Below are 48,637 nucleotides of genomic sequence, written 5' to 3'. Positions count from 1 at the left end.
CGGCGCTAACCGCGCCCACTGCGCGTCCGTCAACATCTGTTCCATGCCGCAAAATAACCACTGTTAACACTTCCTAGCAATGCCAGAGTAGGCGTGGTAGCTTCAGTAGGTGAAAATGGCGCCGTTGATTGACTTCGACAAACCTTGGTCTGCGGCGCTCCTTTATATTCGCCGGTTGATGTACTTTTCTGCTATGCGCCGCTACTCCTCCCTCCTTTTTCCGGTTCTGTTTCTTAGCCTCAGCACGCTGGGCTGCTCCCACAATCCGCCCGAAACCAGCCGCCCGCCCCTGCCCACCGGGCCACCGGCCATTCCGGTGGAATCGGCGGATGGCGCTGCGCAGACGGGTGCGGGCAGTTTGCTGGAAACCTTCGAGGCAGGTAGCAAAGGCGCTTATGCCGGAGCCGATGAAGCACTGAGTACGGGCCCCTGGCGTTTCGAGGAAGCCCTGATTGGCACCTCCGACCAAGACCACAAAAACGGGCAGCACGCCGCCCGCCTCCGCCCCAAAGGCCGCCTGCGTATGAACTTCGACGCCCGCAGTGGGGTGCGCGCCATTCGTATCAGCAGCGCCGCGTATGGTTCCGATGCAGCCAGCACTTGGGAACTGTGGGGCAGCACCGACGGTGGCCGGAACTTCCGCCGCATTGGGCAGCCGGTCCGCACTCAAGGGCCGCGCCTGACGGTCAGCACGTTTCAGGGGGGCACCACGGGGCCGCTACGGCTGGAAATCAGGAAGGTGGATGCGGGCAGCGGCCGCCTCAATATTGATGACGTAACGCTGGAAACTGGTTCTGGTGTGCCTGTTACGGGTGGTGGCTCAACGCCCACTCCCGCCGTTCCCCAAGCTCCTAAGCCCTCCAAACCCCAGGACCCCAACACAGCGGTGGTCGTCAGCCGCGACAATAACATGGCGCTTGGCAACCCCAGCGGCGCCACAGCCAGCCCTAGCACGCCCAATAACTACCTGCTGGTGAAGCCGCAATTCGCCATCGGCTACAATGCCCAGCGCGGCACGCCCACCTGGGTGAGCTGGCACCTGAACCGCGCCTGGATGGGCTCGGCCCCGCGCCAGGATGATTTCCGCCCCGACCCAGCGCTGCCCAGTGGCATCTACGCCGTATCGCGCAACAGCTATTCCGGCTCGGGTTTCGATAAAGGCCACAACTGCCCCAGCGCCGACCGCACCACCGACCTCGACGACAACTCGGCCACGTTCCTGATGACCAACATGATTCCGCAGGCCGCCAACAACAACCAGCGGACCTGGGGCAACCTGGAAGAATGGACCCGCGCCCAAGTGCAGCGCGGCCAGGAAGTGTACGTGGTAATGGGCTGCTACGGCAAAGGCGGCACCGGCCTCAACGGCCTGAAAACCACCATCGACAACGGCCGCGTGACGGTGCCGGCCCGGGTATGGAAGGTACTGGTAATTCTGCCCGAAGGCACCAACGACCTCCAGCGCATTGCCGCCGGCCAGGCCCGCATTCTGGCCGTGGATACCCCCAACGACCAGTCCGTCAGCCCCGACTGGAGCCGTTACCGCGTGAGCATTGATGCGCTGGAAGCCGCTACCGGCCTCGACTTGCTGAGCGCCCTACCCCCGGCCGTCCAGACTCGCCTGCAAGCACAAGCGGATACCGGCCCAACGCGGTAGGAATCAACAACTCCTTATCCGGTAGGGCTAACTTTCATGGATAGCAACCAAATCGTCTGTCATGCTGAGCGGAGCCGAAGCATCTCGCGTGCTGACTCAGGATTACTAACCCAACCTCAGCACGCGAGATGCTTCGGCTCCGCTCAGCATGACGGTCTATGAACCTTGTATGCCTTATCAGAGCATCGGGGGGAATTGACTAGCTGCGGCCACCTCTCTTTCCTGTTTTAGTAAGGCCAGCGCATTTTTCCAATACCTTTGTTAAGGCCGTACCGCTGGTGCGGCTGTTGTGCTGCTCCTTCTGCCCCGCCCATTTTGCCTTTTCGTTGGAGGCATTGTGGGCTTTTTCGTGGCCGCTTCCGCCTCCGTTCAGGGGCTTTTAGTATTACCATTTTCTTCCTGCTTACTGCCCATGACCACCAACACGCTTCCTACTTCCGCCACTCCTTCGCGCCTGGTGCACCGGGTGGCGGTGGGGGCTTCGTTCTTTTTGCAGGGCTTGTGCTTTTCCACCTGGGCGGCGCGCATTTCTACGGTGCAGCAGCGCCTGGGCCTTTCCGATACCGAGCTGGGCGGGGTACTACTGGCGGTGCCGGTGGGGCTGTTGCTGTCGTTGCCGCTGTCGGGGTGGCTGGTGGCCCGGTATGGCAGCAAGCTACTGGTGGTGCTGGGGCTGCTACTGTATGCCACGGTGCTGCCGCTACTGGGGCTGGCGGCTACCACGGTGCAGCTAATGGGCGGGCTGGTATTTTTCGGGCTGGCCGCCAACATGGCCAATATCAGCGTGAATACCCAGGCCGTGGGCGTGGAGGCGCTGTATGGTAAGTCGATTATGGCTTCGTTTCACGGCATCTGGAGCTTAGCGGGCTTTACGGGCGCGGCCATTGGTACGCTCATGCTGGCTGGCCACGTAGAGCCTCTCACCCACTTCGGCTTCATTACGGCTGCCGTGGTGCTGGGCGTGCTGCTGATGCGGCCCTACCTATTGCCCCAGGACACCGGCCACGATGCCAGCCAGCCCATTTTCGTGCTGCCCGACAAGTCGTTGCTGGTGCTGGGGGCGCTGGCGTTCTGCTCGATGCTGGGCGAGGGTACCATGTTCGATTGGAGCGGGGTGTATTTCCGCAAGGTGGTGCAGGCACCTACCACGTGGGTGGGCGTGGGCTTCACCGCCTTCATGAGCACCATGGCCGCCGGCCGGTTCGTGGCCGACTGGTTCACCGACCGGTTTGGGCGGCAGCGGACCTTGCAGCTAAGCGGCCTGTTTATGGCGGCGGGGCTGCTGCTGGCCGTGGCGCTGCCTACGCTGGTGCCCGCTACCGTGGGGTTTATGCTGGTGGGCGTGGGGGTGTCGTCGGTGGTGCCGCTGGTGTATGGCGCGGCGGGCCGGTCGTCGGTAATGTCGGCGGGCATGGCGCTGGCGGCCGTTTCCACGGTGGGCTTCGCGGGGTTTCTGCTGGGGCCGCCCCTGATTGGGCTGGTGGCTGGCGTTAGCAGTTTGCGGGTGTCGTTTGCGCTTATTGCGCTGGTGGGCTTGTGCATGACGGTGCTGGCCAGCCGGGCGCGGGTCTGAAAAACGAAGTGTTCCGTATACAGAGGGTTGCTCTGCCCAATAGGCCGACACGCATTCTGTAACCCTCTGACTTGCTTATCGTCATGGCCAACAACATCTATTCGCCCCGCCAGCAGTACGTGCTGCTCATTACGTGTTTGTTGGTGCTGGCCGGCCTTATTCTGTTCGGGCTAGGCAGCTACATCACCGGGTTCCTAGGGGCGGGCATCCTGTTCGTGGTGTTTCGGCCGTGGTATAAGGCGCTGGTGCACCGGCGCAACTGGAACCGTTACGTCGTGACGGTGGGCATTCTGGTGTTTGCGCTGGTGGTTATCATTCTGCCCTTCACGGCGCTTATTCTGATGATTGTCAACCGCATCAGCTACTACGCTCAGGATACCAGCCAGATTATGAGCGTGCTGCACACCATTGAGCACAAAACCGGCTTCACGTTCACCAACGAGCAAACGGTTCGGTCGTTGTTGCAGCAGGGCGTGGCCTGGCTAAGCCAGCGGCTGCCTTCGTTGGCCAGCAGCGTGTTGCATTTCGTGGTGGTTATCGGGCTGATGCTGTTCACGCTGTACTTCATGTTCACGCAGGAAGGCAGCTTCCTGAAAGGCTTGCGCCGCTACCTGCCTTTCCGGGATGGTACGCTGGAAGAGCTGGGCGAATCGTTGAAAAACAACGTGAATGCCAACGTGCTGGGGCAGGCGCTTATTTCGTTGGTGCAAGCCGTGCTGACGGGCCTGGCCCTCTTGCTGTTCAAGGTGCCCGATGCGCTGTTTTGGGGCACGGTGTCGTTTTTTCTGGCTTTCGTGCCGGTGCTGGGCACGCCGCTGGTGTGGGGGCCGGCCGCCGTGCTCAAGCTTACACAGGGCGCTACTGGCCAGGGCGTGGGCATTCTGCTGGTCGGGCTTGTCGTCATCATGAACATTGATAACCTGCTGCGCATTGTGCTGGCCCGCCGCATTGGAGATATTCACCCGCTTATTACGCTGGCGGGCGTGGTGCTGGGCGTGAATATTTTCGGGATTCTGGGGCTGGTGCTGGGGCCGTTGCTGCTCTCGTATTTCATTGTGCTGATGCGGGTATTTGAGCGCGAAAACCTGCACCGTCCGGCCCCGGTTGTGGAAATTCAGACTCCGCCCACCAACGAGGCGCACCCGCAGCCCTAGCTACCGGCTACTTCGCAAACCGCTCCCCAAAGAAATTACCGGCGTTCCAGGTAGGGCGCTGCGGTTCGTTGGCTATCAGGTAGCCAATCAGGAAGTTGAGTTGGGCGTACTGGCGGCCCGCCTCGAAGTCGAAGATGCCATTCAGGTCGTCCTGGGGTTTGTGGTAGTAGCGGGCGCGCCACTGCTGCACCTGCTCACTGAGGTTGTGGCGGCCGTCGGCGGTTTTGTTGCCGTATTTGATGTGCAAAGCCGGGATACCCTGCGTAACGAAGCTGTACTGGTCGGAGCGGATGAAACGGTTTTGCGCGGGTTCGGGGTCCACTTCCACGCTCAAACTCATCATGCGGGTGGCTTCGGCCACCGGCGTTGCCAACGACGAGTTTTCGGCCCCCAACGCCACCACCGACAGCAGCGGCGCAATAATGGTGGGCATGTCGGTGTTGATGTTGGCCACCAACTGGTTTTTGGGCACCGTAGGATTACGGGCAAAATAGGCCGAGCCCATAAGCCCCATTTCCTCCCCCGTTACCATAGTCAGCAACACCGAGCGGCGCGGCTTTTCCTTGAGGCGGCTATACACGCCCGCAATTTCCAACAAGCTAGCTACGCCGGTGGCATTGTCGTGGGCACCATTGTATAGCGAGTCGCCTTCAATGGGCGCGCCCACGCCCAGGTGGTCGAGGTGGGCGGTGTGCACCACGTACTCGTCGCGCAGCTGCGGGTCGGCGCCGGGTACCTTACCCACCACGTTGTAGCTCTCTACATCCTGGTAGCGGCTGCGTTGGGTGGCGGCTAGGCGCGGCAGCAAAGCTACCGAAGCGGGCTTGCCGGCCCGTAGGGCGGCCAAGGCGCGGGTGGTATCGGTGGCGGCTCCACTGAACAGCTGCTGCAAGGCGGCGGCACTTATTGAGCCCACTATCCGCAGCGGCGCGCCACTGTAGGTGCGCGACACCTCTACTTTGCCGCCCGCATTCAGCACACTTACCAGGCCCTTTATTGGTTCCGGGGGCTTCACGTTGGGTTTCACAGCGGCCAGCAGTACGCCCACCGCGCCGTGCCGGGCAGCGGTTTGCAATACCGTCAGCAGGTCGGTGTTGTAGAGGCGCACGGCATCCGGAAACTGCCGGGGTTCCTGCCGGGTAACGACTACAATCTTGCCGGTAGCATCGAGGCCGGCGTAGTCATCATATCCTAATTCGGGCGCGCTGATACCGAACCCCGCAAATACCAGCGGGGCGGTTACCGTAGTGCTGGTTTCCGCCGGGTTGGGGTAAAACGTGAAATCCTGCCCGTAGGTGAGTGGCCGCGCCGGCCCTTGTACGGGTTGGATTTGCAGCGTGGCCCCAGGCTCGGTAAAGGCCCGGCGCAGGCGCACCGTTTGCAGGTAGGTACCGTTTTCGCCGGCGGGCAGCACCCCGTATTTCTGGTACTGGCTTATCACGTAATCCACTGCCAATTGGTAGCCCGCCGTACCCGGCAGCCGCCCCCGTAGCTTGTCGTCGGCCAGGTACTGCACGTGCGCCCGGTAGCCGGCGGCACTTACTTTGCTGAGCGGCTTGCGCAGCGCTTTTGGCGGTGCGGTGGGCTGCGCAACTGCCTGATACGCTGTCCAACAGCTTAGCAGTAGGAAGGCCGTACGTACAGTCCGCATTGGGCTTGATAAGCGCATGTATTACTGATTATTTGATAAGGTCGTTCGGGGCAGGTTTCCACCCTTCGGGCAATGGTTGGCGGCCTTTTGTATCACGTGCCAAAAATTGACGCACCGTACGGCCATCCTTACGAGCGTAATAGTGCTGCACGTAGAGGGTATCAGCCGGAATTTGCCGGCCGAATTGAACCGTTAGGGTGTGATTGACAGAATCCCCATTCAGGGTTTCCGGCAGGCCATACATCACAAAATCAAGTGAGCCATCAGGTCGGTATTGCTTCCAGATGCCTTTATATGTCACCCTGTCGGCAGGGGTCGTATAGATGTTTTCTGCCTGCAGCTGCCCGTGGCGTGAAAGACGGTGCCACGTTCCGTGCGGCGTAAATTGGTATCGGCCGTCTGCCCATTTCACTTGCAATGGCCCTTCATCATAGTAGGAGTGCCAAATGTCACCGTACACTTTATGCGTTTTCTCTACGGTTTCTCCGCGTTGCGCAACGGCTATTTCCTCTTTTGTAAGGTGCCTGCTGTATTCTCGGTAGTTGATGCGCTGCCAGCCAGCATCTGAAATTGGCTTGCCCAAAAAGTAAATCCCCGTGCCCAGCACAATGCCAATCGGTAGAAACAACTGCCACATAGAGGTACTATTCTCGAATTTATATAGGTTCAGTACGCGGTGAATATACCCAGATACAGCAGAAGCACTTCTCCAGCGCCGTTCTGATTCGCGCTGAAGAAGTGCTTCCAACTATTGATTCGTCACTCAGTCAGATTAGGTTTCCGTGAGTACGGTTTTGAAGCCGGCTAGCTTACCGTCCTCGGTCTTGCCCAGCGCGTACACCTTCACTTGGGGACCGGTGCCAATGCGGTACACCTTGGTTTCCTGCAAATCCTGCTTCATAAACATCTGCAAGGCCTTGAACCGGTTGGCTTGCGCCGGGTCGCCGAGCACGCCTTGGTCGGCGGTGTGGTTGCGCAGGAAGAGGGTCAGTTCCTTGGTTTCCACTTTGGCATCGGCGGGCTCCCCAAGCAGCTTTAGCACGGCAGCATCGGTTAGCTCACCAGCTGGGGCGGCGTAGCTCACCGGCTCCAGCGGCGCCTCCGATTCACTCATGAACACCAGGCCTTTGGTGAGCTGTTGCAGCTGCGCAGCAGGTCCGTCGGCCGTGGGAGCAGCAGCCGGCTCATTCGCTTCGGTGGTTTCGCGGCTGCCCTTCGATTCGAGCGGAGCCGGCGGCGTACTGCCGCTGGCAGCACCCGGCACCTTGGCGGCAATGGCAGCGGCCAGTTCCTTCATCCGGTCTTCGGCCACTTTGATTTTGGGGTTGGCGAAATTCATATCGGCCACCTTGTTCATCGGAATCAGGTGGATGTGGGCGTGCGGTACTTCCAGCCCGATAACCGCCACCCCAATGCGCCGGCACGGCACGGCCGCCGCTACGCCCTTGGCCACGCGCTGCGCAAACAGGTGCAGCGCCGCCAGCTCTTCGGCCGGCATATCAAAAATGTAATCCACTTCGCGCTTGGGAATTACCAGCGTGTGGCCTTCTACCAAAGGCGTAATATCAAGAAACGCCAGATGCTGGTCGTCTTCAGCGACCTTGTATGCTGGCAGCTCGCCAGACACAATACGGGAGAAAATGGAAGGCATGCGGTGAGATAGTGAACTAGTGAAATGGTGAGTTTGACGTTCAGTAGCGGTAGTAAAGCCCCAAGAATGGCGCTATGAGCTGTGACAAAGTACGTGGCAAAACGCAAAAGGGCGAAGCCAGTGGCTTCGCCCTTTTGAAAATGGCAAATATTAAAACTCACCATTTCACTAGTTCACTACTCACCGCTACCGGCTGATTTCCAGAATCTGAAACTGAAGCTTGCCGGCCGGAACGGTTATTTCGGCGGTGTCGCCGGCCGATTTGCCCAGCAGGCCTTTGCCGATGGGCGACTTCACGGAGATTTTACCGGCCGCCAGGTTAGCTTCTTCCTCGGCTACCAGCGTGTAGTCGAGCACCATATTGTTCTTGAGGTTCTTTAGCTTCACCTTGCTCATAATGAGCACCTTGGTTAGGTCCAGGTTCGACTCGTCGAGGAGGCGGGCGTTGCCTACCACTTCCTCCAGCTTGGCTATTTTCAATTCCAGCAGACCCTGCGCGTCCTTGGCCGCGTCGTACTCGGCGTTTTCACTTAGGTCTCCCTTGTCACGCGCTTCGCGTAGGTCGTCGGCCGCTTTGGCCCGGCCCCGGATTTTGAGGTCTTGCAATTCGTCTTTCAGTTTCTGAAGACCCTCGGGCGTATAGTAGTTGATGGTAGACATGATGGGATGATAGTAAGCGCAAAAAACAAGGAGAACGGTCAGCGGCGCCGACCGTTCTCCCAAACCTGGTTTAGGCAAATATACATAGTTTCTGGAATGAAGATTCATTCGCCGGCCACTTGCTTGCGCCCGGCCGCCGCCGCCAGCCAGTAACTAGCAGCCAGTCAACCTGCAACCCCGCCGGGCAGCTTACACTCCCAGAAATTCTTTGATCTTGCCAGCCAACACTTCGTTGATGCGCCGGTACGATTGGAACGTCCAGCCCCCCACGTGCGGCGACAACAGCACGTTTGGCGCGCTGGTCAGAAAGTTGAAACGGGCTTGCTGCTCGGGGGTGAGCGTGCCCAATTTCTCGTTTTCCAGCACATCCAGCGCCGCACCGCGTACTTGGCCGCTTTGCAGGCTTTGCACCAGTGCCGCGTGGTCGAGCACTTCGCCGCGGGCCGTGTTCAGCAACCAAATCGGAGCTTGAAAACCTTGCAGCAACTCTTGGTTTACAACATGATGATTGGCCGCTGAGTACGGAATGTGCACACTCAACACGTCGGCGCGCGCCTGTAGCTCCGCCAAACTCACCAGCGTGGCGTACTCGTCGGCCGGCACAGCCGGGTCGTGGTCGTGAGCCAGCACCGTGCAGCCGAATGCCGACAGGCGGCGCGCAAACGCCCGGCCCATGTGCCCGTAGCCCAGCAGCCCGATGGTTTTGCCCCCTATCTCCTCACCCCGGTTGGCTTCCCGGCGCCACTGGCCGGTGCGCACTTCCTGGTCGGCGCGCACAATGTTGCGGAACAAGGCCAGCAGCAGCCCCACGGCGTACTCCCCCACCGCGTCGCGGTTGCCTTCGGGCGCGTTCAGCAGGGTCACGCCAGCAGCAGCCATTGCCGCTTCGTCGATGTTATCGACGCCGGCGCCGGCCCGCGCTACGTAGCGCAGGTGCGGGGCTTGGGATAGTAGCTCGGAGGTCACGCGCAGTTTCGAGCGCACCATCAGGCCATCATACGGCTGCGCAGCCAGCGCGGCAGGCACTTCGGCAGCTGTTAGCTCAGGGCGGTAGTGCAGCGTTACGCCCAGCGGCGCCAGATACTCCGGCAGGCTGGGGTGCATTTCGTCTATGACGAGGCAGAGGGAGGTATTCAATTAAAAATTGAGAATTAAAAATTAAAAGAGCTGAGAAGTTTCTAGTGTTTACTCTTGCGTGCTACCTGCTTCATCATCAGGCCACCTTGTGCTCCTGAACGTGCTGGGTCAGCTTTACAAATTCGGCTACGCCTAACTGCTCGGCGCGCTTATCGAAAACGGGGTCAGTGGTGGCTTCCGGGGGCATACCAAACGGTTTGAGGGCGTTGCGCAGGGTTTTGCGGCGCGTGGAAAACGCCTGCTTCACCACCTTGAAGAACAACACTTCGTCACAGTCCAGCTTTTCGGTGGTGTTGCGCGTGAGGCGGATAACGGCCGACTGCACCTTGGGCGGCGGATTGAACACGTGCGGCGGCACCATGAACAAGTAGTCGATGGTGTAATACGCCTGTAGCAGCACGCTCAGAATACCGTAGGTTTTCGAGCCCGGCCCCTCGGCCAGTCGGTCGGCCACTTCCTTCTGAATCATGCCCACCACCTCGCGCACCTGCTGCCGATGGGCCAGCACCTGAAAGTAAATCTGGCTGCTGATGTTGTAGGGAAAGTTACCGATGATGCTGATGGGCTGGTTGTTATAGAGCTTACCCAAGTCCATCTTCAGGAAATCCTGCCCGTAAATCCGCTCGGTGAGGTCCGGAAAATGCTGTTGCAGATACGCCACCGAGTCCCGGTCGATTTCCACTACTGAGGTGCGGTAGTTGGGGGTTGCAAGCAGCGTACCGGTCAGCACGCCCATGCCGGGGCCAATTTCCAGCACTTCCGTTACGCCATCGGGTAGCCGGAGCGCCTCCACTATTTTGCGGGCAATATTGGAGTCGGCCAGAAAGTGCTGGCCCAGGTGTTTCTTGGCTTTAACGGAATCCATTATTCAGAAGTGAGATACAAGTCAGTAGAAGGGAGAACCGCAAACTTTCACTTCCTCGCTGAACAACCCAGGTGGAGGTATTGCTTGGTGAAAGTCTCGGTTCCGGGTTCGAGGTACCAATCAGAAAAAAATCAGCAGACAACCAAAAGAACAGAAGTCTAACTTCTCACTTCTATTATCTCACTTCTCTAAAAGGCCTACCTTCACGCCCAAAGGTACGCCTGTGCCGCCGAAACCAACAGCCACGGGCTCCACTCTGCATTTCACTGCCTTTCTATTGCCTGCTATGTCTCTCGCTCTCACCTACGCCGCCGACTTTCCGGCCATTGCCGACACCGTGTTTATTCTGCCGGCCGGCACCACCGACTTGCCCGTAACCGCCGCCGCCGACTTGTCTGAAGCCGCCCGCACCTACGTGGCCGAGCAGCTCGCCGCCGATGCCAAACTGATTCGCATCAACCAGTATTCGCACCGTCATTACTACGTGGTAGCGCCTGCGGTGGAGGGCAAAACCACCGCGCACCTCGCCGCTGAATCCTTGCGCAAAAGCGGCTTCCAGCTGCACGCCCACCTCAAGTCCGACAAGGTACAGACCCTCTACATCAACGACCTGACCGACACCGATTCGGGCGCGCTGCCCCTGGCCGAAGGTGTGGCTCTAACGGCGTATCAGTTTGAAGGCTACAAAACCGACGACAAAGCGAAGAAGGCGCCCGTGCTGGAAAAGCTGGTGCTGGTTAGTGCCGGTATCACCGCCGAGCAGGTGCAGGAGTTAGCAGGCGTACTGGAAGGCGTTTTTCTGGCCCGCAACCTCGTCAATGCGCCGCTCAACAAGCTCAATGCCATACAGTTCGCCGAGCAGATGGCCGAAGCAGGTGAAAAAGTGGGTTTTCACACCGAAATTCTGGATTTGGTACGCATTGAGGCTCTTCGGATGGGCGGTCTGCTGGCCGTCAACCAGGGCAGCCCCGAGCCGCCCACGTTCACCATCATGGAGTACAAGCCCGAGGGCGCCACCAATGCCAAGCCCTACGTGCTGGTGGGCAAGGGCGTGGTGTTCGATACCGGCGGCCTCAGCCTCAAGCCCACGCCCAATAGCATGGACATGATGAAGTGCGACATGGCGGGCGGCGCGGCCGTTACCGGCGTGCTCTACGCCCTGGCCAAAAACCGGGTGCCGCTACACGTTATCGGCCTGGTACCCGCCACCGACAACCGCCCCGGCGGCGTGGCCTTCGTGCCCGGCGACGTGATAACCATGTACAGCGGCCTGACTGTGGAGGTGATGAACACCGATGCCGAAGGCCGTTTGCTGCTCGCCGATGCGCTGGCCTTCGCCAAGAAATACAATCCCGAGTTGGTGCTTGATTTCGCCACACTGACGGGTGCCGCCGCCCGCGCCGTGGGCAAGGAAGGCATTGTGTGCATGGGCACCGCCGATAATGAGCAGATGCTGGCACTGAAGCAGGCCGGCCACCGCACCCACGAGCGGCTGGTAGAGTTTCCGCTCTGGGACGAGTACGCCGACCACATCAAATCCGATATTGCCGACATCAACAACATCGGCAAAGGCGAAGCCGGCGCTATTTCGGCGGGTAAGTTCCTGGAGCGTTTCACCGAAGGCTACCCCTGGGTGCACTTCGACATTGCCGGCCCCGCCTTCCTCACCGCCCCCGATTCTTACCGCGGCAAAGGCGGCACCGGCACCGCCGTCCGCCTCACTTACGATTTTTTAGTGCGTCGAGCTTAGTGCTTGGTGCTTAGAATTCTACGCAAAAACTGTTCGATTATCAAACACCTTTAGATGGAGGGCAGGTCTTATACTGATTTATTGATTTGGCAGCGGAGTCGTCAATTAGCCAATGCTGTCTATCAATCCACACAAGATTTCCCACAGAAGGAGGTATTTGGTTTAACAAGTCAGATTCGACGGAGTGCTGTTTCTATTCCGTCCAATATTGCGGAGGGGTGCGGACGCCAACACGCCAAGGATGCTATCAGCTTCTTTTACATTGCCCGAGGTTCATTGTACGAGTTGGAAACTCAGCTTTACCTTAGTTTCGACCAAAGATTCTTGTCTGAGGAAACTCTCAATACCCTTCTTCAACAAATCACTGATTGTAAGAAGCTACTTCACGGCTTCATCAATCATTACAAATCAAAGCTTGGTGCTTCTTAGTGCTTAGTGCCTGGTGCTTAGGTCGTTCTAACTTATTGGACGAGAATAACCTAAGCACTAAGCACCAAGCACCAAGCACTAAGCACTAAGCACTAAGCACTAAACAACATGCTCCCACGCATTGGCATATCCGTCGGCGACCTGGCCGGCATCGGACCGGAAATCATCTATAAAACTTTCCTCGACGCGCGGCTGCTCAAGTTCTGCACGCCCGTCGTCTATGGCACCGCCACTGTCTTGTTCGACGATTTTCCGGTAGCGCAGGGTGCCGAGCCCCTCACGTTCCGGCAGGTGCGCGAAGCCGCCGACATTGCCCCCGGCAAGCACAATGCCGTGACGTGCTGGGAAGACGATTTTACCCTCACGCCCGGCCAGCCGAGCACTGCCAGCGGCACCGCGGCCCGCCAAAGCCTGCTGGCCGCCTCCCGCGACCTGAAAGCCGGCTTGCTCGATGCGTTAGTTACGGCGCCCATCAGCAAGGAAAACACCCAGGCCGACGACTTCCGCTACCCCGGCCACACCGAGTTTCTGACCAACTTCTTTGGGGCGTCAGAAAGCCTGATGCTGCTTGCCAGCGAAGAGTTGCGGGTAGCCACGGCCACAGGCCACATTCCGCTGAAAGACGTATCCAGCCGCGTTACCAAAGAACTGTTGCTCAATAAGCTACGTATCTTGCTGAAGTCGTTGAAAAAGGATTTCGGCATCGAAAAGCCGCGGGTAGCCGTGCTAGGCATGAACCCACACGCCGGGGAAAATGGGCTGCTGGGCACCGAAGAGCAGGACGTGGTAATACCCGTAGTGCAGCAGTTACTCCAGGAAGGCCATCTGGTATTCGGCCCCTACCCCGCCGACGGTTACTTTGGCACCCGCCAGTACCGCCAGTTTGATGCCACCCTCTCGCTTTACCACGACCAGGGCCTGATTCCGTTCAAAAGCATTGCCTTCGAGCGAGGCGTCAACTTCACGGCGGGCCTGTCCGTTATTCGTACCTCCCCGGACCACGGCACGGCGTACGGCATAGCCGGCCAGTACAAAGCCGATGAAACCTCGTTCCGCGAAGCTCTTTACTTAGCTTGTGAACTGGTACGGCAGCGGGCCGCCGAAGCCGCCATCAAGCCCCTGATTCCGGGAGTTGCTCCGCGCGGCGGACGCCACGAATAGATTTCCAACTACCCCATCAATGAAAAGGCCACTGTATTAGGTACAGTGGCCTTTTCATTGATGAGTAGGCTTGTGCGGAAAAACGCTCTAAATCGAAACAATCTTTTCAAAAACGAAATATTATTTGTGATTTCAGAACTATGCTGGTAGCTTTGCAACCGCTAAGCTCCAATCGGCTTGCTTTTCTGCTGTTATGCTGCTTCAAACTCCCGCTGATTACCGCACCGCTTTGCGCCGCATGGACGCATTAGCTGCCGCTGGTTTCGAAGGAAATGCCGCGCTGGAAGCAGAGTTTCGGGAGTTGATTGTGGCGCTTGACACGTACGAGGACAAGCTAGGTTTGCTGCCCATTCCCAATCTACCTACCTCCTTGGCGGATATGATTGAACTGAAGCGGCAGCAGATGCGCTTGAAACAGAAGGATTTGGCACAACTACTGGAGGTTCCGGCCGGGCGCCTTTCCCAAATTCTCAGTGGTAAGCGCCGCGTAACGCTCGACCTGGCAAAAAGGCTGTATGAGCGACTGGGAATTCCGCCCGAGTTCATTCTCAAAAACGCCTGACCCAGCCGCCTACCTCAGATGCCACTTTCATAAAGCGGCGAAATCTTGCTACTTTTGCCCCCTGCTATAAATTAAGTTGTGAAGAAGAACGTAGAATACGACTTGGCAATTGCCAAACTAGCCGATAAAACGCATCATTTTGCGTACGAGCTAGACCGTGCGTTTTTCGAGCAGTTCGATCAACAGCTCATTCCCGACGGCAAGTTGCACGCCGACGTCGAGCTGATTAAAACGGACCGCCTGCTTACGCTGAACTTCGACATCAAAGGCACCGTGCGCCTCATCTGCGACCGGAGCCTCGATGAATACGACCAGGATATCAACGTACACGAACAGCTGCTGGTGCGCTACGGCGACCGGGAACTGGAACTGGACGACAACGTGCTGCAAATCACGCCCGATACCCAAACGCTGCCCCTGGCGCAACACCTGTTCGACTACATTGGACTAGCGCTGCCCATGAAGAAGTTGCACCCCCGTTTCCAGAACGAGCCCGACGAAAACCCGGAATCGGAAACCAAGCTCATCTTCACCACCCGCCAGCCCGGCGACGATGACGACGATGACGAAGGCACCGACCCCCGCTGGAACGCGCTACGCAATTTAAACTAAGCGCCTGAGTCGCTTTTCACTCAATCTTCATACTTTACTTTCAACATTTCCTGACTCATGGCACATCCTAAGAGACGCCAGTCCTCGACCCGCCGCGACAAGCGTCGCACCCACGACAAATTGACTCCAAAAGCGGTTACGCTTTGCCAGAACACCGGCGAGCTGCACCTTCGTCATAAAGCTTACGTAGTAGATGGCGACCTGTATCTGCACGGTAAAGTAGCCATCAAAGGCTATGCACCAGTAGCTGCTCCCGCCGCTGCCGCCGATACCGACGAAGAATAGTAGCCTAGCTGCTTTTTCCCTTACTTCTCTTCCAGCTGCGTTCCTGATACTTGGGAGGTAGCCGGAAGATGAAGCGAGGTTCCTCTCCCAGACTCCTCCTTGACACCTCGTACATGAAGATAGCCCTGGACGCTATGGGGGGCGATTTTGCGCCCCAGGCCGCCGTCGATGGTGCGGTACTGGCCGCGCAAGAACTGGCCGGCAAGGCGCAAATTGTGCTTATTGGTCAGGAATCCGCCGTACGCCCGCTCCTAGAGCAGCACGGCGATGCGGCCGCTACGCTGGAACTGGTACCTGCCTCCCAAATCATTGAGATGGGTGAGCATCCAGCCAAGGCGTATCAGCAAAAGCAGGATTCCAGTATTGCCGTTGGCTACCGCATGCTGCATGCTGGCGAGGTCGAAGCGTTTTGTTCGGCTGGCAACACGGGCGCTATGCTTGTGGGTGCAATGTTTAGCGTGAAGCCGGTGCCGGGTGTATTGCGGCCGGCTATTGCCAACTTTGTACCCAAGCTGCACGGTGGCATGGGCATCTTGTTGGATGTGGGCGCCAACGCCGAGTGCAAACCCGAAATGCTGGAGCAATTCGGTGAGTTGGGTTCTTTGTACGCTCAGTATGTGCTAGGCATCAGCAACCCCAAGGTGGGTTTGATGAACCTGGGCGAAGAGGAAGGCAAAGGCACTACTCTCACCCAAGCTGTTCACCAGTTGCTGAAGGTTAACCCGCACGTCAACTTCATCGGCAACATTGAAGGCCGTGACCTGTTCAATGAAAAAGCCGACGTTATTGTGTGCGACGGGTACACTGGCAACGTGATGTTGAAGATGGCTGAATCCGTGTATGATATCATGGCGGAAAAACAAATTCGGGACCCATTCTTCGACAAATTCAACTATGAGGCCGTGGGTGGTTCGCCTATTCTAGGCATCAACGACAACGCCATCATCGGGCATGGAGTAAGCACGCCAGTTGCCATCTGCAACATGTTGCTGCAAGGCTACCAAATGGCCCAATCTGGTATTTCCGACCAGATAAAAAACACCTTCAAGTCTTAGCGACTAAGTCCGGCCCCGGCCGGATTTTTTCTTGCCGCGTTTTCCGTTTTTCTTCAATGAAAATTACCGCTGCTATTACCGGAGTGGGCTCCTATGTGCCCGACTACGTGCTCACCAATCAGGAACTCGAAAAAATGGTGGACACCACCGACGAGTGGATTACGACACGAACGGGTATCAAGGAACGCCGCATTCTGAAAGGCGAAAACCAGGGCACTTCGGTAATGGGGGTGCAGGCGGTGCAGCAACTACTAGCCAAAACCGGTACGCGGGCCGAAGATATTGACCTGCTGATCTGCTCGACTACCACCCCCGACTTGGTGTTCCCGGCTACGGCCAATATTATTTCGGCGGCGGTAGGTGCCACGCAAGCGTTCAGCTTCGATATGCAAGCCGCCTGCTCGGGTTTTCTGTTCGCCTTAGCCACGGGTGCCCAGTACATCCAAACCGGCACGTACAAAAAAGTAGTAGTAGTAGGAGCCGATAAAATGTCGGCCATTATCGACTATACTGACCGCGCCAACTGCATCATTTTTGGTGATGGCGCGGGGGCGGTCCTGCTGGAACCCAGCACCGAAGGCTACGGCCTGCTCGACCAAGTGCTGCGGTCTGATGGCACTGGGGAGCAATACCTCTACCAGAAAGCCGGTGGCAGCCGCCGCCCGCCGTCTGCCGAAACAGTGGCCAACCGGGAGCATTATGTGTACCAGGAAGGCGCCACCGTGTTCAAGTTTGCCGTGACCAACATGGCCAACGTAGCGGCGCAGGTGATGGAACGCAACCACCTCACCAACGACGACGTGGCGTGGCTGGTACCACACCAAGCCAACAAACGCATTATTGATGCCACTGCCAACCGCATGGGTGTAGGGCCAGAAAAGGTAATGCTCAACATTCACCGCTATGGTAACACCACCAACGCTACCATTCCCCTTTGCCTCGCCGATTATGAGGCGCAGCTGCGTAAGGGCGACAATCTGGTGCTGGCGGCTTTCGGGGGCGGATTCACCTGGGGTTCCATCTACCTGAAATGGGCCTACGACCCGAAATCAGACCCGGCCACCGTCTGAACCTGACGGTGCGGATGCGGAAAACTTCTATACTTGCACTCCCAACGTGCCGCCCCGCCACATTCACGGGACGGCACTCCCTTTTTTAATTAAAAATTAAGAATTAAAAATTGGCTTCATGTGCTGCGTAAGCGGATTTCAGCCAATCAACAATTCTTAATTTTTAATTCTTAATTCTTAATTCAACTCATGGCTACCACCGCAGATTTCCGCAACGGCCTCGTGCTGAACTACAACGGCGAGTTGCACGTCATCACCGAGTTTCAGCACGTGAAACCGGGTAAAGGTCCTGCTTTCGTTCGGACCAAGCTCCGCAACATCAAAACCGGCAAAGTGCTCGACAACACTTTCAATGCCGGGGTGAAAGTGGAAACTGCCCGCGTAGAACAGCGCCCGCACCAGTACTTATTTAAGGATGATTACGGCTTCACTTTTATGGATAATGCTACTTTCGAGCAAGTGGTACTGCCAGAAGCCATGGTACCTTTTGCCGACCTCATGAAGGAAGGCCAGGAAGCTACCATCCTGTTCCATGCCGAAACCGAGCAGCCACTCACCGCTGAACTGCCAACTACCGTGGAGCTGATGGTGACCTACACCGAGCCCGGCCTGAAAGGCGACACGGCTACCAACACGCTCAAGCCAGCCATCGTTGAGACCGGGGCGCGGATTCAGGTGCCGCTGTTCATCGACACTGATACTAAAATTCGCGTCAAGACCAGCGACTATTCCTATGTCGAAAGAGTCAAGTAAGCATCCCAGCAAGCCCACCGCCGCCATGAAAGCCAAGGAACTCCAGGAACTAATCGACTTCATTGCGAAGTCAGGCCTCAACAAAGTCAACATCGAAACCGAGGAGTTTAAAATCTCCGTGCAGCGTGAGCCCAGCTACAAGCCGGCCGTCACGCTGTCGGCCGCTCCCGCCGCTTCATCGGCCCCCGCTCCGGCCGCAGCACCAGCACCAACGGCTCCGGCCGCTGCCCCAGTGGCCCCAGCTGCCGCTCCCGCCGCTGCCCCCGCCGCTGACAACTATGTGCCGCTGAAGTCGCCGATGATTGGCACGTTCTACCGTAGCAGCAGCCCCGAAACGCCCGCTTTCGTGCAGGTAGGCGACCTGGTGGAAAAAGGCCAGGTGATTTGTATCATCGAAGCCATGAAGCTGTTCAACGAAATCGAGGCCGAGCAGTCGGGCCGGATTGTGAAATCCATGGTGGAGAATGCCTCGCCAGTGGAGTACGACCAGCCGCTGTTCCTGATTGAGCCCATGTAGGTCAATTAAAAATTAGGAATTAAAGATTAAAAATGGGCCGTTCCTTATCGGTACACATAGCCCGTTTCCGGTTTTTAATTCTTCATTTTTAATTTTTAATTGAAAAGCTGTGTTCAAGAAAATACTGATTGCCAACCGGGGAGAAATTGCGCTGCGCATCATCCGGACCTGCAAGGAAATGGGCATCAAAACGGTGGCCGTGTACTCGACTGCCGATAAGGAGAGCCTGCACGTACGCTTCGCCGACGAAGCCGTGTGCATCGGGCCGCCCCCATCGTCGCAATCCTACCTCAGCATCCCCACGCTGATTGCGGCCGCCGAAATAACCAATGCCGACGCTATTCATCCGGGCTACGGGTTTCTGAGCGAAAACGCGGAATTTTCGCGGGTGTGCCAGGAAAACGGCATCAAGTTCATCGGGGCCTCGCCCGAGATGATCAACCAGATGGGCGACAAAGCTTCGGCCAAAGCCACCATGATTAAAGCCGGCGTACCCTGTATTCCCGGCTCGGTTGGCTTGCTCGATTCGGTGGAGCAGGGCAAGAAAGTAGCCGCCAAAATCAAGTATCCAGTTATTCTGAAGGCTACGGCTGGTGGCGGTGGCCGCGGCATGCGCATCATCCCTACCGAAGAAGACTTCGAGAAAGCCTGGAACGACGCCCGCACCGAAGCCAAAGCCGCTTTTGGCAATGACGGCGTGTACCTGGAGAAGTTTGTGGAGGAGCCGCGCCACATCGAAATTCAGGTGTGCGGCGACCAGTTCGGGCGGGTGTGCCACCTCTCGGAGCGGGACTGCTCGATTCAGCGCCGCCACCAGAAGCTGGTGGAGGAAGCTCCCTCGCCGTTTATGACCGACGAGCTGCGGGAGCGGATGGGCAAAGCGGCTGTAGCCGGGGCTTCGGCTATCGGCTACGAGGGCGTGGGTACCATCGAGTTTCTGGTGGACAAAAACCGCGACTTCTACTTCATGGAGATGAACACCCGCATTCAGGTGGAGCACCCCGTGACCGAGGAAATCGTGAACTACGACCTCATCAAGGAGCAGATTAAGGTAGCGGCGGGCATCCCGATTTCCGGCGACAACTACTACCCCAAGATGCACGCCATGGAGTGCCGCATCAATGCCGAAGACCCCACCAAGGACTTCCGCCCCTCGCCCGGCAAAATCACCACGCTGCACATCCCCGGCGGCCACGGCGTGCGGGTAGATACGCACGTGTACGCCGGCTACACCATCCCGTCGAACTACGACTCGATGATTGCCAAGCTCATCACCGTGGCCCAAACCCGGCAGGAATGCATCGTAAAGATGAAGCGCGCCCTGAGCGAGTTCGTGGTGGAAGGCGTGAAAACCACCATCCCGTTCCACTTGGCGCTGATGGACAACAAGAACTTTCAGGAAGGTGACTTCACTACCAAGTTCCTGGAAACGTCGTTCGACTTCTCGGAACTGTAGGAACATTATATAAGTATAAAAGCAAAACGCCCCGCACAATTTCAGCGGGGCGTTTTGCTTTTATACTTATCTATATCACACGTTTAACAGATTGCCTACTCCGTCGAAGTGTAGAACTGGCAGCTCGTAAGGATGGAGAATCTTCACAACTCCTTTGTTCCCATCTTCGCTATCAAATTCAACCTGAGAGTCGTCGGCTAAGAAGCTAATACCATCAATAAAAACTATATCATAAAAAGGATCTAAAGGCTGTTTTGGATGTGTGAATGGCACCAGCGTGCGCAAGTGAAATTTTGCTGATAGAGTTTTGGCAATAAGTTGCTCCCGCTCATCAGCATGAGCAGATTGATTCATAAAAAACCAGATTTTCAGGTTGAACTCAGTCGAATCATTGGAAACTGATGTAGCAAAAAACACATGCTTCGGATTACTTGAATCAAACCCTTCTGGCTCGGCGTCTCCATCAAATAAATTCCATTGGAAAGGAGACAAACTTGAAAAGAGTCCAGTAATTGTTTCCTTTATTTCTTCAGCAGTCACTACTCCGTCTACATAAACCGCCTCCATATCTTTCATTTAGGGTTTAATTCAATCTTAAGAATATATACTCACTTAACCTCATCCCACCCGCTTCCTTCCTGCTCATCTGGCTCCCATGAAAATTCTGTTAGTTGAAGACCATCCGGAGTTAGCCAAGAGCATTGCCAGTTACCTCACGCAGGAGCATTATATCTGCGAGGTAGCGGCCACGTTTGATGAGGCGCGGGAAAAGCTGATTCTGTTCACCTATGATGTGGTGCTGCTGGACATTATGCTGCCCGATGGTAACGGCATCAACTTGTTGAAGCTGCTGCGTAAGGATGGCGTGGAAAGCAGCGTGATTATCATTTCGGCCCAGAATGCGCTGGATTTCAAGCTAACCGGCCTCAGCGAAGGTGCCGACGACTACATCACCAAGCCGTTTCCGCTGCCCGAGCTGCACGCCCGCATCAAGGCCATTATGCGCCGGCGGAGCCCCCACAAAAACAACGTGCTGACGTTTCAGGACCTCACGGCCGATTTAGAATCGATGGAGTGCCGGGTGAAGGGTAAGCTGCTGAACCTTACCCGCAAGGAAACCAACTTGCTGCTCTACTTCATCAACAACAAGGGCCGCATGCTCACGCGTCAGGCCATTGCCGCCCACCTCTGGGGCGACTACACCGACAACCTCGACAGCGTGGATTTTGTGTATCAGCACGTGAAAAACCTGCGCAAGAAAATCACCGATGCCGGCGGCAAAGACTACATCAGCACCGTGTACGGCCTGGGCTACAAGCTAAACGCCGGCGACTAGTGAAACTCAATTACCGCTACACCATCGCCTACGCGGTTATCAGCTTTTGCGTGCTGTTGATTGGCTTTGCCATTGTGTACGCGGCCTTGTCCAGGAGCGTCACGCAGGCCACTATCGGCAAGCTGAAGCACCTGAACGAGGTGGTAGCCGCGCAGCTCCGCAGTGGCCGCAACTACTCGCAGCATCCGGCGCGGGCGCACGTGCTGGTGCGCCGGGCCGCACCTACCGATACGGCCCGGCACGCGCAACTGGTACAGGTGCGCGACGAGTGGGACGCCAGCCTGCAATCCACGGTGAGCGTGGTGCGCCTGACGACGTATCCGGTGGTGCGGGGGCAGCGGTTCTGGATTACCAGTAAAGCCGTGGTAGTAGAGCCCAGCGACGTGTATCTGACGGGTTTAATGCTGGTATTTGCCTGGACGTTTGTGTTTTTGCTGGCGCTGGTGGTTATCCTGAGTGAGGTAATTTCCTGGCGCATTCTCAAGCCGTTCAACGCTATTCTGCGTGGCATTCAGCGGTTCCAGCTCGGCCAGCCTACCACCTTGGAATTGCAGCCCAGCCGCACCGCCGAGTTCAACGTCCTCAGCGACTTTCTGGTGACCATGACAACGCGCGCCCAGAGTGACTATCAGGGCTTGAAAGAGTTTTCGGAAAACGCTTCGCACGAGTTACAAACGCCCATTGCCAGCATCAAGGCCAAGATTGAGCTGCTTATGGACTCTGAGTTGTCGGAAAAGCAGCTGCTCATGCTCACGGCCATGCACGACGAGCTGGAGCGGCTAACCAAAATCAACCAGTCCCTGACGCTGCTGGCGAAGCTAGAGAATTTTGAATCGCAGCCGGCTACGCTCACCGATATGAGCGACTTGGTGCAAGCCACCGAAGCCGCCTTTGCCGACTTGGCGGAAATGAAAGGCTTGCGCACCACGCTGCAACTGGTGCCTGAAGTACGTGTGCCGCTGGATGTGGCCCTGGCTCAACTGCTACTCAACAACCTGTTCAGCAACGCCATCCGGCACAACGTACCAGGCGGCGAGATTCACGCGTTGCTCTCCCCCACCGAATTTACGTTGCGCAATACCGGCCATGCCCCGTCGGTACCAGTGGGTGAGCTGTTCGGGCGCTTCAAGAAGGGAAATGCCGCGCTGGATTCCATCGGCATTGGGCTGGCAATTGTGAAGCGGATTGGCGAGCTATACGGGCATCAGGTAGACTACTCCTACGCGGAGGGCTGGCACACCATCCGGGTGGTATTTGCGGCGCCGGCCGTGTAATACCAAAGCCGGACGTAGCCAACTATTTCGTGGCTAAAGGCAAAACTTCATGCCCACGTTAATTTTTCTTTGAAATTCCTTCAAAATCGGGTTATTCATTTGTAGAGCACCACCGAGTAAGTAACTACTCACTTGTAGCATCCGCAGAAACCTCCTGTTTTCTTAATCAATGGCTTCAATCGTTTCCACAGCGCCCACTGCCTCCTCCGCCTCGCCGGAGCAGGTGGGCGGCGTGGAAAAGGTTTCTCGGCGGCGGCTCAAAGCCATCTTCAGTGGCTTGGTAGGCAACTTAGTGGAGTGGTACGACTGGTACGTTTTCTCGGCGTTTTCTTTGTACTTCTCGGCCTCGTTCTTCCCCTCTGATGATACCACGGCGCAGCTGCTGCAAACGGCCGGCATCTTCGCGCTGGGTTTTCTGATGCGCCCCATTGGCGGCTGGATGTTCGGCCGCATTGCCGATAAGGTGGGCCGCAAGCAGTCCATGACCTTGTCTGTGCTGCTGATGTCGTTGGGCTCGTTGCTGATTGCTCTCACCCCCACTTATCAGACCGTGGGCATTGTGGCCCCGGTGATGCTACTCACCGCCCGGCTGTTGCAAGGCCTGAGCGTGGGCGGCGAATACGGCGTATCGACCACTTACTTAAGTGAAATGGCCACCACCGGGCGGCGCGGCTTCTATTCCAGCCTGATGTACCTGACCTTGATTGGGGGGCAACTACTGGCCCTGGGCATTCTGCTAGCATTGCAGCACCTGCTCACGGCTGCCGAATTGCTGGAATGGGGCTGGCGTCTGCCCTTCGTGATAGGGGCAGCCTTATCGGTGGTGGCGCTGCTGCTGCGCGCCAACCTTACTGAAACCGATGCCTTTGATGCCCAGCGCGACAACGAAGAGGGCCGCGGCAGCTTGCGTTTGCTGCTCCAGCATCCGCAGGCGGTGGCCATCGTGGTGGGCCTGACAATGGGCGGGACGCTGGCCTTTTACACGTTTACCACATACATGCTGAAGTTTTTGGTAAACACGGCGCACCTGCCCCGCGAGCAGGCCACCTTGGCCAGTTTTGCGTCGTTGGTTGCTTTTGCCGTGATGCAACCCGTGTTTGGCAGCCTGGCCGACCGTTTTGGGCGACGGCCGATGCTGCTGGCGTTTGGGGTGCTGGGTACCTTGGGCACCGTGCCGCTGCTGCTGGCTTTAAGCCATGCCCGCAGCGTGGGCAGCAGCATACTGCTGCTACTGCCGGCGCTGGCCATTGTGAGTTGCTACAGCGGCATCAATGCGGTGGTAAAAGCCGGCTTGTTTCCCACCCAGATTCGGGCGCTGGGCATTGGGCTGCCGCATGCGCTGACGGTGGCCGTTTTCGGGGGCACTGCCGAATATATTGCCCTCTGGTGCAAGGATATCGGCCACGAGTCCTACTTCTACTGGTACGTGGCGGGGTGCATTTTTGTGAGCCTGCTGGTGGTGATGCGCCTGTTTCACGTCCGGCAGCACTCGTACCTGTAGGATTTTCTCCGCTGCTTTTCGCCTGCTTCCTGCCCAACCGGTACCCGCCTGCTCGTGCGGTTGGCTTGACCGTTGCTTCTTTTCTACGTCAACTCCCACTTCCCACCTGCCATGTCCTCAACACTATACCCTCCCTCCGCTCCCAAAACCACTGGGTCGCGGCTGCGCTCCATCATCAGCGGTTCCATTGGCAACTTGGTGGAGTGGTACGATTGGTACGTGTACTCAGCTTTTGCTTTGTACTTCGCCCCGGTATTTTTTCCCACCACCGACCCTACGGCCCAGCTGCTGAGCTCGGCGGCCATTTTCGCGGTGGGTTTTCTGATGCGGCCGCTGGGTGGGTGGCTGATGGGCCTGTACGCCGACCGGGCCGGGCGCAAGGCGGCGCTACTGGCTTCGGTGCTGCTTATGTGTGGAGGCTCCTTGCTAATTGCCATTACGCCCGGCTACGACCGTATTGGGGTGCTGGCCCCGGCGCTGCTGGTGGTGGCGCGCTTGCTACAAGGGCTGAGCGTGGGCGGTGAGTACGGCACTTCGGCCACCTACTTAAGCGAAATGGCCGATGCACGGCACCGGGGCTTCTATTCCAGCTTTCAGTACGTAACGCTGCTAGCCGGGCAGCTGCTGGCGCTGCTGGTGCAGCTTGGCCTGCAGCAGTTTCTCACGCCAGCCGAAATGCAGAGCTGGGGCTGGCGCGTGCCGTTTGTCATTGGGGCGGTGGCTGCGGTAGTGGCCCTGTACTTGCGCCGGCAGATGGAAGAAACGCAAGAATTCGTGAAACACGCCAACGCCGCTGATGCCCCTCAGGAAAGCCGACTCCGGACGCTGCTGCGCCACCCGCGCGAAGTACTAACCGTGGTGGGCATGACCCTAGGCGGCACCCTGGCTTTCTACACATTTACCACCTATGCCCAGAAGTTTCTGGTGAATACGGCGCACTTCAGCCGCGAGCAGTCCACGCTTGTTTCGTTTGGGGCGCTTGCCGTAGCCTTGGTACTACAGCCCCTGATGGGTGCCCTGTCTGACCGGGTAGGGCGGCGGCCGGTGCTGCTTTTCTTTGGCGTGGGGGCCACCCTAGGCACCGTACCGCTGCTCACGGCCCTAAGTCACACCAGTAGCACCTGGGCAGCTTTTGGGCTGCTGGTATTAGCAATGGTGGTGCTGAGTGGCTATACCTCCATCAACGCGGTGGTGAAGGCGGAACTGTTTCCCACCCACATCCGCGCCCTGGGAGTGGGCCTGCCCTACGCCCTCACGCTGGCTATCTTCGGCGGCTCGGCCGAATATGTGGCCCTACAAGTCAAAAGCTTGGGAATGGAATCGGCCTACTACTGGTATGTGACGCTGTGCGCGGCCATTTCTCTGCTGGTATATTGGCGCATGGCCGACACGAAGCACACCTCCCGTATCGGCAAAGACTAGCGCCACCCGCTTTTTTCTGGCCCTGCTTTCCCAACCCTTTTCCAGCCGTGGCTTCACCTTTCGCCGACTAGCGCAGTAGCGCCTACCTACCTTGTTTCCACCATTTCATCTGTAGTTTCCCATGAAAAAAGCGTTTTCCAACCTGACAGTACAGGTTCTGACGGCCATTGCCCTGGGCGTGGCGGTTGGTGCGCTGTTTCCGGCCTTCGGGGCGGCGCTCAAGCCCATTGCCGATACGTTTATCAGCCTCATCAAAATGCTGATTACGCCCATCATCTTCCTGACCGTGGTGCTGGGCATTGCCGGCATGGGCAGCATGAAGAAAGTGGGCCGGGTGGGCGGCAAAGCCCTGCTGTATTTTGAAGTGGTAACCACGCTGGCCCTGGCAATTGGCATCATCGTGGCCAACCTGACCCAGCCCGGTGCCGGCGTGCAGGACACCGCCCAAGCCGTTATGCAGGACTCCAAGAAGGCCGAGGAAGCCGCTAAGTTCACGTCGCAGGCCGGCGAAATGAACTGGGTGGAATTCTTCACCCACATCGTGCCCGACAACGTGGTGGGTGCGTTTGCCAAAGGCGACATCCTGCAAGTACTGTTGTTCTCGGTACTGTTCGGGCTGGCCCTCAATCGTATGGGCGAAACGGCTCAGCCACTCGTAAAGACGTTCGACCGGTTGTCGCACGCCATGTTTGGGGTGCTGGCTATGGTGATGAAGCTGGCGCCGCTGGGCGCGTTTGGGGGCATGGCTTTCACTATTGGCAAGTACGGCATTGCCACGCTACTGCCGCTGGGCAAGCTGATGCTGGTGGTGTATGCCACCATGTTCCTGTTCGTTTTCGTGATTCTGAACCTGATTCTGCGCTACTACAAGCTGCGCCTGGGTCCGTACCTGCGCTTTATCAAAGAGGAAATTTTGCTGGTACTGGGCACATCCTCGTCGGAATCGGCATTGCCGCGCATGATCGACAAGATGGAGCGCTACGGCTGCTCCCGCTCGGTGGCGGGCCTCGTGATTCCGACGGGCTACTCGTTCAACCTGGATGGTACGAGCATCTACCTGTCCATTGCGGTTATTTTCCTGGCCCAGGCCTTCAACATTCCGCTTTCCCTCACCCAGCAGCTCAGCCTCATTGCCATTCTTATTGTGACCAGCAAAGGTGCCGCCGGTGTTACGGGGTCGGGCTTTATCGTGCTGGCTTCTACGCTGGCCGCCACCAATGTTATTCCGGTGGAAAGCGTGGCTTTGCTACTCGGCGTCGACCGGTTTATGAGTGAGGCGCGGGCCATTACTAACGTCATCGGCAACGGTGTAGCCACGCTGGTAATAGCCAAAAGTGAAGGCGAATTCGACGAAAACCGCCATCAGTTGGCTTTAGCTGGCAAATCGGTACCCGAAGAACTGGCGCCCGAGCCCGTGTCAATGTTGCCGCGCGTAGAAGCGCCCGACCACTCCCGCCAGGAAGTGCAAATGGTGGCCGTTGAGCCTTAACGCGCCTATTCGGCCAAGCCCTGTCATTCCGACGCGGGAGGAATCTGAATAAAATCTTTTGATTTCACCCAGATTCCTCCCGCGTTGGAATGGCGAAGAGTATGCGGTACGTACTCCTGCCGCCCACTTATTTTCTGCTGCATCCCCTATTGCTTTCCGGCTCCGCCGGGATTATGGGCGCAGCCTTGCCCTCTGCCAAAACTCCCACTTCCTCGCTCCTTTCCTGATGACTAACTTGTTACGCAGCCTACTGGCGTCAAGTACGCTGCTAGCCGTTGCCACTGCCCAAGCCCAGGTGGTAGTACCGCCCACCACCGGCCGGGCCCCCGATCCGGCTCCTACCAGCCTGCCCCAGGCCAAACCAGCCCCTACCAAATCCACGCCCTACGCGGGCGGCATGAAAATCAATATTTCGCCCGACGGCTCGAAGTACGTGCGCATCATGACCGCCCATCAGCTGTGGGTACGCTACAATGAGAACAACACCGGCACCGTGTCGGCCACCGAGGAAGCCACTCCCGACCAGGTTGATTTTGGCTTGCGCCGTTCCCGGGTGCTGCTGGTTTCGCAGCTCAACCCGCGCTTTCTGGTGATTACGCAGTTGGGCATCAACGGGCAAAGCACCATTTCGGGTGGCGCGCCCGGCGAGCCTACTGGTCCCGGCAAAAAACCTCAGTTCTACCTCCACGACGCGCTGGTGGAGTATAAGGTGAACAAGTACATGAGTGCCGGCGGCGGCCTGCACTATTACAACGGCATCTCGCGCCAAACCAGCTTTGCGGCCTGCTCGCTGATAACGCTGGACGTGCCCGGCACCCAGTCGCCGGTTATCGATGCCATCGACCAAACCGGCCGGGGCCTGGGCGTTTACACCAGGGGCCGGGTTGGTAGCTTTGATTACCGCTTGGCGGTGAACGACGCGTTTCGCAACAACGTAACCAGCTCGCCAGCCACGCTGGCTACCAACGTGGCTCAGTTCAACCCGCGCAGCCGCGGCAAGGTGCTGCACGGCTACTTCGATTGGGAGTTTCTGGATAAAGAGCTAAACCTCGTGCCTTTTGCAGTGGGCAACTACCTGGGGGCGCGGCGAGTGTTCAACCTCGGCACCGGCTTCCTGTACTACGCCAACGGCATGTATTCCCGTTCCCAGGCGGCTCCCACGCCCCTGCCCACCACCACGGCGGGCGCCTGGGACATTCCGTATACCAAGCACGATTTGAGCGTGTTATCGGCCGACTTGTTTTTCGATACGCCCGTGGATACCACCTCCCGCAACCAAACCGCCTTTACGGTGTATGCCGCCGCCTACAAGTACAACATGGGCCCGAACTTTGTGCGCTACGGCGGCACCCTGAACCCCGGCTCCGGCTCGGCGGCCTTGCGCGGCAACGCCGTGCCCGTGGTGGGCACCGGCACCGCCCAAACGGTGCAAAGTGGGTTTCTGCTACCGCGCCACCTGCTTGGCCCCAAGGTGCGCTTGCAGCCGTACGTGTCGTACATCCACGGCCGCTACGAGGGGCTCCGCCGCGAAACCGGTGACATTCAGGATGTGCATATCATGGACGGCGGGGTGAACGTGCTGCTCGACGGCCACCAGGCCAAAGTGACCCTCAACTACCGCGCCCGCCCCGATTTCAACGACGTAAACAACGTCAACTACCGCCCCGAAGTCACGATGCAGCTGCAAGTGATTCTGTAAAGCAAAATCGGGCCGCCAGTAGTGGCGGCCCGACTCCGTTTCCCATCCCCGAAGCTCAGCGGCCAGCAGAGTTGTTGTGCGCGCTGGGCTTCTTTGGGTAGTGGGTAATGGATAGTAGGTAAAGGCTAAATACCGTATAGTCGGCATTTCAACTGGCAGCATCCTACTTCCTGATACCTACTACTCACTACCTATTTAGCTGGAGGGATTCTCGATTTCCCGCACCAGCTCGCCGTACCAGTCCTCACCGTATTTGCGGATAAGCGGGTCTTTCAGGAATTGATAGATCCGCACGCCCAGGTTGGCACCGTGGGCGCAGGCGGGGTTGCAGATACCCCACCGGTCGTAGTTCAGCGCTTCGAAGCCCTCGTATTTGGTGATGCGAATCGGGTACAGATGGCAGCTAATCGGCTTTTTGAAGCTGGTAGCACCCGCCAGATAGGCTTGTTCAATGCCGCACTTCAGGATGCCCCGCTCGTCGTAGAGGGCGTAGGCGCACTCTCGGTCGTTGATGGTGGTGGTGCTGTAGTCGCCTTCCCAGTCCTTGATGTAGAGGCCCTGCTGCTCGATGGCCTGCTGACCGATTTCGGTGAGGAAAGGCTTGATATTTTGGTACTCGGCTTCCAGGATTTTCAGCTCTGCTTCTTCCAGCGGCGCGCCCAGGTCGCCTTCCACGCAGCAGGCTCCTTTGCAGGCTTCGAGGTTGCAAACGAAGAAGTTGTCTTTTATATCGTCGGAAATGACGGTGTCTTGGATGATAATCATGTAGTGTTTCCCGCTGAGGTCCGCAGAGGTTCGCGCAGAGGTTCGCGGAGGTCGTTGTTCTACGAACCTCTGCGCCCACCTCTGCGGACCTCTGCGAGAAAAGTTAACTGCAAAGATACCCTCAACCCAGCTGAAACAGCACACGTTCCGTCAGTTCACACTGCCGGTGGTGCGAGTACGTGGCCAACGCCTCGGCCTGCGCCTGCTGGCCCAACTGCTGCGCCAGTGCTGGCTGTTGCATCAAACGGCCAATTGCCGCCTCAAACGCTGCGGCATCGTGCAACGGAAACAACAGCCCAGTGCGGCCGTCGTCTACAATTTCCAGGGTGCCGCCGGTGGCGGTGGCTACCACCGGCAAACCTGCAGCCATGGCCTCAATCGTGACCATGCCGTAGGTTTCGTTGGTGGAACCCGTCACGGAAATAGCAAGGGCGCGGTAGGCTATTTCGGGTTGGGGCGTAAACTCCCGGACGTGCACCACTTCCTGCAAACCCAACTCCCGCACCCGGCGCAGCACCGCCTCCCGGTAGGCGTTGCCCTCGTTGCGCGTCGATTCGCCGACCAGCAGCAGGTGCAGATTTGGGTACTGCCGACGCAATACGGCCAGTTCTTCCACCAGAAAATCCTGGCCTTTACCATCATCAAAGCGGCCGATAAGTCCCAGCAGCACGGCGTTAGGAGGCAGAGCTAACCCAAGCTTTTGCCGGGCAACGGCGCGGGTGAGGGCAGGGTCGGCAAACTTCTCCAGCTCGATGCCTAACGGTACAATGTGCAGCTTGTGGGGTGCCAAACGGGTTTTTTCGAGTACCTGCCGCCCCAGCCCCGGCAGCGGCGAGAGCCACGCATCCAGCGCCTGATAGCGCAACGTGTGCACCAAGCCGCGCTTGGCCAACCCGAGCTGCATGTGCTGCTGGTACACCAGTTTCAGAGTTGGCAGCCGCAGCTTTTTGCAAAGCACCGCCAAGCCTAAGTCGCCGTTGCGGGTAACGATGAGGGCCTGAGTGTTGAAAGCGCGCAAGGCACTGGCTAACCGGCCGGCGGCGGGAACGTCCAGGGCTTTCCAAGGGTTAGTGAGTGAAACAACCGGCAGCCCTAGCGCCATAGCCTGGGCAGCAATGGGCGAGTCGGGCAGCGTGACTATCTGAACCGGCCAGCCTCGGCGGTGCATCCAGCTGGCAAAGCGCACGGTGTTCAGCTCCAGCCCGCCCCAGCTGGCCGACAAACACAGGAGCGACAAGGGAAACGTAGTGTTGGTGGTAGTGGCAACAGGATTCACGACGCGAAGATACGGCTGGGTGCTTGCTGGTTATCTGCTGTTGGCTTCATGCAACCGGATTTGAGTGTGCATACCGGAATTTGCACTTCCGCACCCGGCTGCAAAGCCGTACCTTTGCTAATAAGCCAAAACGCTTAGCTTTTCTGAATGGCACTGGATTATCTTTCTCTCCTAAATCCCTCGCAGGCGGCTGCCGTGATGCAAATCGACGGCCCTTGCATGATTATAGCCGGCGCGGGCTCGGGCAAAACCCGGGTGCTCACCTACCGCATTGCCAACCTGCTCGAACAGGGCGTTGACCCGTTCAATATCCTCGCCCTCACCTTTACCAACAAGGCCGCCAAGGAAATGCGCGCCCGGATTGAAAAGGTAGTCGGCGGCGCAGCAGCCAAAAACCTGTGGATGGGCACGTTCCACAGCATCTTCGCCCGCATCCTGCGCTCCGAGGCCGATAAAATCGGTTTCCCCCGCTCCTTTACCATCTACGACACGCAGGACAGCAAAACGCTGGTCGGCCAGATTCTGAAAGAGCTGGAACTCGACGACAAGCTCTACAAGCCGGGCATGGTGCTGGGTCGGATTTCGGCGGCTAAGAACAAGCTGATTTCAGTGCAGCAGTACCTCAACGACCCGGTGATTCGGCAGGACGACGAGGCGGCGTTGCGGCCTAAAATCGGCGTGATTTACCAGCAGTACGCCGCCCGGTGCTTCAAAGCTGGCGCCATGGACTTCGACGACCTGCTCTACCAGACCAACGTCCTGTTCAAAGACCACCCCGACGTGCTGAACAAGTACCAGAACTTGTTCCGGTTTGTGATGGTGGACGAGTACCAGGACACCAACTACTCGCAGTACCTGATTGCGCGCAAGCTGGCGGCCAAGGAGCGGAATATTTGCGTGGTGGGGGATGATGCGCAAAGCATCTACGCCTTCCGGGGCGCTGATATTCAGAACATTCTGAACTTCGAGAAGGACTACCCGGAGCTGCAGGTGTTCAAGCTGGAGCAAAACTACCGCTCCACCAAAACCATTGTAAAAGCGGCCAACTCGGTTATCAAAAACAACCAGGCTCAGTTGCGCAAAGACGTGTTTTCCGACAACGAGGAAGGCCCGCTGATTGAGGTGCTGAAAGCCGCATCCGACAACGAGGAAGGCAAGTTGGTGGCCAATTCCATCTTCGAGGACAAGATGAGCCATCATCTTTCCTACGACGATTTTGCCATCCTGTACCGCACCAACGCCCAGAGCCGGGCCATGGAAGAATCGTTGCGCAAGCTCAACATCCGCTACAAGATTGTGGGCGGCTTGAGCTTCTATCAGCGCAAGGAAATCAAGGATTTGGTGGCGTATCTGCGCCTTACGGTGAATCCCAACGACGAGCAGGCCCTACGCCGCGTCATCAACTACCCTAAGCGCGGCATCGGCGACACCACCATTGCCAAGCTCATTACGGCCGCCGAGGAAAGCAACCACACCATTTGGGAAGTGGTAGCCAACGCCGACCAGTTCCTGCCTACCCGCACGGCCAACCCGATTGTGGACTTCGCCGAAAAAATCAAGGCCTACACCGTCGTAGCGGCCAAGGAAGATGCTTTCGAGGCGGCCAAGTTCATTGCCAAGAACTCGGGCATGATTGAGGAGCTGTATGCCGATAAGAGTATTGAGGGCCTTTCGCGCTACGAGAACATCCAGGAACTGCTGAACGGCGTGAAGGCCTACACCGAGGACCCGGAGCGCGAAGACAAAACCCTTGGCGCGTTCCTGCAAGACATTGCCCTGGTAACCGACGCCGACACCAAAGACGCCCAACAGGAAGGCGAGGCCGTGACCATGATGACGATTCACTCGGCTAAAGGCCTGGAGTTTCGCAACGTGTACATCGTGGGCATGGAGGAAAACCTGTTTCCGAGCCAGATGATGATTACCTCCCGCGCCGACCTGGAAGAGGAACGCCGGCTGTTTTACGTGGCCATCACGCGGGCCGAGAAGAAGCTGACCCTGAGCTACGCTACCTCCCGTTATCAGTGGGGCAACCTGCGCAGCTGCGAGAAAAGCCGGTTTCTGGACGAAATTGACCCGCAGTTCGTGGACTTCAAGTTTGCGGCCACGCCTAGCGCCGGACCGGGCGAGTCGCCGTTCGGGCACGTATTTGAGCGGCGCAGCAACCTGTTGCCCACCCCGCCGCGTAAGACGGTAGCCAAAGGCTACACCCCACCCGCCGATTTCCAGCCGTCGGACACCAGCAACCTGCAAACCGGGCAGCGGGTGGAGCATCCCAAGTTTGGTTTCGGCCACGTAACCAAACTGGAAACCGTTTCGGGCTCCACCAAAGCCATTATTCAGTTCGAAGAAGTCGGCGAGAAGACGTTATTGCTGAGTTTTGCGAAATTGCGGGTGCTTGGTTGAGTGAATCCCTATCGGATGCCTAGTTTTGGCAACGATACTTTACCAATAGCGCCAAGAGTTTCACCGCTATTCTGCTTACAAACACGGCAGCCGCTACGGCTACTGTGTTTTAATCCCACAGGATTTCCCTTTTCTAAATGCCCCTACCTTCCTTACATAAACACGAGCTTCTGCAGCGCGAATACGGCCAAAGCACCTACCAACTGGTGCAGGGCCTGCGCGAGGTAGAAGACAAAACCGAGCGTACGCGCCGCGCCACCCAAATTGTGCAGCTCATTTTCCGGCTGCAACCCTCCCTGCGCGACCAGCCCGATGCCCAGCAGCGCGTCTGGAACCACCTCTACGAGATGGCCGACGAAGACTTGGACATTGACGCGCCGTTCGAGCTGAAAGGCCTGAGCCAGCTCAACCAGCAGCCCAAGCCCCTTCCCTACCCCAAGCTGAGCCCGAAGCTGAAAGCCTACGGCCGCAGCGTGGAGCTGATGGTGGAAAAGGCCCTGACGCTGGAAGACCCCACGGAGCGTGAGCAAGCCACCGTGACCATCGGGCGGACCATGAAGTTCTTGTACCGCTCCCACAACAAGGAAAACGCCAAGGACGTCACTATTCTCAAGCACCTCAAAGACCTGTCGGGTGGGCAGCTGACGCTGGACCCCGCCCAGGTGGAAGCACAAGGCCTGTTCGAGTTTGCTACGGGCCCCGCTGCCGCTACAACGGGCGGCTCGGGCCGGGCGGCATTCATTGTACCGCAGCCCCGCCAGGAGCGTGACCGTGACGGGCGCCGTGGCAACAACGGCGGCGGTGGTAACCGGCGCGACAAGCAGCGCCGCGGCGGCAAAAAAGGCCGCCAGGAGCCCCAGCAGCCTCCCCAGTAATATCTTTACAGAAGTTAGGAGCTAGGAGCCAGTAGTTAGAATTGTTCTTTAATCAATATTCTAACTACTGGTTCCTAACTCCTAACTCCTAACTTCTCATACATGGCCTCATTTGAAGTAATTGGCGGCAATCCGCTGAAAGGAGAAATCATACCCCAAGGTGCCAAGAACGAAGCACTCCAGATTCTGTGCGCGGTGCTGCTCACCTCAGAGCCCGTTACCATCTCCAACATCCCCGACATCCGCGACGTCAATAAGCTCATCGAGCTGCTGCGCGATATGGGCGTGAAAGTCGGCAAGCTGGCCACTGATACCTACCGTTTCCAGGCCGATGACGTGCATTTGGATTACCTTGATATGCCCGAGTTTGTGGCGCAGGGTCGGGCGTTGCGCGGCTCGGTGATGATTCTGGGGCCAATGCTGGCCCGCTTCGGTAAGTGCCAGCTGCCCAAGCCCGGCGGCGACAAAATTGGTCGGCGGCCGCTGGATACGCACTTTGTGGGGCTGGAAAAACTGGGCGGTAAGCTCACGCTGGAAGGCACTGATTTCTACCGGATTCATGCCGATGGTAAATTGAAGGGCACCTACATGATGCTGGACGAAGCCTCGGTAACGGGGACGGCCAACATTGTAATGGCAGCCGTATTGGCCGAGGGCACTACCACCATTTATAACGCAGCGTGCGAGCCGTATTTGCAACAGCTTTGCAAGATGCTGGTGCGCATGGGGGCTAAAATCAACGGCATTGGCTCCAACCTGCTCACTATTGAGGGCGTGGATAGCCTCGGCGGCACCGAGCACCGCATGCTCCCCGACATGATTGAAATCGGCTCGTTCATTGGCCTCGCCGCCATGACGGGCTCGGAAATTACCATCAAAGACTGCCAGATTCCGGAGTTGGGCATCATCCCCGACACGTTCCGCAAGCTGGGCATCCAACTGGAATTCCGTGGCGACGACATTCACATTCCGGCGCAGGACCACTACGAAATTGCCACCTACCTCGACGGCAGCATCCTGACCGTATCGGACCACACGTGGCCGGGCTTCACCCCTGACCTGCTCAGCATTGTGCTGGTGGTGGCTACGCAGGCCAAAGGCACGGTGCTGATTCACCAGAAAATGTTTGAGAGCCGCCTGTTCTTCGTGGACAAGCTCATCGATATGGGCGCCCAGATTATCCTCTGCGACCCGCACCGCGCCACCGTTATCGGCCTCGACAAACGCACCCAACTGCACGGCATCACCATGACCTCGCCCGATATCCGGGCTGGGGTAGCGCTGCTGATTGCGGCACTTTCCGCTGATGGCCGCAGCGTGATTGAGAACGTGGAGCAAATTGACCGTGGCTACCAATACATCGACAAGCGCCTGAACGCCTTGGGCGCCCAGATTCGCCGGCTGTAAGTAGCTCTGGCTCTATTGATTGAGCTTAGCAGACAGAGCCCCAGGCTTAGAAACGTTTCTAAGCCTGGGGCTCTGTCTGTTTCTCCGGAATTTCCACGCTGCTGATATACTCCCGAATGAGGGGCAGAAACCGGGGGAGCATGGCTTCTATCCAGGCACGCTCCTGCGGAGTCCAGTAGCGCGGGCGGCCGAACGTGCAGGGTTGCAGAATGCCCCAAAGCTGGCCGTTTTCGGTGATGTGAGCGTGAATCAGGGCCCGGTGGCCGAAGGTTTGGTGCTCGAAGTCCCGGTTGAGTACGTCGGGCGAGGCGGTTTCCACGTCTTCCACGAACACCGACGGCCGGCAAGCCAGCGCCGCCCGAAATAAGGGATCTTCCTCCGGTAAGTCGCTGGTATCCAGTTGCCAATCGTGGATGGGGTTAGGCACCACGTCGTTTTTGCGCCAACAGAACGCAATCCGGCCTTTACCAACCGCCGGGTCGCGAACGTAGAGGAAGCACCGGTCTACCTGTAAATGAGTTCCGACTTGTTCGAGCAACTGGTTGATAATAGCCGAGGCGTGGTTGGTGGTAGACATATACTTACTGTAAATGCGTTTCGGTGTCAGACGCAGTACGCAGACGACTTGAATTTGAATGTAGCTGAGCACACATTTTACTGCGCCTGTTTTGTTTTTGGAGCCTCAGCATGCAATTCAATGACCAGTGAAATACCTGGTAGTAACGCCAGAAATTATGCACTGAGCTACAACTAAAAGACTGTTGGCACAGTTATATTTTTAATTTAATTTTAATTCTTGCCCTCTCCTTTTTCCAGCCATGCGTGTACTCACTTTGTGCCTCTTTGCGCTACTGCTTGTGCTTAAAGCCAACGCTCAGGCGCCGGCTCTCACCTGGAACACTGACTTAAGTAGTGCCCTGCAACAAGCCAAGGCCGTTAATAAACCAGTTCTGGCTGTGTTTTCGGGGTCGGATTGGTGCAAGCCCTGCATCATGCTTAAGCAGGAGGTATTCGACCAGCCTGAGTTTGCGCAGTATGCGCAGGGCAAGCTGGTACTGGCCCGCTTCGATTTTCCGCGCAGCAAGAAGAACAAGCTCCCGGCCGACCAAAACAAGCGCAATGAGCAAGCCGCCGCTCAGCTTAACAAGGAAGGGGCCTTTCCGCTGGTGGTTTTGCTTTCGCCGGACGGTAAGGTGCTGGCCAAAACCGGCTACCGCCCCGGTGGCCCGGCCGCGTACGATGCCTACCTCACCCAGCTGCTAGCCAAGCAATAATTCTGTGTGTTACTCCCCGTTATCCGCTGCTGCCCGCTGCCGAATGGTAGCAGTACTGCTAGGTTGGCTGCTGGCTGGCACCCTCACCACCCAGGCCGGCAACCAGCTCCCCACGGCCGCCAAGCCCCGTAACTTCACCCGCAGTGCCCACCTCATGGGCTCCCACTTCACATTTACAGCGGTTTCCAGTGATGATTCACTGGCGTGGCGGGCCATCCGGACGGGTATCCGGGAAGCGCAGCGCATCGACCGGCTGTGTTCCTACTGGGATTCCTCTTCGCAGATTACTCAGGTGAACCGTGCGGCCGGTTTGCGGCCAGTGGTAGTCGACCAGGAAGTGTACGAGCTGATTGCGCGCACGCTCAAACTGTCCAGACTCAGCAACGGCGCCTTCGACATCACCTTTGCCGGCGGCGAAAAAATCTACAAGTTCGACCGGCAGGAACACGCCGCCTTGCCCGCGCCGGAAGTGGTACGGGCATCGGTGGCCCGCATCAACTACGAGAAGGTGCTGCTCGACCCGGCTACGCATTCGGTGATGCTCCAGGACAAGGGTATGCGCATGAATCTGGCGGGCATTCTGCAAGGCTACGGCGTGCGGCGCGCCCAGGCCCTGATGCGGCAGATGGGGATTCAGGGCGGCCTTATCAACGGGTCCGGCGACGTGTCGTGCTGGGGCAAGCAGGCCGACGGCTCCGGCTGGCGCATTGCCATCGGCGACCCGGCGTTTCCGCAGTCGGTTTCCTCGTGGCTGACGGTATCGGATATGGCCGTGGTGACGGCCGGCAACTACGAGCAGTATTTCACGGTGCGCGGGCAGTACTACGGGCACATCATCAACCCACATACCGGCTACCCGGCCACCGGGTTGCGCTCCGTCACCATTATCTGCCCCGATGTGGAGCTGGCCGATGGCCTGGACGAGGTGGTATTTGTGCTGGGTCCGGAAGCTGGGCTGGCCTTTATCAATAGCCTGAAGGGCGTCGACTGCACGCTCATCACCAACGACGGCCGTACCCTCGCCTCGAAAAATATGCAGGTCAACTACTATTCCGCGCCCGGCCAGCCGGCTCCGGCCACTTCTTCCCTGAAACCATGAAATCATCCAGAATACTCCGGCTGGCGTTGGGCGGCGGCCTTTTGCTGGGCGCCAACGCCCTGAGTGGCTGCGTATCGGTGGCGGCCTACCAGAAAGTGTACCTCAACGACGAGGACATGAAGCTGGCCAACAAGCGCATTGAGGTGTACGAAACCAACTTCCAGAGCTACCGCGAAGGAGCCGGCGGGGCCAATGGCGGCAAAGTAGGCGGCGGCTGCGGCTGCAATTGAGTAGCAAGTAGTGGGTATTTAGATCCAAGACCTGATTACTTACTATTCACTACTTAATGCTTACTACCTAATAATCAGTACAATTCTTCATTTATGCGCCCTCTTTCACCCGCCGTTCTTACTTCTGCTCTGCTTTTGCTGCCCGCCTTGGGTTGGGCCCAGGCCACGCCCACACCCAACCGGGTGGATGGCTACGGCGCCCCGGCCACCACAGTACCCAGCCCCGCCAACCCCAGCAACCACGGCGAAACCGAAGTGAACATCCTGACCAGCTACTACGAGCAGGACGGCAACCACAGCGCCGTGGAGGGCGGCCAGGGCACCCAGCACCTCACCGACCTCACGCCCACCATCATCCTGAACGTCCCCCTTGATTCGGTGACGCGCGTGTCGGCCAATTTCGGCATGGACTACTACGCCTCGGCTTCCACTGACCGAATCGACCAGGTACTGTCCTCCCCATCTTCCAGCGACACCCGTTTTCATTTGGACTTGGGACTTTCACGCCAGCTGGCCGACAAGCGCACCATCGTGGGCGTGGGCGGCGGCTTTTCCAAGGAATACGACTACAGCTCCGTTAACGTAACCGCCTCGTGGGCCCACGCTTCCAAGGATGGCAACCGGGAGCTGAGCATAGCCGGGCAGGCGTTTTTCGACCGGGCCACCCTGATTTTGCCGGTGGAGCTGCGCCTCGGTGGTGGGCAGGAGCACGGCTCGGGTTTTGACACGCGCCAGAGCTACAACCTGAATATTGTGTACGCCCAGGTGCTTTCCCAGCGGCTGCAAGCGGCCGTCAGTACTGAGCTGGTGGCCCAGCGCGGATTACTAAGCACGCCGTTTCAGCGGGTGTATTTCCGGGAAACCGGCGGCGCGTTCGGCACAGCCAAGGCCGAGGTACTACCGCGCCAGCGCTACAAGTTCCCGGTGGGGTTGCGCCTGACTTACTACGCCACCGACCTAGTGCAGGTGCGCGGCTACTACCGGTTCTACAACGATAATTTCGGCATTTCGGCCCACACGTTTGAATTGGAAACCCCAGTGAAAGTGACGCCGTTTTTCGTGCTCTACCCCTTCTACCGCTACCATACCCAAACGGCCGCCGATTACTTCGCACCCTATTTGCAACACTCTATTACGGATACCTATTTCACCTCCGATTACGATTTAGCTGCCTTCTCAGCGCACAAAATGGGCTTGGGGTTGCGGTACTCGCCGGTATACGGCATTGGGCGCTTCAAAACGCCGTTTAAGGGGCGTGTGGCGCAGTTTAAGGCGCTGGATTTGCGCTACGCCTACTACCGCCAGGATACCGGCCTGACGGCCAGCCTCATCAGCGCCGACTTATCGTTCACCATGCCCTAACATCCGCAGCTCTGGCATAAGCACAAACGGCCCCGCTACCTGAAATAGCGGGGCCGTTTGTGCTTATGCTAAAATGACAAGCTTAGTCTACTACTGCGTCGATTATCGAGGTAACCACCGAAAGCACCACGCTGAATAGCAATGCGTAAAGAAAGCCGTCAACTGCGAAACCCGACAACAGCGCGTCAGCAATCATAACGATGGCCGCGTTGATGACCAGCAGAAACAAGCCTAGTGTTAGAATGGTAATTGGCAGGCCGAGCAGCTTCAGAATGGGCTTAAGCACGGCGTTGAGTACGGCCAGCACCAGCACCAGCAAAATAGCGTCGCCGAAGCCACCAATGTGTGAGCCGGGCAGAAACGCGGCCAGCACGTAGGTGATAACTGCCGTGAGCAGAAATTTCAGGATGAATCCCATAAGTGTGGAGAGAGTTAGGTTGGGGACAAAGTTGAATCATGTACGCAGGCAGCCCGAAAAGGATAGCCTAGCGTCTATGTTTCGTGCTTTTCCCCTAATTAGCCTCTATTTTTCTCCGCCTCTTTCGGCAAGGCGCCCCTGCGAAACGCCCATCCAGTTGGCCATGCTATAAAGCAGGCGTGCGCCTACTATGGCGTTCCACTCGGTGTCGCCGGGAGCTACTTCGTTCAGGTCGCAGCCGATGATGGTACGGCCCGAGCGCACCACTTCCCGGATCAGATAAAGGGCTTCCTCGAACTCCAGGCCGCCAGGCACGGGGGTGCCGGTACCGGGGCATAGTTTGGGGTCCAAGCCATCAATGTCGAAGCTGAGGTACACCTTCGAGGGCAGTTGCGCAATGATTTTGCCACACACCTTCTTCCACGATTTCTTGGCAAACCGCTCGTTGCTCAGGAAACGATTATGAAACATGGCAATGCGGCCCTGGCTGTGCTCCACCATTTCGGCTTCCTGCTGGCACAGGTCACGGATGCCCACCTGCACTAGTTTTTTCACCTGGGGCAGCTTGAGGGCGTTGTACATGATGGAGGCGTGCGAATACTCGAAGCCCTCGTAGGCCGGCCGCAGGTCGCAATGGGCATCAATTTGCAAGATGCCGAACTCCTCGTGGCGCTCGGCCAGCGCGTGCAGGTAGCCGAGTGGGGTGCTATGGTCGCCGCCGAGCAGCACTACGCCTTTGCCGGCATCCAGGTAAGCACCGGTTTTCTGCTTGAGGTAGTTCAGCAACTCCAGGCCCTGCTTGGTAATAGCCGGCAACGCTGCGGCATGCTGGGCACTGTTAGCCGTAGGCTGGCCTTCTTCCAGCCACCCGATGTAGGCAGCAGCCTGGGGTCGTAGCTCCTGGCTTAGCCTAGCTACTTTTTCGTCGTTGTCTTCCATGGCTAGGCCCATCCGCCAGGCGTCGGGCAGGTCCGGGTCGTAGAGGTCCACTTGCAGCGAGGCGTCCCGAATGGCCTCGGGGCCGTCGGCGGTGCCAGCCCGGTACGAAACGGTTACTTCCCAGGGCACCGGCACAATTACCACCTGGGCTTCTTCAACGGTGAAAGGCAGGCCGTACACCCCGCCCTGCGAGTCGCCGAGGGCATTGGGGTCGAAGTCAGCTAATTTTTTATCGAGGGCTGTAGGCATAAAGATGGTGAGTTGGTGAGATAGTGAAATGGTGAGTTTGATGTTCGACTTACGCAACTTGCGCAGACTAAACATCAAATTCACCATTTCACTATCTCACCAACTCACTGTTAGGAGGGTTGTCCGTTCAGGAAATCGTAGGTGCGGATGATTTCGAGGATTTTCTCGAAAGTGAGGCGGTCGAAGAACAGCATCAAGGGCAATTCCACCGAATTGTTTTTGTCGGAAAACTGCGTGATAACCGAGAAGATAAGTGGCTGCACCAATGGCTGCTCGGTGAGCAGGTTGTGTAGCGAAGAGGCTATGTCGCCGTGAGGGGCGATGGGGGGAGCGCCGTAAATCTGGGCTTTCAGAATGTTAGCCAGTTGCGTGACTAAGGCTCCCGTGATGATGTTGCTGATTTCCAGCAGCAACGACTCCTGCATCTCATCGATTTGCGTGGATGCGGGCGTGTTCATGCGCAAACACACCTTGGATAAGCGCTGAATATGCTGCCCGGAGAAGAACATGAGCGTGGTTCCGTTGAACTCGCCCCGAATATCGGACTGCACCGGAACATGGTTTTCCTGAATGGCGTGCACCCGGTCCAGAATTCCGGTACCAGGCACCAAATCGAGGCTAGGCACTTCAAGAAGCACCTTTTCTTGGGCAATCACCGCGAATGAATCGGCGGCGCGGGCCAGTCCTATGTTCAGAATCTCGCGGACTACGTCGCGCTCCAGTTCCGTCATGTGCAAGTCCATATACTTTGTTCTATTAATCGACCAGCACGGTAAAATGACTATGCTGGCTTGGGCAGTACGTAAATTTAGGGTCGCCGGGCAAGAAACAGTCGAGTTAAGGCGGGCACATCGAGCACCAGGCACACCTGGCCGCTGCCAAGCAACGTCACGCCCCCAAACAATTCAATGGTATCCAGCGGCTTACTCATGGGTTTGATAACAATATCCTGCTGACGCAGGAAACGGTCGACAATCAGCCCGAGTTTGCGGTTGTTGTAGTCGATGATGATAATATCGTGGCGGCCCTGCACCTGAGCACGCACTACCGGCTGCATGGGACCTTCGCCGTGTAACAGGTGTTTCAGGCTGACTACCGGCACATTTTCGCCCTGAATGCCGGCCATCAGCATGCCACCCACGATGTGCAACTGCTCCGACATGAGCGACACCACCGAATCGGTGTGCATCAGCGGGATGGCGTAACTCCGGTCGTCTAGCTCGAAAAGCAAGGCTCCTTTTACGGCAATAGAAGTTGGGAGTACCAGCGTAAACGTGGTGCCTTCACCAAGTTTGGAATCGACGCGCAACTGACCACCCAACGAGTCGATGGCCAGCTTCACTACGTCGAGCCCGACACCCCGGCCCGATATTTCGGTTACTTCCTTGGCCATCGAGAAGCCAGGCTCGAACAGGAAAGCCCGCACCGCGTCTTCGTCGAGGGTTTTGGCCACCTGCTTGCTTACCAACCCCCGCTCCACAGCCTTGCGGCGCACTTGCTCCACATTGATGCCTTTGCCATCATCGGTTACTTGGATCAGCACGTCGTCGCGCTCAGTCTGGGCCGAGAGCCGCAGCTGGCCCTCCGCGGGCTTGCCGGCCTTCACCCGTTCGTCAGGCGTTTCAATGCCGTGGGCCACGGCGTTGCGCACCAAATGCAGCAGCGCATCGGTAATGATTTGCAGAATGTTACGGTCAATTTGGATATCCTGGCCGCTCAGTGTCAACTCCACCTGCTTGTGCTCGGCCGTGGCTACGTCGCGCACCACGCGCGGAAACTTGTTGAGCAGAGACCCCACGTTCACAAGGCGCGCGTCCATCACGGAGTACTGCAACTCGTCGGTGATGCGGAACAAATGAGCCGCCGTGTTTTGCAGCGCCGTGTTGCCAATCTCCTTGCTAAGCGTCAGAATCCGGTCCCGGTCGATAATTAATTCACCAACCAGATTGAGTAGGTGGTCCAGCTTTTTAATCTGGATGTACACCAAATCCGACAATTCCAGCTTGCGGTTGGCATCCTCGTCCGATAAATCATCATCGGCCAGTTCGGGTTCTTCGCCCCGCACCAGCTTATCGAGGTTGTCGAGCAGCATTGTGACGTCGGGCAGGGGCTTTTCCTCCCCTATTGCCCGAATCATCGTGCCCAGCGTATCGACCCCGGAAAACAAGACCTTGGCCAAGCTACCCGAAAAGTCGCGCTGCTTGTCCCGAATCAGGCCGAAGATGGTTTCCATGTGGTGCGCCACTTCGCCAATCTCCGTAAAGCCCATGGCCCGCGAGTTGGACTTGAGGTTGTGCATCAGCCGAAACAGCTCGTTCAGGGACGGCTGATCCTGCGGATTGCGCTCCAGCTCACTGATGTGCTGGCTCATGGCGTCGTAGTATTCGAGCGCCTCCGACATGAATATTTCCCGGTATTCCTGCTCGCGTGATTTCATAGTCAGACGGGGCGGGAAACAAGGGTTGCAGCGGGGCGCACACTCACGCGCCGGAAATGGCCGGCATGGCGCACAATGGCAGCCGGCAGCTCATCAAGGGGCAGCACGGCGTGGGCCCAACCGGCCTGAATAACCGATTTTGGCATTGAAAACACCGCCGAAGAGGCTTCATCCTGCACTAACACTGTGCCTCCGTGTTGCCGAATGACCTGCGCGCCCAACGTACCATCACGGCCCAAGCCAGTAAGTATCACCCCCAACACGTTGCGCCCAGCGGTGCGGGCGGCTGAGCGCATCAGAATGTCGATGGAAGGCTCGTCGCCGGACGGGCTGTATTCTGAAGAAAAATCGGTCTGCCAAGACTGCCAAGGGCTATTCAGCGCCGGCCGGATTTCCAGGTTGTGCCCTCCGGGTGCCACAATAATGCGCCCTGGCTCCAGCTGCGTACCAGGCCAGCCCGCTACCACTGGCAAAGCCGATACCCGCGCCAGCCGCTTTACAAACGAATCCAGAAAGGAACCTGGCAGATGCACAGCTACCACCACTGCACAAGCCAAGGTGGCCGGCAGGCTTCGCACCAACTGCTCAACTGCCGCCGTACCGCCCGTAGAGCCACCCACAATAATTACTCCGCCCGGCAAGCCCGGTACTTCGGGCAACCGGGCCGGTGCGGGAAGCGGAACAACTGCTTGGGGCAGATACTGCCTGATTTTACGTAGCACATCCCCAGCCCAATCAGCACAGCCACCGGAAGCCAGAATATAATCGACTACTCCCCAGCGTCTGGTTTCACGCAACGTACCTGCCAGCGGCACAGCTTCGCAGTAGAGCACTACCGGCACGGCCAAGTAATGGGTTAGCAGCTCGAGCGTGCGTACCTGCACCTCACTAACAATCAGCAAGGCCGGGCGCAACCGCCGAGCCATACCTACCAATTCGGCCGGCTTGTCACTGACATTCACCACACGTATGCCTGCCTGCGTCTCCAATAGCCGCGTCAGGGTCAGCCGGCCGGTAGTAGGCAGGTGGCCAAGCAATACAGTAATAGATGGGGAAGATTCAGGCACGAGCAAGAGAAACCAAAACGACAAGCAGGCTAGCCACGCCAACAGGCACAGCGCGAAGTGACTACAGCAGCTTATTCGGCCGCTAAGGCGCCGCCTACAATTTCCAGCACCTTCTCTTCCGAGAAAGGCTTCACGATGTAGGCCGAGGCACCACTTTCCAGTGCTTCGTTCACAATTACCTCTTGCCCTACGGCGCTGCACATCACCACTTTCACATCGGGGTCATTCTCGCGGATGCCTTTGAGCACGTCGAGCCCGGTGTTGTCGGGCAGAATTACATCGAGGGTGATTAGGTCGGGTTTAGTGGAGGCGGCCATTTCAATGGCTTGCTGGCCGTTGGCAGCCTCGCCCACTACTTCGTACCCAGCATCAGTAAGCACATTCTTGAGCATCGTACGCATGTAGAAAGAGTCGTCGACGATGAGGATGCGGTTTTTCATAAAAGGAATTTCAAAATCCAAAAGGAGGCCAAAGAAGGGTAAAAGCTGGCTCGTTGTACGGTGGCTGCCGAGCAAAGATGCTTAGTTGCTTTGCAACTGCATTATCTCGGAAGGGGTGAGCAGTTTCAACATGTCGAGCACGATAATGATTCGGTTGTTTACCTTGGCAATGCCCTCGATGTATTTGTCGTTGATGTTGATGTCTTGGATAAAATCCGGTGCTTTTTCAATGATAGACACCGGAATCGACAAAGGCTGAGGCACTTCACGCACCACAATGCCAATGGTGTAGTCCTTGGCTTCGATGGCCAGCGTGTACGAGGTAGCCGGCAACTCTTGCCCGGCCGGCCGCAAGCCAAACCGCTCTTCCAAATCCACAATGGCAATGATGTCGCCCCGCAGGTTGGCAATGCCTTTGATGAAAGGAGGCGTTTTGGGCATCCGCGCAATTTCCGGCGTGATGGTCACCTCCTTCACCTGCTCGATGCGCAAACCATATTCCTCGTCGCCCAGCTGAAATACAATCAGTTGAATGATGGCATCGGCCTTCACGTTCTTTTTGTCGCTTGCTTGTTCTGAGTCAGGCATTTACTGGGATAAACCAAAAAGTGAGAGCTGGAAAGACCAACGGCACAGGGCGCTATGCTAAGGCAGCCCTGGCCCTTGTCTTAGGAGAGTTACTTCGCTTTTGCTTTCGAGCGGGCTTTGGCAGGCTTGTCAGCTGAACCGATTGGGGTTGCTGGCGCCTCGGCAGTTGGGGCAGCCTTCTCTTCATGCGCGGTCCGGCGGCGAGCCTTACGAGTGCGCTGCGCCTCGCTTTGTTCGGCGTTGGTGTGCTTGCGCACTGGGGCCGGGGCTTCGGCTGTGGGGCGCACGTCGCCGCGGCGGGTAGCTACCAGCGGCCGGCTGGCTACGGCTTGCGCATGCGCGGCATCGGTGGCGGCATTTGCGCGGCGGATAGTAGCCCGGTCACGCTCCGGCGTAGCCGAAACGACTGGCTGCGGCGTAGCGGCACGGCGCATAGCGCGGCGCGGACGTACAGGTTCTGGCTCGGGCTCCGGCTCGATTTCCTCCAGCAGCTGGAAGTTGGACAAGCCCAGTTGCAGGTCGTCGGCAATGTCGGTGAGGCGCTGGCTGGATACGGTTAGCTCGTGCATCGAACCCGAAAGCTGCTTGGCAGTGCCGGCCACCTGCTGGGTACCCGTAGCGGTTTGCTCGGCAATAGCTACCACTTCCTCCACGTACTTCACCACGTCGCCAATCGAGGTTTTCTGAATCTCGGTAGCCGTGAGAATGTCGCGGGAGGTACGCAGGGTTTCGCCGGAGCTGGTAGCAATGTTCTTGAAGGCCGAGCTGGCCTCGAAGGTGGCGTTCTTACCTTTCAGCACTCGGCCTTCCATGGTGGAAATTGCCGTAGCGGCGCTGGTGGTGTCCTTTTTCACGTCGTCAACCAGCGTCCCGATTTCCGAGGCCGAGCGGCGTGAGCCTTCGGCCAGCTTCCGGATTTCCTCGGCTACCACCGCAAAGCCGCGGCCTGCTTCGCCGGCCCGGGCCGCTTCAATAGCCGCATTCAGGGCCAGCAGGTTGGTTTGCGAGGCAATATCGGTGATAACAGCCAGGGTTTTGCTGATGTCCTGGGAGCGGTTGGAAAGCACTTCGATGGTACGGGCCGTTTGGGCCGCCGCCGCCGAAATTTCTTCCATGTTCTTCACCACTTCAGCCACTGTTTTCAAGCCGAGCTGCGAGGTTTGCTCCCCCAAAATAGCCGCCTTAATGCCCACATCGGCTTTGCCAGCCGTTTCCTTGGTGGCCTGCATGATTTCTTCAATCAGCTTGAAGGCTTGGTCGGTTTTAAGCGCCTGGTTCTGTGCACCTTCGGCCATCTGCTGCATGGCCAAGGCCACGTCAACCGTTACCCGGCTCATCTCCTGCCCTTTCGCAGCCATTTCCTCCGACGACGTACCCACCACCTGCGACGACTCGTTGATTTCGGCCAGCAGGTCGTTGAGGTTATCGACGGCTATGTTAAGGGCATCGGCCATGGCCTGAATGTCGCCGGCCGTTTGGATTTCCACTTGCTGCGTCAGGTCGCCTTCGGATATGGCTCGCACCACGCGGCTCACTTCCAGCACCGGCGAGGCAATGGATTCGAGCAAGTCGTTGAGGGTATCCACAATCTCCTTCCACGAGCCGCTTACGCCGCCCACGCTGGCGCGTTCGGTTAGCTTGCCTTCCACCCCGGCTACTTTGGCCACGCGGCTCACTTCCTGCGCCAGGCGGTTCAGGTCGTCCACCATGCGGTTGATGGTGTCGGCGAGGTCGGCCACTTCGCCTTTGGCGTCCAGGGTCAGCTTCTGGGTCAGGTCGCCTTGCGACACGCCGGTTACTACCTTGCCGATGCCGCGTACCTGGGTGGTGAGGTTGGCCGCCAGCGTGTTTACGTTGTCGGTCAGGTCTTTCCACACGCCGGTTACGTTCGGCACGTCGGCTTGGCCGCCGAGCTTGCCTTCGGTGCCCACTTCCTGCGCCACGCGGGTTACCTCGCCGGCAAAAATGTTGAGCGAGTCCACCATCCGGTTGATGTTGTCCTTGAGGTCGAGCAGCTCGCCTTTCACGTCCACCGACACCTTCTGGCTTAGGTCGCCGCGGGCTACGGCGGTGGTTACGTTGGCAATGTCGCGCACCTGGCTGGTGAGCGAGGCGGCCATGGTGTTTACGTTGTCGGTGAGGTCTTTCCAGGTACCACGCACATTCGGTACATCGGCTTGGCCACCCAGTTTACCTTCGGTACCTACTTCGCGGGCCACGCGGGTTACTTCGTCGCCGAACGTGTTCAGCGAGTCCACCATCTGGTTGAGGTTTTCTTTGAGCTGCAACAGCTCGCCGCGCACGTTCACGGTTACTTTCTGGCTCAGGTCGCCTTTTGCTACGGCCGTAGCTACGTTGGCAATATCGCGCACCTGACTCGTCAGGTTCGAGGCCATCGTATTCACGTTGTCGGTCAGGTCTTTCCAGGTGCCGCTAACGTTGGGCACGGAGGCCTGGCCACCTAGGATGCCTTCGGTACCTACTTCACGCGCCACGCGGGTTACTTCGCCAGCAAAGATGTTGAGCGAGTCCACCATCTGGTTCAGGATGTTCTTGAGGTCGAATATTTCGCCTTTCACATCCACGGTCATCTTCTGGGTCAGGTCGCCTTTGGCTACGGCGCTGGCTACGTTGGCAATGTCGCGCACCTGACTGGTCAGGTTCGAAGCCATGAAGTTCACGTTGTCGGTCAGGTCTTTCCAGGTGCCCGACACCCGCGGTACGGAGGCCTGGCCACCGAGTTTGCCTTCAGTGCCCACTTCACGGGCTACGCGGGTTACTTCGTCGCCGAAGATGTTGAGCGAGTCCACCATCTGATTGAGGATGTTCTTCAGCTCCAGAATCTCGCCCTTCACGTCTACGGTCATCTTCTGGCTCAGGTCACCGCGGGCTACGGCCGTGGCCACGTTGGCAATGTCGCGCACCTGAGAGGTCAGGTTCGAGGCCATAAAGTTTACGTTGTCGGTCAGGTCCTTCCATACGCCGGCCACGTTGGGTACCAGCGCCTGGCCACCCAACTTACCTTCGGTACCTACCTCCAGGGCCACGCGGGTTACTTCGCCAGCAAACAGGTTCAGCGAGTCCAC

The 48,637-nt window shown here is 57.8% G+C and carries 45 protein-coding genes; 27 read left to right on the top strand and 18 right to left on the bottom strand.

Going from position 1 to position 48,637, the window contains the following annotated elements:
* Positions 1 to 193 precede the first annotated feature (193 nt).
* The 3 genes from J0X19_RS24940 (at position 194) to J0X19_RS23795 (ending at position 4,384) form a co-directional block, all read left to right on the top strand.
* Complete coding sequence (locus J0X19_RS24940) at positions 194 to 1,657, top strand: DNA/RNA non-specific endonuclease (protein WP_242583349.1); 1,464 nt, start codon at positions 194 to 196, stop codon at positions 1,655 to 1,657.
* 412 nt (positions 1,658 to 2,069) lie between these two features.
* Positions 2,070 to 3,230, top strand: coding sequence for an MFS transporter (locus tag J0X19_RS23800; protein ID WP_206986918.1), 1,161 nt, complete (start codon positions 2,070 to 2,072; stop codon positions 3,228 to 3,230).
* An 83-nt stretch (positions 3,231 to 3,313) separates the two neighbouring features.
* A complete protein-coding gene (locus J0X19_RS23795) occupies positions 3,314 to 4,384 on the top strand; it encodes an AI-2E family transporter (RefSeq protein WP_206986917.1) in 1,071 nt (356 codons plus the stop codon).
* A 7-nt stretch (positions 4,385 to 4,391) separates the two neighbouring features.
* Here the strand turns inward: J0X19_RS23795 and J0X19_RS23790 are convergent, their stop codons facing one another.
* The 6 genes from J0X19_RS23790 to rsmA all read right to left on the bottom strand — a co-directional run bounded on the left by J0X19_RS23790 (position 4,392) and on the right by rsmA (position 10,348).
* A complete protein-coding gene (locus J0X19_RS23790; protein WP_206986916.1) occupies positions 4,392 to 6,035 on the bottom strand; it encodes a M28 family peptidase in 1,644 nt (547 codons plus the stop codon).
* Between the two features lie 28 nt (positions 6,036 to 6,063).
* The gene (locus J0X19_RS23785; protein WP_206986915.1) at positions 6,064 to 6,672 is read right to left on the bottom strand and encodes a hypothetical protein; all 609 of its coding nucleotides are present in this window, start codon (positions 6,670 to 6,672) and stop codon (positions 6,064 to 6,066) included.
* Positions 6,673 to 6,807: 135 nt separating this feature from the next.
* Entirely contained in the window at positions 6,808 to 7,686 is an 879-nt protein-coding gene (locus J0X19_RS25195; RefSeq protein ID WP_206986914.1) for a nuclease A inhibitor family protein, read from the bottom strand.
* A 186-nt stretch (positions 7,687 to 7,872) separates the two neighbouring features.
* A complete protein-coding gene (gene greA, locus J0X19_RS23775) occupies positions 7,873 to 8,346 on the bottom strand; it encodes a transcription elongation factor GreA (RefSeq protein ID WP_206986913.1) in 474 nt (157 codons plus the stop codon).
* A 189-nt stretch (positions 8,347 to 8,535) separates the two neighbouring features.
* Entirely contained in the window at positions 8,536 to 9,483 is a 948-nt protein-coding gene (locus J0X19_RS23770) for an NAD(P)-dependent oxidoreductase (RefSeq protein WP_242583346.1), read from the bottom strand.
* A gap of 76 nt (positions 9,484 to 9,559) precedes the next feature.
* Complete coding sequence (gene rsmA, locus J0X19_RS23765; RefSeq protein ID WP_206986912.1) at positions 9,560 to 10,348, bottom strand: 16S rRNA (adenine(1518)-N(6)/adenine(1519)-N(6))-dimethyltransferase RsmA; 789 nt, start codon at positions 10,346 to 10,348, stop codon at positions 9,560 to 9,562.
* Between the two features lie 286 nt (positions 10,349 to 10,634).
* Between rsmA and J0X19_RS23760 the strand changes: the two genes are divergently transcribed.
* The 11 genes from J0X19_RS23760 (at position 10,635) to accC (ending at position 19,998) form a co-directional block, all read left to right on the top strand.
* Positions 10,635 to 12,098, top strand: coding sequence for a leucyl aminopeptidase family protein (locus J0X19_RS23760; RefSeq protein WP_206986911.1), 1,464 nt, complete (start codon positions 10,635 to 10,637; stop codon positions 12,096 to 12,098).
* 54 nt (positions 12,099 to 12,152) lie between these two features.
* On the top strand, positions 12,153 to 12,527 hold the full coding sequence (locus J0X19_RS23755) for a four helix bundle protein (protein WP_206986910.1): 375 nt from the start codon (positions 12,153 to 12,155) through the stop codon (positions 12,525 to 12,527).
* Between the two features lie 108 nt (positions 12,528 to 12,635).
* The gene (gene pdxA / locus J0X19_RS23750) at positions 12,636 to 13,688 is read left to right on the top strand and encodes a 4-hydroxythreonine-4-phosphate dehydrogenase PdxA (RefSeq protein ID WP_206986909.1); all 1,053 of its coding nucleotides are present in this window, start codon (positions 12,636 to 12,638) and stop codon (positions 13,686 to 13,688) included.
* A 193-nt stretch (positions 13,689 to 13,881) separates the two neighbouring features.
* Complete coding sequence (locus J0X19_RS23745; RefSeq protein WP_022822854.1) at positions 13,882 to 14,250, top strand: helix-turn-helix domain-containing protein; 369 nt, start codon at positions 13,882 to 13,884, stop codon at positions 14,248 to 14,250.
* 78 nt (positions 14,251 to 14,328) lie between these two features.
* Entirely contained in the window at positions 14,329 to 14,862 is a 534-nt protein-coding gene (locus J0X19_RS23740; RefSeq protein ID WP_206986908.1) for a YceD family protein, read from the top strand.
* A 57-nt stretch (positions 14,863 to 14,919) separates the two neighbouring features.
* The gene (rpmF, locus tag J0X19_RS23735) at positions 14,920 to 15,147 is read left to right on the top strand and encodes a 50S ribosomal protein L32 (protein WP_022822852.1); all 228 of its coding nucleotides are present in this window, start codon (positions 14,920 to 14,922) and stop codon (positions 15,145 to 15,147) included.
* 113 nt (positions 15,148 to 15,260) lie between these two features.
* Positions 15,261 to 16,202 carry a phosphate acyltransferase PlsX gene (gene plsX, locus J0X19_RS23730; RefSeq protein WP_206986907.1) on the top strand — a complete coding sequence of 314 codons (942 nt, stop codon included), beginning with the start codon at positions 15,261 to 15,263 and terminating at the stop codon, positions 16,200 to 16,202.
* 56 nt (positions 16,203 to 16,258) lie between these two features.
* Positions 16,259 to 17,272, top strand: a complete 1,014-nt coding sequence (locus J0X19_RS23725; protein WP_206986906.1) for a beta-ketoacyl-ACP synthase III — start codon at positions 16,259 to 16,261, stop codon at positions 17,270 to 17,272.
* 189 nt (positions 17,273 to 17,461) lie between these two features.
* Positions 17,462 to 18,025 (top strand): elongation factor P, encoded by a 564-nt coding sequence (efp, locus tag J0X19_RS23720; protein ID WP_206986905.1) that lies wholly within the window; start codon positions 17,462 to 17,464, stop codon positions 18,023 to 18,025.
* A gap of 25 nt (positions 18,026 to 18,050) precedes the next feature.
* On the top strand, positions 18,051 to 18,542 hold the full coding sequence (gene accB / locus J0X19_RS23715) for an acetyl-CoA carboxylase biotin carboxyl carrier protein (protein ID WP_206986922.1): 492 nt from the start codon (positions 18,051 to 18,053) through the stop codon (positions 18,540 to 18,542).
* Between the two features lie 109 nt (positions 18,543 to 18,651).
* Positions 18,652 to 19,998, top strand: a complete 1,347-nt coding sequence (accC, locus tag J0X19_RS23710; protein ID WP_206986904.1) for an acetyl-CoA carboxylase biotin carboxylase subunit — start codon at positions 18,652 to 18,654, stop codon at positions 19,996 to 19,998.
* A 75-nt stretch (positions 19,999 to 20,073) separates the two neighbouring features.
* On the opposite strand, the gene J0X19_RS23705 is transcribed toward accC, so the two are convergent.
* On the bottom strand, positions 20,074 to 20,574 hold the full coding sequence (locus J0X19_RS23705) for a hypothetical protein (protein WP_206986903.1): 501 nt from the start codon (positions 20,572 to 20,574) through the stop codon (positions 20,074 to 20,076).
* Between the two features lie 79 nt (positions 20,575 to 20,653).
* Between J0X19_RS23705 and J0X19_RS23700 the strand changes: the two genes are divergently transcribed.
* From J0X19_RS23700 to J0X19_RS23675, 6 genes are all read left to right on the top strand, one after another.
* A complete protein-coding gene (locus J0X19_RS23700) occupies positions 20,654 to 21,334 on the top strand; it encodes a response regulator transcription factor (protein ID WP_206986902.1) in 681 nt (226 codons plus the stop codon).
* Positions 21,334 to 22,608, top strand: a complete 1,275-nt coding sequence (locus J0X19_RS25190) for a sensor histidine kinase (protein ID WP_206986901.1) — start codon at positions 21,334 to 21,336, stop codon at positions 22,606 to 22,608. The genes J0X19_RS23700 and J0X19_RS25190 overlap by 1 nt, the downstream gene beginning before the upstream one ends.
* A gap of 169 nt (positions 22,609 to 22,777) precedes the next feature.
* Positions 22,778 to 24,109, top strand: a complete 1,332-nt coding sequence (locus J0X19_RS23690) for an MFS transporter (RefSeq protein WP_206986900.1) — start codon at positions 22,778 to 22,780, stop codon at positions 24,107 to 24,109.
* A gap of 111 nt (positions 24,110 to 24,220) precedes the next feature.
* Positions 24,221 to 25,531 carry an MFS transporter gene (locus J0X19_RS23685; RefSeq protein WP_206986899.1) on the top strand — a complete coding sequence of 437 codons (1,311 nt, stop codon included), beginning with the start codon at positions 24,221 to 24,223 and terminating at the stop codon, positions 25,529 to 25,531.
* Positions 25,532 to 25,652: 121 nt separating this feature from the next.
* Positions 25,653 to 27,020 (top strand): dicarboxylate/amino acid:cation symporter, encoded by a 1,368-nt coding sequence (locus tag J0X19_RS23680; RefSeq protein ID WP_206986898.1) that lies wholly within the window; start codon positions 25,653 to 25,655, stop codon positions 27,018 to 27,020.
* Positions 27,021 to 27,246: 226 nt separating this feature from the next.
* Complete coding sequence (locus tag J0X19_RS23675; RefSeq protein WP_242583343.1) at positions 27,247 to 28,719, top strand: hypothetical protein; 1,473 nt, start codon at positions 27,247 to 27,249, stop codon at positions 28,717 to 28,719.
* 195 nt (positions 28,720 to 28,914) lie between these two features.
* Here J0X19_RS23675 and J0X19_RS23670 read toward each other — a convergent pair whose 3' ends face one another.
* Both J0X19_RS23670 and J0X19_RS23665 read right to left on the bottom strand, forming a co-directional pair.
* Entirely contained in the window at positions 28,915 to 29,484 is a 570-nt protein-coding gene (locus J0X19_RS23670) for a DUF3109 family protein (RefSeq protein ID WP_206986897.1), read from the bottom strand.
* A 121-nt stretch (positions 29,485 to 29,605) separates the two neighbouring features.
* Positions 29,606 to 30,760: a glycosyltransferase family 4 protein gene (locus tag J0X19_RS23665; RefSeq protein ID WP_206986896.1), complete on the bottom strand. Its 1,155-nt coding sequence runs from the start codon at positions 30,758 to 30,760 to the stop codon at positions 29,606 to 29,608.
* Between the two features lie 153 nt (positions 30,761 to 30,913).
* Between J0X19_RS23665 and J0X19_RS23660 the strand changes: the two genes are divergently transcribed.
* The 3 genes from J0X19_RS23660 to murA all read left to right on the top strand — a co-directional run bounded on the left by J0X19_RS23660 (position 30,914) and on the right by murA (position 35,448).
* Positions 30,914 to 33,166: an ATP-dependent helicase gene (locus tag J0X19_RS23660; protein WP_206986920.1), complete on the top strand. Its 2,253-nt coding sequence runs from the start codon at positions 30,914 to 30,916 to the stop codon at positions 33,164 to 33,166.
* Between the two features lie 137 nt (positions 33,167 to 33,303).
* Positions 33,304 to 34,041, top strand: a complete 738-nt coding sequence (locus J0X19_RS23655) for a DUF4290 domain-containing protein (RefSeq protein ID WP_206986895.1) — start codon at positions 33,304 to 33,306, stop codon at positions 34,039 to 34,041.
* A 102-nt stretch (positions 34,042 to 34,143) separates the two neighbouring features.
* Positions 34,144 to 35,448: a UDP-N-acetylglucosamine 1-carboxyvinyltransferase gene (gene murA, locus J0X19_RS23650; RefSeq protein ID WP_206986894.1), complete on the top strand. Its 1,305-nt coding sequence runs from the start codon at positions 34,144 to 34,146 to the stop codon at positions 35,446 to 35,448.
* Between the two features lie 58 nt (positions 35,449 to 35,506).
* Here the strand turns inward: murA and J0X19_RS23645 are convergent, their stop codons facing one another.
* Complete coding sequence (locus tag J0X19_RS23645; protein WP_206986893.1) at positions 35,507 to 36,025, bottom strand: GAF domain-containing protein; 519 nt, start codon at positions 36,023 to 36,025, stop codon at positions 35,507 to 35,509.
* A gap of 241 nt (positions 36,026 to 36,266) precedes the next feature.
* Between J0X19_RS23645 and J0X19_RS23640 the strand changes: the two genes are divergently transcribed.
* From J0X19_RS23640 to J0X19_RS23625, 4 genes are all read left to right on the top strand, one after another.
* Complete coding sequence (locus J0X19_RS23640; protein WP_206986892.1) at positions 36,267 to 36,722, top strand: thioredoxin family protein; 456 nt, start codon at positions 36,267 to 36,269, stop codon at positions 36,720 to 36,722.
* 43 nt (positions 36,723 to 36,765) lie between these two features.
* Positions 36,766 to 37,821 carry an FAD:protein FMN transferase gene (locus J0X19_RS23635; protein WP_206986891.1) on the top strand — a complete coding sequence of 352 codons (1,056 nt, stop codon included), beginning with the start codon at positions 36,766 to 36,768 and terminating at the stop codon, positions 37,819 to 37,821.
* A complete protein-coding gene (locus J0X19_RS23630; protein WP_206986890.1) occupies positions 37,818 to 38,051 on the top strand; it encodes a DUF4266 domain-containing protein in 234 nt (77 codons plus the stop codon). The genes J0X19_RS23635 and J0X19_RS23630 overlap by 4 nt, the downstream gene beginning before the upstream one ends.
* Positions 38,052 to 38,144: 93 nt before the next feature.
* Positions 38,145 to 39,413, top strand: a complete 1,269-nt coding sequence (locus J0X19_RS23625) for a DUF3570 domain-containing protein (protein ID WP_206986889.1) — start codon at positions 38,145 to 38,147, stop codon at positions 39,411 to 39,413.
* An 82-nt stretch (positions 39,414 to 39,495) separates the two neighbouring features.
* Here J0X19_RS23625 and J0X19_RS23620 read toward each other — a convergent pair whose 3' ends face one another.
* The 8 genes from J0X19_RS23620 to J0X19_RS23585 form a co-directional block, all read right to left on the bottom strand.
* On the bottom strand, positions 39,496 to 39,831 hold the full coding sequence (locus J0X19_RS23620; RefSeq protein ID WP_206986888.1) for a phage holin family protein: 336 nt from the start codon (positions 39,829 to 39,831) through the stop codon (positions 39,496 to 39,498).
* A gap of 105 nt (positions 39,832 to 39,936) precedes the next feature.
* Positions 39,937 to 41,019 (bottom strand): agmatinase family protein, encoded by a 1,083-nt coding sequence (locus J0X19_RS23615; RefSeq protein ID WP_206986887.1) that lies wholly within the window; start codon positions 41,017 to 41,019, stop codon positions 39,937 to 39,939.
* Between the two features lie 110 nt (positions 41,020 to 41,129).
* Positions 41,130 to 41,762, bottom strand: a complete 633-nt coding sequence (locus tag J0X19_RS23610; RefSeq protein ID WP_242583336.1) for a chemotaxis protein CheC — start codon at positions 41,760 to 41,762, stop codon at positions 41,130 to 41,132.
* A gap of 65 nt (positions 41,763 to 41,827) precedes the next feature.
* On the bottom strand, positions 41,828 to 43,456 hold the full coding sequence (locus J0X19_RS23605; protein ID WP_206986886.1) for a chemotaxis protein CheA: 1,629 nt from the start codon (positions 43,454 to 43,456) through the stop codon (positions 41,828 to 41,830).
* A 2-nt stretch (positions 43,457 to 43,458) separates the two neighbouring features.
* Positions 43,459 to 44,523 (bottom strand): chemotaxis protein CheB, encoded by a 1,065-nt coding sequence (locus J0X19_RS23600; RefSeq protein WP_206986885.1) that lies wholly within the window; start codon positions 44,521 to 44,523, stop codon positions 43,459 to 43,461.
* Between the two features lie 71 nt (positions 44,524 to 44,594).
* A complete protein-coding gene (locus tag J0X19_RS23595; protein ID WP_026879913.1) occupies positions 44,595 to 44,963 on the bottom strand; it encodes a response regulator in 369 nt (122 codons plus the stop codon).
* Positions 44,964 to 45,044: 81 nt separating this feature from the next.
* On the bottom strand, positions 45,045 to 45,551 hold the full coding sequence (locus J0X19_RS23590) for a chemotaxis protein CheW (protein WP_206986884.1): 507 nt from the start codon (positions 45,549 to 45,551) through the stop codon (positions 45,045 to 45,047).
* An 89-nt stretch (positions 45,552 to 45,640) separates the two neighbouring features.
* Positions 45,641 to 48,637 (bottom strand): methyl-accepting chemotaxis protein (locus J0X19_RS23585; RefSeq protein ID WP_242583332.1); only part of this gene is annotated, 2,997 nt, incomplete at its 5' end.

Source organism: Hymenobacter telluris (assembly GCF_017313265.1).
GTDB lineage: Bacteria > Bacteroidota > Bacteroidia > Cytophagales > Hymenobacteraceae > Hymenobacter > Hymenobacter telluris.
This window is presented reverse-complemented; position numbering and strand designations above follow the sequence as displayed.

Excerpts from the sequence above, each read along its gene's own strand:
- J0X19_RS24940 (WP_242583349.1), top strand. The coding sequence starts at position 194 with ATGCGCCGCTACTCCTCCCTCCTTTTTCCGGTTCTGTTTCTTAGCCTC.
- J0X19_RS23705 (WP_206986903.1), bottom strand. The coding sequence starts at position 20,574 with ATGAAAGATATGGAGGCGGTTTATGTAGACGGAGTAGTGACTGCTGAA.
- J0X19_RS23610 (WP_242583336.1), bottom strand. The coding sequence starts at position 41,762 with ATGGACTTGCACATGACGGAACTGGAGCGCGACGTAGTCCGCGAGATT.
- J0X19_RS23680 (WP_206986898.1), top strand. The coding sequence starts at position 25,653 with ATGAAAAAAGCGTTTTCCAACCTGACAGTACAGGTTCTGACGGCCATT.
- J0X19_RS23630 (WP_206986890.1), top strand. The coding sequence starts at position 37,818 with ATGAAATCATCCAGAATACTCCGGCTGGCGTTGGGCGGCGGCCTTTTG.
- murA (WP_206986894.1), top strand. The coding sequence starts at position 34,144 with ATGGCCTCATTTGAAGTAATTGGCGGCAATCCGCTGAAAGGAGAAATC.
- J0X19_RS23790 (WP_206986916.1), bottom strand. The coding sequence starts at position 6,035 with ATGCGGACTGTACGTACGGCCTTCCTACTGCTAAGCTGTTGGACAGCG.
- J0X19_RS23655 (WP_206986895.1), top strand. The coding sequence starts at position 33,304 with ATGCCCCTACCTTCCTTACATAAACACGAGCTTCTGCAGCGCGAATAC.
- rpmF (WP_022822852.1), top strand. The coding sequence starts at position 14,920 with ATGGCACATCCTAAGAGACGCCAGTCCTCGACCCGCCGCGACAAGCGT.
- accB (WP_206986922.1), top strand. The coding sequence starts at position 18,051 with ATGAAAGCCAAGGAACTCCAGGAACTAATCGACTTCATTGCGAAGTCA.
- J0X19_RS23725 (WP_206986906.1), top strand. The coding sequence starts at position 16,259 with ATGAAAATTACCGCTGCTATTACCGGAGTGGGCTCCTATGTGCCCGAC.
- J0X19_RS25195 (WP_206986914.1), bottom strand. The coding sequence starts at position 7,686 with ATGCCTTCCATTTTCTCCCGTATTGTGTCTGGCGAGCTGCCAGCATAC.
- J0X19_RS23605 (WP_206986886.1), bottom strand. The coding sequence starts at position 43,456 with ATGAAATCACGCGAGCAGGAATACCGGGAAATATTCATGTCGGAGGCG.
- J0X19_RS23785 (WP_206986915.1), bottom strand. The coding sequence starts at position 6,672 with ATGTGGCAGTTGTTTCTACCGATTGGCATTGTGCTGGGCACGGGGATT.
- rsmA (WP_206986912.1), bottom strand. The coding sequence starts at position 10,348 with ATGGATTCCGTTAAAGCCAAGAAACACCTGGGCCAGCACTTTCTGGCC.
- J0X19_RS23590 (WP_206986884.1), bottom strand. The coding sequence starts at position 45,551 with ATGCCTGACTCAGAACAAGCAAGCGACAAAAAGAACGTGAAGGCCGAT.
- J0X19_RS23635 (WP_206986891.1), top strand. The coding sequence starts at position 36,766 with ATGGTAGCAGTACTGCTAGGTTGGCTGCTGGCTGGCACCCTCACCACC.
- J0X19_RS23685 (WP_206986899.1), top strand. The coding sequence starts at position 24,221 with ATGTCCTCAACACTATACCCTCCCTCCGCTCCCAAAACCACTGGGTCG.
- J0X19_RS23800 (WP_206986918.1), top strand. The coding sequence starts at position 2,070 with ATGACCACCAACACGCTTCCTACTTCCGCCACTCCTTCGCGCCTGGTG.
- greA (WP_206986913.1), bottom strand. The coding sequence starts at position 8,346 with ATGTCTACCATCAACTACTATACGCCCGAGGGTCTTCAGAAACTGAAA.
- J0X19_RS23690 (WP_206986900.1), top strand. The coding sequence starts at position 22,778 with ATGGCTTCAATCGTTTCCACAGCGCCCACTGCCTCCTCCGCCTCGCCG.
- J0X19_RS23760 (WP_206986911.1), top strand. The coding sequence starts at position 10,635 with ATGTCTCTCGCTCTCACCTACGCCGCCGACTTTCCGGCCATTGCCGAC.
- efp (WP_206986905.1), top strand. The coding sequence starts at position 17,462 with ATGGCTACCACCGCAGATTTCCGCAACGGCCTCGTGCTGAACTACAAC.
- J0X19_RS23755 (WP_206986910.1), top strand. The coding sequence starts at position 12,153 with ATGGAGGGCAGGTCTTATACTGATTTATTGATTTGGCAGCGGAGTCGT.
- J0X19_RS23640 (WP_206986892.1), top strand. The coding sequence starts at position 36,267 with ATGCGTGTACTCACTTTGTGCCTCTTTGCGCTACTGCTTGTGCTTAAA.
- pdxA (WP_206986909.1), top strand. The coding sequence starts at position 12,636 with ATGCTCCCACGCATTGGCATATCCGTCGGCGACCTGGCCGGCATCGGA.
- J0X19_RS23675 (WP_242583343.1), top strand. The coding sequence starts at position 27,247 with ATGACTAACTTGTTACGCAGCCTACTGGCGTCAAGTACGCTGCTAGCC.
- J0X19_RS23670 (WP_206986897.1), bottom strand. The coding sequence starts at position 29,484 with ATGATTATCATCCAAGACACCGTCATTTCCGACGATATAAAAGACAAC.
- J0X19_RS23620 (WP_206986888.1), bottom strand. The coding sequence starts at position 39,831 with ATGGGATTCATCCTGAAATTTCTGCTCACGGCAGTTATCACCTACGTG.
- J0X19_RS23700 (WP_206986902.1), top strand. The coding sequence starts at position 20,654 with ATGAAAATTCTGTTAGTTGAAGACCATCCGGAGTTAGCCAAGAGCATT.
- J0X19_RS23645 (WP_206986893.1), bottom strand. The coding sequence starts at position 36,025 with ATGTCTACCACCAACCACGCCTCGGCTATTATCAACCAGTTGCTCGAA.
- J0X19_RS23625 (WP_206986889.1), top strand. The coding sequence starts at position 38,145 with ATGCGCCCTCTTTCACCCGCCGTTCTTACTTCTGCTCTGCTTTTGCTG.
- J0X19_RS23615 (WP_206986887.1), bottom strand. The coding sequence starts at position 41,019 with ATGCCTACAGCCCTCGATAAAAAATTAGCTGACTTCGACCCCAATGCC.
- J0X19_RS23745 (WP_022822854.1), top strand. The coding sequence starts at position 13,882 with ATGCTGCTTCAAACTCCCGCTGATTACCGCACCGCTTTGCGCCGCATG.
- J0X19_RS23795 (WP_206986917.1), top strand. The coding sequence starts at position 3,314 with ATGGCCAACAACATCTATTCGCCCCGCCAGCAGTACGTGCTGCTCATT.
- J0X19_RS23595 (WP_026879913.1), bottom strand. The coding sequence starts at position 44,963 with ATGAAAAACCGCATCCTCATCGTCGACGACTCTTTCTACATGCGTACG.
- plsX (WP_206986907.1), top strand. The coding sequence starts at position 15,261 with ATGAAGATAGCCCTGGACGCTATGGGGGGCGATTTTGCGCCCCAGGCC.